Origin of the sequence: Citrobacter sp. wls716 (assembly GCF_005280975.1) — a bacterium.
Classification (GTDB): domain Bacteria; phylum Pseudomonadota; class Gammaproteobacteria; order Enterobacterales; family Enterobacteriaceae; genus Citrobacter; species Citrobacter youngae.
Genome location: NZ_SZWX01000031.1, coordinates 230,039 through 287,709 on the forward strand (window position 1 = coordinate 230,039; position 57,671 = coordinate 287,709).

The window sequence follows — 57,671 nt, forward strand, 5'->3', positions numbered from 1 at the left end:
GACATTAACGTGCTGCGCCGTGAACGCGGTGTGAAGCTGGAACTGATCAGCCCACCTGAAGACGCGTTTGTCGATGGGCGCATCATTCGCGCGCTGCAGGCCAACCTGTTTGCCGTACTGCGCGACATTCTTTTCGTCAATGGCCAGATCCATAACGCCGGTCGTTTCCAGCATCTGGATCTCGAAAGCTCGGTTCACATCACCAACCTGGTCTTCTCCATTCTGCGTAACGCCCGGGCGCTTCACGTCGGTGAAGCGCCGAACATGGTCGTCTGCTGGGGCGGTCACTCCATCAACGAGAACGAATACTTGTATGCGCGTCGCGTGGGCACTCAGTTAGGCCTGCGTGAACTGAACATCTGCACCGGGTGTGGTCCGGGCGCGATGGAAGCGCCAATGAAAGGCGCCGCGGTCGGCCACGCTCAGCAGCGCTACAAAGACAGCCGTTTTATTGGTATGACCGAGCCGTCAATTATCGCGGCGGAACCACCAAACCCGCTGGTAAACGAACTGATCATCATGCCGGACATTGAAAAACGTCTGGAAGCGTTCGTGCGTATCGCTCACGGCATTATCATCTTCCCGGGCGGCGTAGGGACAGCAGAAGAGCTGTTGTATCTGCTGGGGATCCTGATGAATCCGGCCAACAAAGATCAGGTTCTGCCATTGATCCTGACCGGGCCAAAAGAGAGCGCCGATTACTTCCGCGTGCTGGACGAATTTATCGTGCACACGCTGGGAGAAGATGCGCGTCGCCACTATCGCATTATCATTGACGATGCAGCGGAAGTCGCTCGTCTGATGAAAAAAGCGATGCCGCTGGTGAAAGAAAACCGTCGCGACACAGGTGATGCTTACAGCTTTAACTGGTCAATTCGTATCGCACCTGATTTGCAGATGCCGTTCGAACCGTCCCACGAAAACATGGCGAATCTGAAACTGTATCCAGACCAGCCTGTTGAAATGCTGGCTGCAGACCTGCGTCGCGCATTCTCCGGGATTGTCGCGGGGAACGTGAAAGAAGTCGGCATCCGCGCCATTGAAGAGTTTGGCCCGTACAAAATCCACGGTGACCCTGAGATGATGCGCCGCATGGACGATCTCCTGCAGGGCTTTGTTGCACAACATCGTATGAAGTTGCCGGGCACTGCGTATATCCCGTGCTACGAGATCTGCGCATAACCTTCAACACCCGCTAGCAGCGCTATAGCGGTGACAGTTTTGTCCATATCAAAGCCGGATTTGGCGCTTCAGCCAACCGGCTTTTTTAGTGATACCAATCACATAGCTCACGCAATAACATAAATATCAGTTATCTTTCGTCTGGCGAGCCCCAAAACGCAAACGATTACCTCCCAGGGGAAACCGTGATTTATCACCGCAAATTATAATTAGTCATCAGAATTCACTAAAAACAACAGTTTTTATAGCGCAACCCTCGTATCTTCGCGCCCTGTCTTTCATGCCATATGTCGTTAATGTTAGCCTTCACGCCCGTAAATTCGCTTTGACTATTTTTTAACAGATTAATGGTCCAAATTTATCCACATAAAAGGTGGATTATTGCATTTGAGATCGCGATCACTGATACATTCATTACTTAAATGTATCTTTCCGCCCGAAAATTATTACGGCGAAAAATTATATAAAAATCGCTAAACGAATTTCGTTTTACAGTCGGGTATTTTTTCATTGGATTGAACCCAAACCCGACTTTTTAAGCTTCCTCCAGGAGAAACAGATGGAAAACACGCAAACCAGCACTATCGTTACGGGCCAGACCCGCAGCGCATGGCGCAAGACAGACACCATGTGGATGCTGGGCCTTTACGGCACGGCGATTGGCGCGGGTGTATTATTCCTGCCAATTAACGCAGGCGTTGGCGGTATGATCCCGCTGATCATCATGGCCATTCTTGCCTTCCCAATGACCTTCTTTGCTCACCGTGGTCTGACCCGCTTCGTGTTGTCCGGTAAAAATCCGGGTGAAGACATCACTGAAGTTGTAGAAGAACACTTTGGCGTTGGCGCAGGTAAACTGATTACTCTGCTCTACTTCTTCGCTATCTACCCCATTCTGCTGGTTTACAGTGTTGCAATCACCAACACCGTTGAAAGCTTCCTGACTCACCAGTTGGCGATTACGCCGCCGCCGCGTGCAATCCTCTCTCTGATTCTGATTGTCGGCATGATGACCATCGTGCGCTTCGGTGAACAGATGATCGTGAAGGCGATGAGTATCCTGGTATTCCCGTTCGTTGCGGCTCTGATGCTGCTGGCGCTGTATCTGATCCCTCAGTGGAGCGGTGCGATTCTGGAAACCATGTCTTTTGACTCTGCGGCAACCACCGGCAACGGCCTGCTGTTGACCCTGTGGCTGGCGATTCCGGTAATGGTGTTCTCCTTCAACCACTCCCCGATCATCTCCTCCTTCGCCGTGGCGAAGCGTGAAGAGTACGGTGATGAAGCTGAGAAGAAATGCTCCAAGATTCTGGCATTCGCTCACATCATGATGGTACTGACCGTTATGTTCTTCGTCTTCAGCTGTGTATTCAGCCTGACTCCGGCGGATCTGGCTGCAGCGAAAGAACAGAACATCTCTATCCTGTCTTACCTGGCGAACCACTTTAACGCGCCGATTATTGCCTGGATGGCACCGATCATCGCGATTATCGCTATCACCAAATCCTTCCTCGGCCACTACCTGGGCGCACGTGAAGGCTTCAACGGGATGGTGATTAAGTCTCTGCGCGGCAAAGGCAAATCCATCGAAATCAACAAACTGAACAAAATCACTGCACTGTTCATGCTGGTAACCACCTGGATTGTGGCGACGCTGAACCCGAGCATCCTCGGTATGATTGAGACCCTGGGTGGCCCAATCATCGCGATGATTCTGTTCCTGATGCCGATGTATGCGATTCAGAAAGTACCGGCAATGCGTAAATACAGCGGCCATATCAGCAACGTTTTCGTTGTGATTATGGGCCTGATCGCTATCTCCGCTATTTTCTACTCTCTGTTCAGTTAATTCCCCTGCGCCGCTCTTCGGGGCGGCGCACCTCGATACACAATGGACGCCTCATGATTAGCGTATTCGATATTTTCAAAATCGGCATTGGCCCTTCCAGCTCCCATACTGTTGGCCCGATGAAAGCAGGCAAACAATTCACGGATGACCTGATTGCACGCGGAATTCTCACTGACGTAACCCGCGTAGTGGTTGATGTCTATGGCTCTCTGTCCCTGACCGGGAAAGGTCACCATACCGACATCGCGATTATTATGGGCCTGGCGGGTAATCTGCCGGATACCGTAGACATTGATGCTATCCCGGCCTTTATCCAGGATGTGAATACTCATGGACGTTTGCTGCTGGCGGACGGTCAACATGAGGTCGAATTCCCGGTTGATAAGTGCATGAATTTCCATACGGACAATCTGTCCCTGCACGAAAACGGGATGCGTATTACCGCACTGGCAGGCGAAAAAGCCATTTACAGCCAGACGTACTATTCCATCGGCGGTGGATTTATCGTTGATGAAGAACACTTTGGTTTGCCGAATAACAATCCGGTAAACGTGCCATATCCGTATACATCCGCAGCCGATTTGCAACGACACTGTCAGGAAACCGGCCTGTCACTTTCCGGTCTGATGATGCAGAACGAACTAGCCCTGCACAGCAAAGAAGAGCTGGAACAGCACTTTGCAAACGTCTGGGAAGTGATGCGCAGTGGAATTGAACGCGGTATTACCACCGAAGGCGTATTGCCGGGCAAACTGCGCGTTCCGCGTCGTGCGGCAGCACTGCGTCGTATGCTGGTTAGCAGTGACAAAACCACGACTGACCCGATGGCAGTTGTAGATTGGATCAACATGTTTGCGCTGGCCGTGAACGAAGAGAACGCTGCCGGTGGACGTGTAGTTACCGCCCCGACGAACGGCGCATGCGGGATTGTTCCTGCAGTGCTGGCGTACTATGACAAGTTTATCCGCGAAGTGAACGCTAACTCACTGGCACGCTATATGCTGGTCGCGAGCGCCATCGGTTCCCTGTACAAGATGAATGCCTCAATTTCGGGTGCTGAAGTGGGCTGTCAGGGTGAGGTCGGCGTGGCGTGTTCTATGGCGGCAGCGGGTCTGGCAGAACTGCTGGGCGGTAGCCCGACGCAGGTATGTATCGCCGCAGAAATCGGTATGGAACACAACCTGGGTCTGACCTGCGATCCGGTTGCCGGACAAGTTCAGGTTCCGTGCATTGAGCGTAACGCCATTGCATCGGTGAAAGCGGTGAACGCTGCTCGTATGGCGCTGCGCCGTACCAGCGAGCCTCGTGTATGCCTCGATAAAGTTATCGAGACCATGTACGAGACAGGTAAAGATATGAATGCCAAATACCGCGAAACCTCGCGTGGCGGTCTGGCGATGAAGATCGTTACCTGCGATTAATCCCTGGCGCAAACTTATCCGGCCTACAGTGCCACAGTCATTTGTAGGCCGGATAAGGCGTCAGCCGCCATCCGGCAAAATGTTGTTTCAGATCTTCGCCTCCCCCCACTGTGAATGTTACCCTACAGCCTGATTTATCAGGGAGAACACCGTGGCCGTCCATCTGCTCATTGTCGATGCACTCAATCTCATTCGTCGCATTCACGCCGTCCAGGGGTCGCCCTGCGTGGAGACGTGCCAGCACGCGCTCGATCAGTTGATTGTGCACAGTCAGCCCACACACGCCGTGGCGGTATTTGATGACGAAGCGCGCAACAGCGGCTGGCGTCACCAACGCTTACCTGACTACAAAGCCGGTCGCCCGCCAATGCCTGACGATTTACACAAGGAAATGCCCGCCTTACGCGCCGCTTTTGAACAACACGGCGTCTGTTGTTGGGTCTCGAGCGGGAATGAAGCCGATGATTTAGCCGCAACGCTGGCGGTGAAAGTCACCCAGGCGGGACATCAGGCCACCATCGTTTCGACAGATAAAGGTTATTGCCAACTGCTCTCCCCAACATTACGCATTCGCGACTATTTCCAGAAGCGCTGGCTGGACGCGCCGTTCATTGAGAAAGAATTTGGTGTAATGCCTCAGCAATTGCCAGATTATTGGGGACTGGCCGGGATCAGCAGCTCAAAAGTGCCGGGCGTTGCAGGTATTGGTCCCAAGAGTGCAACACAGCTACTCGTGCAGTTTCAGCATCTGGAAGGGATTTACGCACATCTGGAAGACGTGCCGGAAAAGTGGCGCAAGAAACTGGAGATGCACCAGGAGATGGCGTTTCTGTGCCGTGATATCGCGCGGCTGCAAACGGACTTACATATTGACGGAAATCTCCAGCAGCTACGGCTGGCACGGTAGTCTTATTGCCGGATGGCGCTGCGCTTATCCGGCCTACGCATCGTCCCTCCAGTAGGCCGGATAAACGCCAGGTGATTACCAGGCGGTATGGTAAAGCTCGACAATATCGGCAATGCTTGCTTCACGCGGATTACCGCCAGTGCAAACATCGTCAAATGCCGCCTGCGCCAGCGCAGGAATATCTTCCTTACGTACCCCCACATCACGTAAGTGCGGCGGGATCCCCACATCGCGGTTAAGCGCAAACACAGCATCTACCGCAGCCTTACGCGCCTCTTCCAGCGTTAAACCTTCCACTTTCACCCCCATCACCCGGGCGATATCGCGGAATTTCTCTCCGGTGTATTCGGCGTTGTAGTGCATCACGTGCGGTAACAAAATGGCATTGGCGACGCCGTGCGGAGTGTTATAAAAGGCCCCTAGCGGGTGTGCCATCCCGTGCACGAGCCCCAGACCGACGTTTGAAAATCCCATTCCGGCAACGTACTGACCCAGCGCCATTGCCTCACCAGACTGGCTGTCACCATTAACAGAGCCGCGCAACGCCCCGGCAATGATCTCAATGGCTTTGATGTGCAACGCGTCAGTGAGTGCCCACGCCGCCCGCGTAATATAACCTTCAATAGCATGGGTCAACGCATCGACCCCGGTCGCCGCTTTTAACGCGGCAGGCATACCATCCATCATATCGGCATCAATAAACGCCACCTGCGGAATGTCATGCGGATCGACACAGACAAATTTACGCCGATTTTCTTCGTCCGTGATCACGTAGTTAATGGTCACTTCCGCCGCCGTCCCTGCCGTCGTAGGGATTGCCATCACCGGTACGCTCGCAGCACGTGTTGGCGATAACCCTTCAAGGCTGCGTACATCGGCAAACTCAGGGTTATTGTGGATAATGCCAATCGCTTTGCAGGTATCCTGCGGGGAGCCGCCGCCTATAGCTATCAGATAATCTGCGCCACTTTGCTGAAAGACTCCCAATCCCTCCTTCACCACTGCAATTGTAGGATTTGGGATCACGCCGGAATAGATTTCCCACGGCAAACCGGCGGCATCCATACGGGATGTCACCTTATCGACAACGCCGCACTGTACCAGGTTTGCATCGGTGACAATCAAAGCCTTGCGATAACCCCGACGGATGACCTCGTCCGTTAATGCCCCAACAGCTCCCCGGCCAAACCATGCCGTTTCATTCAGAATCATTCTGTTCGCCATCGTATTTCTCCTTTTCGCTATGCGAAATTACTCTTCAATTCGTAATCCGTAAGATTTGAATTTCTCCAGCACAATGGCGATCTCTTCGTCATCCAGCACCGGCACCGGGTCGACAATCGCCAGGGTGCTTAGATAAAGGCGGGCCAGGACTTCGACTTCATGCGCCAGCCATAGTGCTTTTTCCAGATTCGCTTCACAGGCAATCAACCCGTGGTGCTGCAACAACGTTGCCTTACGGCTTTTCAGCGCGACGCTCACATGCTCTGACAGCTCTCGTGTACCAAACGTCGCATACGGCGCACACGGGATAGAGTTCCCCCCAGCCGCGGCAATCATGTAATGGATTGCCGGAATAGGACGGTTCAAAATCGACACGGCGGTACAATGAATCGCATGGTTATGAACGACTGCATTGGCATCCGGGCGCGTCTGATAAGCCGCCAGGTGAAAACGCCATTCACTGGAAGGTAATTGTCCTTTATCATATTTGCCGTCGTTATCTACGAACACGATCATGTTTTCAGTGAGTCTTTCGTAAGGGATACCGCTGGGTGTGATCAGCATTCCATTTTCATAGCGCGCACTTACATTTCCTGCGGTCCCCTGATTCAACCCAAGACGGGTCATTTCAAGGCAGGTTTCGATGATTTCACGTGATAAACGCATTCTTTCCATAATGATTCTCCGGGTACAGTTGCCCCTCGTCTTTATTGCGAAAAAATGCAGCCGCAGAGTAAGACGGGTCAGGTTTCAGGTATGAGCAGCCACTGAACACATTTATTCAGATTCAGTTGGCCGATTTAGTTAGTGCGACGAATTATTGTTGTCTTACGCGCTTAATTAGTTTCATCTCAACTTTTACAGTTTCTTTAATGGGCTGGTCATCAATAGCACTCATCATCATAGCGAAAGCTTTTTCCGCCCAGACATTTTCATCCTGCTGCATCGACCAGACATTATTCGCGAGGAATCCCAGCATGGGATGTTCATCAAATGTCCCGATATTAATATCCGGAGGAATCACACCGAAACGATTGCGAATAGCAATGACGGCACCTTCCAGTACAGGTAATGATGAGGCAATAAACGCCTGCGGACAGCCCTGTTCGTTGATCAATTTATCCATCAACCGATAACCACCATCCGGCGTATTATCCGGACCTTCACGCACCCAGTCACGATGATAAATTCCATTATTGTTCAACGCGTTAAGGTAACCTTTTAAACGATCGCCAATACTGGGCAATCCGGTATCCCCGACTAAAAACCAGATCGGAGATTTGCCTGCATCAAACAAACTTTGCGTCAGCTTTTCACCGCCTAAAATGTTATGACTTTCAACCAGCGCGTTATCGGTATACTTAAAATCCCTGTCGAGTAGCACCATCGGTTTTCTGACCTGACGCAAATGGTGTTGCTGATTCTCTAATGTTGAAGGAACAATAAATAGGCCATCAAGATTACGAGCTATTAACGCTTTCGTTAATTTGTTTTCGTAATCAACATCATCGTAGGTACAACTAATCGTTAATTGATATCCAGAACGACGACAACGTTGTTCAAGTTTCTCGGCCAGTGTGGCAAAAAAGACGTTAGATATATTGGGTACAATCAGCCCCAACGTATCTGTTTTATTCAGTTTCAGGCTGCGGGCTGAATGGTTTATGACATAACCATACCGTTCAACGTATTCATTAATACGCGTTTGGGTTTTGACACTGATACGATATTGCTCAGCCTTCCCGTTCAGCACCAGTCGCACGGTCGTCACCGATAAATTCAGATCGCTGGCTATCTGTTCTACTGTTTTAGCCATTTATATGTCCCAGTTCACATCCAAAAACGTCAATTCACAATCATAAAAGTATTTTAAACTTTTGTCTTACTGCATAACCTGGTTAAGCGCCTGCTGTTGATCCCACATCATCAGATATGCCTGGTATTTACGGTCATAGAAGTCCCGTCGTGCCGGATTCGCTTTAATCACCCCACCTGGGCAAACCATCGCCCGGCAGGCGGAGGGAACATCTGCCCACACCCCGCTGGCCACTGCACCGGTGATAGCCGCACCTAACGTCACCGCATCTTCTTCCTGCATAAGATGAATATCGCATCCGGTGGCGTCTGCATACTCTCGCAACCACAGAGGATTGTGTGTTGCACCGCCACATAGCGTCAGTCGAGAAATGGTATGACCGTTTTCGCGCATCACTTCCATAATGTGTCGCGTGCCGCAGGCAATCGCCTGTAATGTCGCCAGATACAAACGAGCAACCTGCATCTCACCTCGTTCAAGCGTCAAACCGCAAACGCTGCCCCGGGCATCGGGTCGTGCACGCGGGGAACGGTTACCGTGGTGATCGGCCAGCACATGCAGATAACGACCAGGCTCAGACTCTTGCTCCTCAAGTGCGGCAACCCATTCATTAACTAAAACGATGGGATGGCAGCCCCGGGCCTCAGCTTTGTGAAACAGCTCAGCGCTGGCACCCGACTCCTGAAGCGTCCAGTCAACCAGCGCCCCAGCCGCGCTTTGCCCCCCTTCCGTCAGCCAGTAACCAGGCAGCATAGCGGACCAGTACGGCCCCCATACACCCGGTGTATGAATCTCCTGCTCGCTGCACAGCATATGGCAATTTGATGTTCCGCTGATCAACGCCAATGTTCCCGCAGGCTCGGCACCGGCAAGCGCCACGCCACCCGCATGCGCATCAATCATGCCACTGGCGACTACCACCGCTGTCGTCAATCCCAGCGCCTGTGCCGCATCGGGGCTGAGCGTCCCAACGGCCGCGCCCGGGGGCAGGATCCGCGACGGAATTTTGTTCAGTAAATCAGTTAATTCAACCGCATCCAGCAGGGAGTGGCTAAAGCGTTGCTCATGTGCCAGATAGTTCCATTTACAGGTTAAAGTACACAGACCAGCAACATCACAAGCGGTGGCTTTCCAGACCAAAAAATCCGCCAGATCGTAGAAGCGGTGTGCACTCTGCCAGGTCGCGGGGAAATGTTTTTTTAGCCACAACACTTTGGGTAGTTCCATTTCGACACTGACTTCACCACCGACATAACGCAACGCCGGGTCCTGTGTAGCGTTGATACGCTGCGTCTCCTGCACCGCACGATGATCCATCCACATGATGATGTTATGGTCTGACGGTTCACCAGGTGAAACCGCCAGACCCTGCCCCTGTTCATCCAGAGCCACTAACGAACAGGTGGCATCAAACCCCAGCGAACGGATCTCCTCAACGCCAACCCCGGCTGACGACACAGCCTCCTTCACGGCATGGCAAACCTGCTGCCAGATTTCGGCAGATGACTGCTCTACCCGCTCGGGGCCAGGTCGAAACTGCGAGATAGGGAATGTCGCAAAAGCCAGCCGTTTGCCACTGGCATCAAAAACACCAGCCCTGACACTGGCGGAACCGACATCCACTCCGAGGAAATATCCACTGCTCATAGTAGCTCCCTGACGCTGGCTAATAATGGGGCGAATGTACCGCCCCCGCGGTCTTATTTTTTACCGAATGGGTGCAACAGCTTGTCGATTTCCGGTGTATCAATGTTCTGCGCATTAACAAATTTCACCGGAATATCAATTTCTTTCGGTACTGACTGACCTGACACGGCCGCATTCAGCGTCTTAATACCCTGATAGCCAATCTGGTACGCATCCTGTACAACAAAGCCCTGGATCACGCCAGATTTCAGGAAGGCAATGATTGCTTCGGTGCTATCAAAACCAATCACCTTCACTTTACCTTTCAGGTTTTGGCTATCAATGGCGTTCGCTACGCCCAGCGTTGAACCTTCATTAGTGCCATAAATCCCGGCAATATCGGGGTTTGCCTGGATCATATCGATGGTTTTATCCATCGCTTTTTGCGGATCGCCATCACTGTACTGAACCGGCAGAACTTTGATATCCGGATATTTTTCCTTCATTCTGGCCACAAAACCTTCCGAACGTTCAATTGCGGAAGAGGTTCCAGCCACGTGCGCAATAATGCCGACTTTCCCTTTGCTACCCACTTGTGCAGCGAGAGCATCTGCCGCTTCAGCCCCTGCTTTACGGTTATTCGTTGCCACAAAGCTGACAGGAATGTCAGAATTTACGCCTGAGTCAAACGTCACCACCTTGATGCCGCGTGAATTCGCTGTTTCCACTAATGGCGCAAGCGCATTGGCGTCTAATGCCGCCAACAGTAACCCATTAGGTTTTTGCGCCATTGCGTTTTCAACCAACTGAATCTGCTCGGCAATCTGAGTTTCATCAGCAGGCCCAACATAGCTGGTCTTATCGCCCAACTCTTTCGCTGCCGCTTCGGTACCCATTTTTACGGTCTGCCAGAATTCATGCTGGAAGCCTTTACTGACCACAGGAAGGTTCATATCTTTAGCCAGTGCGCTGGATGTCATGCAGGCCAGCAGGGATAACGCATAGACAAAATTCCTGGTTCTCATTGTTTTACTCCGTTCTGAGTGAGTCACCCTAAACGTCAGGGTTATGTTGTCCCGTGACTTCCGGGTGCGTAAATCAACGAATTTTTTTGCGTAAAGTGTCGAGATAAACCGCGGCGATAACGACTACGCCCATGGCCACCATTTGCCAGAACTGCGAGACGCCCATCAGGTTCAGACCATTTTTCAACACGCTCATAATGAATGCGCCGATAATGGTGCCGCCAATAGTGCCAATCCCCCCCATCAGGCTGGTACCGCCAATGACCACCGCAGCAATGGCTTCCAGTTCATAGCCCACGCCGACGGTCGGCTGGCCCGAGTTCAAACGAGAGGCCAGAATGACCCCGGCAATCCCGGTCAGCAGACCACAAAATGCGTAGACGAAAATTTTCACGCGCTGGACTTTAATCCCGGAAAGATGCGCAGCAACCTCATTACTGCCCACGGCATAGACATAGCGGCCAATCACCGTTTTCTTGAGGATATATGCGGCGATCAGTGCGACAACCACGAGGTAAAAAACGGGGTAAGGCAGCACATCGAACAAGCGTCCCTGCGCCAGCATCTTGAAGGTGGGATAATCAGCAAAATAAATTGCCCGGCCGTCAGTCATTACCATATTGATGCCTCTGACGGACATCATCAGACCCAGGGTGGCAATAAAGGGCGGAATAGTCATTTTAGTGACCAGCAATCCATTGATATAGCCGCATAATCCACCCGCCAGCACACCCGCCAAAATACATACGGGCAGAGGTAATCCCAGCGTGGCGCTGATACCTACCGCAACACCAGAAAAGGCCACTACCGAGCCAAGAGAAAGGTCGATTCCTGAAGTGATAATGACGAAGGTAACGCCAATCGCCATGATGCCAATCACCGAGGTTTGCAGGGCAATTGTCATAATGTTTTCAGTGTTAAAGAAGAAAGGTGATCCAAAACTAAAAAATATCACCAGAATAATCAGACTCAAAAGCGGCGCCAGGCGCATTAAAAGCTCTTTGTTAATTTTTATTTTCTTATTATTGCTGTCTGAAGAGGTTACAGAGATAGTCATAAATTAGTCCTCTAACGTCGCATATTGCATGATTTTTTCTTGTGTGGCGTCATCAGAAGCTAACTCTCCGGTAATACGCCCATTACGCATAACTAAAATGCGATCGCACATACCCAGCACTTCCGGTAATTCAGAGGAAATCATGATAATTGATTTCCCTTTTGCCACCAGTCGATTCATTAATTCATAAATTTCAAGTTTGGCTCCCACATCAATACCGCGGGTGGGTTCATCAAAGATGAGAATGTCGGTGTCTTTGCATACCCATCTGGCAATAATAATTTTTTGCTGATTACCGCCACTTAAATTCAACGCAGCCTGTTCAAGATGCGGCGTCTTAATACGCAGTGCTTTCACCTGCTCTTCGCTGGTTTGCTGACAACGTTTGCTGTCCACATTGCCATATCGGTTGGAATATTCGGGGTAATTTCCTAGCATAATATTGCGTTCAACGGACAATCCTAATGCCAGGCCCTCTTTTTTTCTGTCCTCGGTTAAGTAGCTAATACCCTGCTGGATGGCATCAGGAATATCCTTGATTACCGTCTCTTTACCGTTCAACTTGATGGTTCCGCTATCGATAGGATCGGCACCAAAGATAGCCCGTGCCAGCTCAGTACGCCCGGCCCCCATCAGCCCGGCAAAACCTAAGATTTCCCCCTGATGCAAGGTAAAATCGATATTGTTCAGTACGCCTTTGCGCGTCAGGCCACTGACTTCCAGTACCGGTTTACGCTGGGGTTGCGGCTCCCGACGGGGATAGATATTGCCAAGGTCACGCCCAACCATCATGGCAATCAGGTCGCTGATTTTGACCGAGTCATAATCCACGGTGGCAATAAACTGTCCATCACGCATGACGGTAGCGCGATCGGCTATCAGCGCCAGTTCCTCCAGTCGGTGCGAGATATAAACGATGCCCGTTCCCTGTTCTTTAAGTAAGCGTGTAACCCGGAATAAACTGTCAATTTCGGTTTCCGTCAACGCCGCCGTTGGTTCATCCATAATAAGAATCTTGGCATTCACCGATATCGCTTTCGCAATCTCAACCATTTGTTGCTGAGCAACAGTAAGATCGGCAACCAGCGTGTCTGGGGAGATATTCAGGTTTAATTTTTGCAAAATATCGATCGCAGCCTGCCGCTGTTGTTTCTCATCCAGACGCCAGCGATTATTTTTGCAAAACTCCCTGCCAATAAATATATTGTCTTCGACCGTCAGTTCAGGAAAAAGGTTAAACTCCTGATGAATAATGGTGATACCTACGCTTTGTGCGCTCAATGGGTTTGCAAACGAAACGGGTTGGTTCTCAAAAATAATATCCCCTTCATCAGGTTGATATACACCGGATAAAATTTTCATCAGGGTAGACTTTCCCGCGCCATTCTCCCCCAACAGTGCATGAACCTCACCTTTGCGTAAAGTAAAATCCACATTACTCAACGCTAATACGCCGGGAAAACGTTTCGTAATATGACTCATCTGTAAAAATGTTTCAGACATTGCTGCTTTCCTCAATATACAGAAACTGTAATCAGTGAATCAGGCGAAAAACAGCGTTGCCAGGAAGCCATCGTCACCGTTAATGCGAATGTGTCTACAAGATCATATGCGTTTTATCAACGATGCTAACTCGAGTTAGCGATTGCCTTTTAAAGCTATTTTAGCTGCCAAAAATAGCCAAATCATTTGGTTTAAAACTGTGACACTGAACAGACAATTTATTTTATCTTATTAATTTAAAAAGAATTTAATGAAAAAAACTGTATTTGTTTATTTGACGCAGATCGAATTTTAACCACTTCTCGTGAGGCTTCTCACAGTTCCATAACAAAAAAGTTGTGCAAAAAACTCTCTAATACCTAAGCTAACTCGAGTTAGCAAAAATGGGTAATTCAGCCAACTGCGACAGTGGTGTCCGACATCCGCTTTTGCAGCACGGCATAAAGTGAGATGAGGAACCTCGAATGAAAAAAAATAGTTTACCGAAAATCGGTATTCGTCCGGTGATTGATGGGCGTCGTATGGGTGTACGCGAGTCGCTCGAAGAACAAACCATGAACATGGCAAAAGCCACTGCCGCACTGATTTCCGAGAAACTTCGTCATGCCTGCGGGGCACAGATCGAGTGCGTTATCGCAGACACCTGTATTGCCGGATTGGCTGAATCTGCCGCCTGTGAAGAAAAATTTAGTAGCCTGAACGTCGGCGTGACAATTACCGTCACGCCGTGTTGGTGCTACGGCAGCGAAACTATCGATATGGACCCTATGCGCCCGAAAGCCATCTGGGGTTTCAACGGGACGGAGCGTCCAGGTGCCGTGTATCTGGCTGCAGCACTGGCTGCACATAATCAAAAAGGGCTTCCCGCCTTCTCTATTTACGGTCATGACGTGCAGGATGCAGGTGATACCACTATCCCTGCCGATGTTGAAGAAAAACTGCTGCGTTTCACTCGGGCAGGTTTAGCCGTTGCCAGCATGAAAGGTAAAAGCTATCTGTCCGTCGGCGGCGTTTCAATGGGAATTGCAGGCTCTATTGTCGACCATAACTTCTTTGAATCCTGGCTGGGAATGAAGGTTCAACCTGTTGATATGACCGAATTGCGTCGTCGCATTGACCAGAAGATCTATGACGAAGCGGAGCTGGAAATTGCCCTGGCATGGGCGGATAAACATTTCCGTTATGGCGAGGATCAGAACGCACAACAGTATAAGCGAAATGAAGAACAGAGCCGTGCAGTGCTGAAAGAGAGCCTGCTGATGGCCATGTGCATTCGCGACATGATGCAGGGTAACCAGAAACTGGCAGAGAAAGGCCGGGTTGAAGAGTCGATGGGGTACAACGCGATTGCCGCCGGTTTCCAGGGCCAGCGCCACTGGACGGATCAATATCCAAACGGCGACACCGCCGAAGCGTTGCTCAACAGCTCATTTGACTGGAATGGCGTGCGCGAACCGTATGTCGTCGCCACCGAGAACGACAGCCTGAACGGTGTCGCAATGTTGTTTGGCCACCAGCTCACCGGCACGGCGCAGGTCTTTGCTGATGTACGAACCTACTGGTCACCGGAAGCAGTAGAGCGCGTCACAGGTAAACCGCTGACCGGTCTTGCGGAGCACGGCATTATTCACCTGATTAACTCCGGCTCTGCGGCACTGGATGGTTCCTGCAAACAGCGTGACAGCGAAGGCCAGCCAACCATGAAACCACACTGGGAGATCTCACAGCAGGAAGCAGATGATTGCCTGGCGGCGACGGAATGGTGTCCGGCGATCCACGAGTATTTCCGAGGCGGCGGCTACTCTTCCCGTTTTCTTACCGAAGGTGGCGTACCGTTCACCATGACCCGCATCAATATCATCAAAGGTCTGGGTCCAGTGCTACAAATTGCGGAAGGCTGGAGTGTGGAATTACCGAAAGAGGTACATGCTCAGCTTGATGCTCGCACCAACTCTACCTGGCCAACAACCTGGTTTGCACCGCGCTTAACCGGCAAAGGTCCGTTCAGCGATGTCTATTCCGTAATGGCTAACTGGGGTGCCAACCACGGTGTGCTGACGATTGGCCACGTTGGTGCGGACTTTATTACGCTCGCCGCCATGCTGCGTATCCCTGTGTGTATGCACAACGTGGAAGAAGAGAAGATCTATCGCCCTTCCGCATGGGCGGCGCACGGTATGGACAGCGAAGGCCAGGATTATCGCGCCTGCCAGAACTATGGCCCGCTGTATAAGCGTTAAACATCGAGCGATTGCCTGATGGCGACGCTTACGCATCTTATCGGGCCTACGAAGCGCACGGTTTTGTAGGCCCGATAAGGCGAAGCCGCCATCCGGCAATAGGTAATATCCCAGGAGCAATTATGAAACAAGAGGTTATCCTGGTCCTTGACTGTGGCGCGACCAACGTGCGGGCTATCGCTGTTGACCGCCAGGGAAAGATTGTCGCTCGTGCGTCCACCCCAAACGCCAGTGACATCGCTGCAGAAAATAGCGCCTGGCATCAGTGGTCCCTCGACGCTATTGTGCAGCGCTTTGCCGATTGCTGCCAGCGGCTCTCCGCGCAACTGGCCGCCTGCCAGGTCCGTGGGATCGCCGTCACCACCTTTGGCGTAGACGGCGCATTGGTTGATCAGAACGGCAAGCAACTGTATCCGGTAATCAGTTGGAAATGCCCACGCACCACGGCAGTAATGGAGAATATCCACCGCTACATGCCGCCGCAGCAGTTGCAGGAAATTTCCGGCGTCGGCGCGTTCAGCTTCAACACGCTGTACAAGCTGGTATGGCTTAAAGAGAATCACCCACAATTGCTGGAACAGGCACACGCCTGGCTATTTATTTCATCACTGCTCAACCATCGCCTCACCGGTGAGTTCACCACAGATATCACCATGGCCGGTACCAGTCAGATGCTGGATATTCATCAGCGAGATTTCAGTGTTGATATTTTGCAGGCAACCGGGATACCACGCCGACTGTTTCCACGTTTAGTTGAAGCGGGAGAGCAGATCGGAACGTTGAAAAATGACGCGGCAAAGCAACTTGGGCTCACAGCGGGCATTCCGGTTATCTCTGCCGGCCACGACACGCAGTTTGCGCTCTTTGGCGCAGGCGCGCAGCCAGATGAACCCGTGCTCTCTTCCGGTACATGGGAAATACTGATGGTACGCAGCGCACAGGTGAATACTGCCTTACTCAGCGACTATGTGGGTTCTACCTGTGAACTGGATAGCCAGCCCGGACTCAATAACCCCGGAATGCAGTGGCTTGCATCCGGCGTGCTTGAGTGGGTACGCAAGTTGCTGTGGACACCCGACACCCCCTGGCAAACGCTCATTGATGAAGCACAAGCCATCCCGGCGGGCGCTGAAGGGATAATCATGCACTGCGATCTGCTCGCCAGCCCACGTGCCGGCTGGCAGGGTGTCACACTCAACAGTACCCGCGGACACTTCTACCGCGCGGCGCTGGAAGGATTGACGGCCCAGTTGCAGCACAATCTACACACACTAGAAACCATCGGTCATTTCAACGCAACAGAGCTACTTCTGGTTGGTGGAGGAAGTCGTAATGCACTATGGAATCAGATAAAAGCGAACATTCTGGGTATTCCCATCAAAGTGCTGGATGATGCCGAAACGACGGTTGCCGGTGCAGCGATGTTTGCCTGGTCCGGTATCGGCGAATTTGCCTCTCCGGAACTGGCTCGCGCGCAGGTGGACTATCAGTATCGTTACTTCTATCCACAAACAGAACCCGTATTCACAGGAGTCGAGTGACATGCTCAAAACGATTTCCCCCTTAATTTCCCCGGATCTGTTAAAGGTGCTGGCTGAAATGGGCCACGGTGATGAGATTATTTTTTCCGACGCCCACTTTCCGGCCCACAGTATGGGCCCGCAGGTTATCCGGGCCGATGGTCTGCAGGTCAGCGACCTGTTGCAGGCGATTATTCCGCTGTTTGAACTGGACAGTTACGCCCCACCACTGGTGATGATGGCCGCCGTCGAAGGAGACTCGCTCGACCTCGACGTAGAAGCGCGATATCGGCAGGCACTGTCATTACAAACACCTTGCCCGGACATCACTCGCATTGACCGTTATGCATTTTATGAACGCGCACAAAAAGTATTCGCAATCGTTATTACAGGGGAGCGGGCAAAGTACGGAAATATCCTGTTAAAAAAAGGGGTAACGCCATAATCTCTTACCTGAATGCCCGACAGGTACGGGCATTCATCGCATGATGGGGTGAGAAAACATGAAAGCAGCGCGCCTGCAAGCAATCCTGGATCTGTTGAGCAACCATAAAAGTCTGACGACTGAAACCTTATCCTCACAGCTCAATGTCAGTAAAGAAACTATCCGTCGCGATCTTACGCAACTGCAGGCGCAGGGTAAGGTACTGCGTAATCACGGGCGCGCCAAAGTGATACATCGGGTAAACCAGGACTGCGGCGAGCCGTTTCATATCAGACTGAAAAGCCATTATTCCCACAAAGCAGATATCGCCAGAGACGCGTTAACGTGGATAGAGGAAGGTATGGTGATCGCGCTGGATGCCAGTTCTACTTGCTGGTACCTGGCTCGCCTGTTGCCAGACATTAACATTCACGTATTTACGAATAGCCAACCGATTTGCCTCGAATTGGGTAAACGTGAAAATATTCAGTTGATCAGTTCCGGTGGTCGACTTGAGCGTAAATACGGTTGCTACGTTAATCCATCTCTCATCTCACAGCTAAAGTCACTTGATATCGACCTGTTCATCTTTTCCTGCGAGGGGATCGACCGCGGCGGTACACTCTGGGATTCAAATGCTACCAACGCCGATTTTAAATCCATCCTGCTTAAGCGTGCGGCGCAGTCATTATTATTGATTGATAAGAGTAAATTTAATCGCTCGGGTGAGACGCAGATTGGGCATCTGGAAAATGTGACGCATATTGTTTCAGATACACAGCTGATTGAATCAATCCAAGCCGAACAGGGCAATTTCGCCGCCATCCGACCTGGATTGTAGCTTTATCGCTCGTCGCGACGACCGCCGACGGCAGCCCACAGACGACGCACGTGAACAGTTACTTCTTCACGGTCATGATACAGCTGACGCGCCTGAATCTGGGCATTTACGCCATGTTCATCAAGCTGGGCCTGAATGTAAGCCAGGTTCTGTGATACCTCTTCGTAGCGTTTTTTCATCGGCAGCTTGAGGTTGAAAATCGTCTCACGACACCAGCCGTTGACCAGCCATTGTGCCATCAGCGCGGCAACCTTCGCTGGCTTCTCCACCATGTCGCACACCATCCATGAGATGTTGTTGCGATTCGGGCGATACTTAAATCCATCCTCCCGCAGCCAGGTGACCTGCCCGGTATCCATCAGGCTTTGTGCCATCGGACCGTTATCCACGGAGTAAACCCACATGTTGCGTTTAACCAGCTGATAGGTCCATCCGCCCGGGCAGGCCCCTAAATCCACCGCATACATTCCATTGGCCAGACGCTCATCCCACTCATCGGCAGGGATAAACACGTGCAGCGCCTCTTCCAGCTTCAACGTTGAACGGCTCGGCGCATCCGCCGGGAACTTCAGACGCGGAATCCCCATGTAGAACGGGGAGTTATTGTCAGGCCAGGAATAGCCGGTATAGCAACAGCCTGGCGCAATAAAGAAGACGTGCACTACCGGACGTTTTGGCGTTTCATGTTTTGCCAGCACGCCCGCTTCACGCAGCGCGGCGCGCAGCGGTACGGTAAATTTGCGGCAAAACTTAACCAGCTCTTTGCTTTCATTCGTGTCGGCAACTTCGACACGCAAATCGCCGCCTTTCTCCACCACGCCCTGCAGCATACCGACGATCGGTGTGATGCGGTCTTCCGGCGGCAAATATTGCAGTAGCTCGCCGACAACAAACATTTGGCGAGCAAAAATCAGTGAGCTAAACGGCAACTCTTTAACCAGCTTTTCCGCATCTTCCTGCTGATAGCATTCAAAGATGACATAACCCGCATTTTCTTTGACGCGGGCGAAACCAAAGATTTCGCGACGCCCTGCTTTATCCGTAATTTCTGCAGCGCACTCTTTTTCAAAACCCGGGCGACACAACAATACAACCTTATTCATGGCTTACGCCCTTACGTTTCAATCGAATAGCGCCCACTAACATCAGTGCCCAGCCTACAAGGAAGCTAAAACCACCGACAGGGGTAACAAACGCCCACAGGCGTAAATGAGAAAGCGCGAGGCAATACAGACTGCCGCTAAACAGCACAGTCCCTAATGCCAGGAACACGCTACTCCAGTAAAACCAAATGCTGATGCGTCGCTGCATGGCGACGGCCAGACCAAAAATAGCCAGCGTATGAAATGCCTGATACTCAAGGCCAGTCTGGATCCACCCCATTTCAACAACGCCGAGGGTTTTACTCAGAACATGTGCCCCAAAGGCTCCCAGAGCTACAAAGATAAAGCCACTGACGGCGGCAAAAATCAGCATAAAACGGCTGGTCATGTTAATACCCTACGTAAATTATTGTTCATAACGAAAGCGGAATTTTTCTTGTTCCGTGGCCGCTTTCGCCAGTATCCACTGACGGAAGGCGGCTATTTTACCCAGTTCTGCCTGACTGTCATGACAAACCAGATAAAATGCGTTTTTGCTGACCAGAACATCATTAAATGGACAAACCAGACGTCCGGCTTCAATTTCGGACTGCGCCATAACGTTATTGGCCAACGCAACGCCCTGTCCATGGATAGCGGCCTGTAGCACCATGGCGCTATGGCTGAAGATAGGTCCCTGCTGTACGTTGATATGATTCAGCCCAAGCTGGCGTGTATAAGCTTGCCAGTCACGCCGTGACGCATCGTGCAATAACGTATGTTTTGCCAGATCTTCAGGCATCTTCAGCGGTTTATCACCAGTAAGCAACAGCGGCGAGCAGACCGGCAATAAATATTCTGCGTACAATTTTTCAACGCGCAGACCCGGCCAGTTGCCGCGCCCGTAGAAAATCGCCACATCCACATCGTCAGCCAGTTTGTCTTCCTGACGGTCCACCGCCTGGATCCTGACATCGATTCCCGGATAAGCTGAGTTAAAGCTAGAGAGTCTGGGCACCAGCCATTGGATCGCAAAACTGGGCAATAAACTGACCGTAAGCGCACCTTTTGCACTGCGTGCCTGAAGTTTACGCGTCGCGTCGGTTAATTGCGAAAAAATCTCTTTGATGTCGAGGAAGTAGCTTTGGCCTTCTTCCGTCAACAGTAAAGATCGATTGCGTCGACGAAACAGCTTCAGCCCAAGGAAATCCTCGAGTGACTTGATTTGATGACTTACTGCGGCCTGCGTCACAAAAAGCTCTTCTGCTGCACGCGTAAAGCTCAAATGACGCGCTGCAGCATCAAAAACACGCAACGCATTTAAGGGTGGTAATCGTTTTGACATGACTTTTAGGCTTTGATGTTAAATGAATTTAACAATTAGCTAACAGGCTGTAACCTATTAGTTTTTTTTATCTGAGCCATTATAAATTGTCCGTTGAGGTTCTACCAGCAAATACCTATAGTGGCGGCACTTCCTGAAGCCGGAACGAAAAGTTTTATCGGAATGCGTGTTCTGGTGGGCTTTTGGCTTACGGTTGTGATGTTGTGTTGTTGTGTTTGCAATTGGTCTGCGATTCAGACCATGGTAGCAAAGCTACCCTTTTTCACTTCCTGTACATTTACCCTGTCTGTCCATAGTGATTAATGTAGCACCGCCAAATTGCGGTGCTTTTTTTTGTCCGTGTGTCTGCCAATGACGACCGGCTATTTCTCCAGTTCTACCATCTCTTTCACATCGGTACGGTTAATCTGCTGTTTGTTGCCGTTCGCGTCTTTATACGAAATCATTCCTGTCTCATTATCGGTCTTTGGCTTACCGTCAGACACGATTGTCCGGCCATCGTTGGTGTGCATCACGTAATTCGGACCGGAACAGGCGCTCAGGGCAAAAGCCAGCATACAGGCAGAGATTATGGCGGTAGTCTTTTTCATATTCTTCTCCTCACAGCAATTTATGCCAGATAAAACGAATTTCATAACAGGCAAAATTATTCGCCTAACACTATCTAGCATAAGACACTGCACAGACTTTGCGGGGATATCCAGAGGATTCCGATGGTTAGCGCAACCCTTGTGTCTGCGCCCTTTTTGCGCCACGATCCGTTTACTGAACTGAGGAATACCATGAACGCTTTTAACCCCACGCAGTTTCGCGCACAATTTCCCGCACTCAACGATGCAGGTGTCTATCTCGACAGCGCCGCGACGGCATTGAAGCCGCAGGCGGTGATTGAGGCGACCCATCAGTTTTATAGTCTGAGCGCCGGGAACGTCCATCGCAGCCAGTTTGCTGAAGCCCAGCGTCTGACCGCGCGCTATGAAGCCGCGCGGGAAAAAGTCGCACGGCTGATTAACGCGCCGGATGACAAAACAATCGTCTGGACCCGTGGCACGACGGAAGCTATCAATATGGTTGCCCAAAGTTATGCGCGTCCGCGCTTACAACCGGGCGACGAGATTATCGTCAGCGTAGCGGAACATCACGCCAACCTGGTTCCCTGGCTGATGGTGGCGGAGCAAACGGGGGCCAACGTCATCAAGCTTCCGCTCAATGCCCATTTGCTGCCTGACACTGAGCGTCTGGCGGACCTCATCACCCCACGCAGTCGCATTCTGGCTCTCGGTCAGATGTCGAACGTCACCGGTGGCTGCCCTGACTTAGCCCGCGCGATTACGCTTGCTCATGCGGCAGGCATGGTGGTGATGGTGGATGGCGCTCAGGGAATTGTACATTTCCCCGCTGACGTTCAGCAGTTAGATATTGATTTCTATGCCTTTTCCGGACACAAATTATATGGTCCGACGGGCATTGGCGTATTGTATGGTAAACCAGAACTGTTGGAGGCCATGTCACCGTGGCTCGGCGGCGGTAAAATGATTAGCGAAGTCAGCTTTGATGGTTTCTCCACACAAGCGGCACCGTGGAAGCTTGAGGCAGGCACGCCGAACGTTGCGGGCGTCATTGGATTAAGTGCGGCGCTTGAATGGCTTGCGGATATTGATATCGTGCAAGCCGAAAACTGGAGCCGCAGTCTGGCGACGTTGGCAGAAGATATGCTGGCAAAGCGGCCAGGATTTCGTTCCTTCCGCTGCCAGGACTCCAGTCTGTTAGCCTTTGATTTCGCAGGCGTTCATCACAGCGACATGGTGACGCTACTGGCCGAATATGGCATTGCGCTGCGAGCGGGGCAGCACTGCGCACAACCGCTGCTGGCGGAGCTGGGCGTCTCCGGGACGCTGCGCGCCTCATTTGCACCTTATAATACGCAAAGCGATGTGGATGCGTTGGTCGCAGCCGTTGACCGCGCACTGGAAATATTGGTGGACTAATGACAAGCCCTCTGCTCGCCGGACACCCGTTTGGCACAATCGTAACGGAAGAGACGTTACGCAATACCTTTATCCCGCTCACCCAGTGGGAAGATAAATATCGTCAACTTATTTTACTGGGCAAGCAACTTCCGGCCCTTTCAGATGATCTGAAAGCGCAGGCAAAAGAGATTGCCGGATGCGAAAACCGCGTTTGGCTGGGGTACAGTCTGCATGAGAATGGCACACTTCACTTCTTCGGTGATAGTGAAGGCCGAATTGTGCGCGGCCTGCTGGCGGTACTACTCACCGCGGTCGAAGGTAAAACGGCCGCCGAGTTACTGGCGCATTCACCAATGGAATTATTTGACGAGCTGGGTTTACGCGCGCAGCTCAGCGCCTCGCGTAGTCAGGGGCTACATGCTCTGAACGAGGCGATTATTGAGGTTGCTCAGAAAGCCGGATGACGACGCTGATGCGTCTTATCCGGCCTACAACACCGCACAAACCGTAGGTCGGATAAGCATAGCGCCATCCGACACAATCAGGGCTGGCGCGCCGCTTTGGCCATCATCTTCTTCAGTGCGTGTGAGACGGCAACAAAGCCAAAGGTGGCGGTCACCATCGTGGCCGCGCCAAACCCGGATGCGCAATCCATACGTTTCGGCCCTTCCGCCGTCGCTTTCATCGCACATACCGAGCCATCTGCCTGCGGGTACACCAGCGCTTCGGTCGAGAACACACAGTCCACGCCCAGCTTGCCTTTGCTGTTTTTCACCACCCCAAAATCGCTTTTCAGTCGCTCACGTAGCTTCGCCGCCAGCGGGTCCTGGATGGTTTTTGCCAAATCAACCACCTGAATCTGCGTCGGGTCGATCTGCCCACCCGCGCCACCGGTGGTGACCAGCGGAATTTTATTGCGCCGACAATAAGCGATCAGCGCCGCCTTCGGGCGCACGCTGTCGATAGCATCAATGACATACGAAAATCCCGCGTTCATATACTCTGCAACGTTATCTGGCGTAACAAAATCATCAACTACGTTCACCCGGCACTCCGGGTTAATCTGACGGATACGTTCAGCCATCACTTCAGCTTTTGCCAGGCCAACGTTATCGCGCAGAGCATGGATCTGGCGGTTAGTATTAGTGACGCACACATCATCCATATCGATGAGTGTAATAGCGCCAATACCGGTACGCGCCAGCGCTTCCGCCGCCCACGACCCCACGCCGCCAATTCCAACGACACAGACGTGAGATTGGGCAAACAGCTGCAGCGCATTTTCGCCATACAGGCGTGCCGTACCGCCAAAACGCTGGCGCCAGGTATCACTGATAACCACAAACATAGAACCTCAGATATAGAAAACAAAAAGAGCGGACAAATGCCGCCCTTGATGACTGCATCACTGCCTGATGGCGGCTACGCCTTATCAGGCCTACTCAATAATCCAGGCCGGATAAGCGAAGCGCCATCCGGCAATTAACCGCTGAATACGTTACCCGCGTTGGCCGCTGTTTTCAGCACCCACACGCGTCCGTAGTGATTATACCACCCCGCACGGTGTCCGGCGTCTGCACCAATACCCTGGTAGATATCGAAGTGCTGTCCTTTGATCGCCCCACCGACATCTAATGCCACCATCAGACGTAATTCATACTGACCGGTGAATTTACCGTTATTGTCCAGCAGCGGAACTTCCGCCAGTAACGTCGTACCCGCAGGGATAATACTGCGGTCAGAAGCCACGGATGCGCGACCAATCAGCGGTACCGCGCTGGCCCCTTTGACCGGCGCAAAAGATTGCGGTTTAAAGAAGACAAACGATGGGTTCTGCTCCAGCAGCTCACGCACTTCGGCTTCGCTGTGCGTTTCCCCCCAATGGCGAATGGCCTGCATCGACATATCTTCTTTTTTCACTTCGCCACGGTCGATAAGCACCTTACCGATACTGCGATAGGCGTGACCGTTTTTCCCGGAATAGCTAAAGAAGTTCAGCGGGCTGCCATCGCCAAAATCGATGTAACCACTGCCCTGAACATCCATAATGAAGTTATCCATCAGGGAGTTGCTGTACGCCAGAATGTAATTGTCGCTCAGCGCGCCAGCATAGATCTCGGCACGGCTTGGTAAGCGCCCACGTTTTGGCGGCATACGATAGATAGGATACTGAAACTCGCCCTGGCGCGTATGGCGCGCCTGGATAACCGGCGTGTAGTAACCGGTAAACTGAACGTTACCGTAGTTGTCCGCCCCTTCCATTTGCCAGGCATCAATACCAAACTGGCGCATACTGCGCGTATCACCGCCCACACGTAGCCACTGCTGGATAGCGTTGTAAACGTTACTCTGGTTACCGTACAAACGTGGCGATGCGCTGCGAATTTGATTAACCTGCTCGGCGAAATCACCGGCGTTAATTGGCGCGCCAACCGCATCAGGCTGGTTCACCAGTGAGAAAGGCTGGGTAAATTTCCCGTCTTTATACTGCTGCCCACGATCGGTGGGTTTTGAGGAACATGCTGCGAGCATCGCGACGACTGCTCCCGCCAGAAGATATTTTGCCCAACGTCCTTTCATTGTTCTCGTCTTATGTTGCCTGAATGCGAGACGAAGATAACAAACCCCCGAACCTAATGAAATGCGTATACCTACCCGAACGCAAATTTTGCGCAAAAAACAATCCAGAATGCGTTGTTTTTGTTCGTTTTCGCCCTAAAAACGTGATCAAGGTGAAAAAAGGGTTGCATGAAATCATTAGCAGAGTATAGTGCGCATCCACGGACGCGGGGTGGAGCAGCCTGGTAGCTCGTCGGGCTCATAACCCGAAGGTCGTCAGTTCAAATCTGGCCCCCGCAACCAATTAAAATCAGAAGCAGTAACGTTACTCGATGGAAGAGTAATGGCGGACGCGGGGTGGAGCAGCCTGGTAGCTCGTCGGGCTCATAACCCGAAGGTCGTCGGTTCAAATCCGGCCCCCGCAACCAATTAAAATCTGATGTAATATTTTTGCAAAGTAGTTCGAATCACAGCAGGCGGCGACGCAGTGAATCCTTAGGAGCTTACTCCAGTAAGTGATTGAGGTGAACGAGGAAAGCCAACACAGATGTAGTTTGAAATACGAAGCAAAAAGACGGACGCGGGGTGGAGCAGCCTGGTAGCTCGTCGGGCTCATAACCCGAAGGTCGTCGGTTCAAATCCGGCCCCCGCAACCAACATATTCTGTTAAGGTCATTTAATAAGACCTTGAAAAATAAAACCGCAAAAGCGTTTCGCTTTATGCGGTTTTTTTGTGTCTGTCATCCGCCCGTATCGGTCAATTCTACGTACGGACGGTATATCATTCGCCAGGGTTAATAGTAGCTGGCATTAAAGGTTGCAGTGGCTTCAAAATCTCCGGCTTTTAGCGTTGTTCCATCAGCTCTCAGAAACGCATACATGATATAATTGCCCACATACATAAATCCGTCTATATAATGATCGTCACTTGGCTCAATTCCTTCACCCAACGGAACATCCAGGGCCAGATTCATGTCAGCGAAACCATATTTAGGATAGAACCCCAATCCAAAACCACTGGCAGCATTATCACCCGTTAGCTTATTGAGTAATAAATTTTGATTAGTGTCAACGGGGTTCCCATTGCTGAGAATGCGAAGTTCCATTCTACTGACCATACTACAAGTGTTTGAATAAACTGTAAATGATTGTTTTTTAGCTTTACTCAAAGAGTCAAACTCACCAAAATCAATCTCCGGTGAGCTGAGACTCAAATTACAGGTCGTAGGCGTAATCGGAATGGCAGGCGCATTAAACCTGAACCCCTTCAGAGTATTATTAAAGCCTAATTTAAAATATGTTGAATTAATGGCTGAGATCTCGCTTACTTTTACACGATCGCCAAAACTCCCCCCCGCATACCATAATTCAGCCCAGAACTCCCACTTAGCGCCATTAAGCTGGGCAGGAGTCGCGCTGAACATATATCCGTTGTTAAGGTGCCCCGAAGTGCTACCGCTGCCGTCGCCATAGGTCACGGTGTACCAGAGTCCATACCCAAATCCATTGGCACCAGCGCCTATCAGCATCCCACCATCAGACAGCGTTTCAGACAGTGGTGCATAAGAAAAAGAATCCCCGTCGACGCTCATCGCGTCTCCCGTAGACGAACTACAGGTGGAGATTACCGGCCCGCCGGCCAGTAACGAACTGCGGAATAACTGCTGCATATCTGAGCTTGTCAGCGTGACCGCCGTTATAGGCGACGTTGCCATGGTTTGCTCAATATATGTTCCCGTCGGCGTAGTGAATGAACAGCTCGCCAATGCGCTGTGAACGCCACATAACCCCAACGCTAGCAGCGTGATAACTCCATATTTTTTCAGCATAAAACATCCTTTTTATTCATAAGCGGCGGAAACAATCACCGATGCACTTAAGCGGCGAGCTTCCTGTGTTCCACCCGCTATGTACTGATAGCGTGCCGCATAATGAAAGGTTTGCTCATCATCCATCATAGGCCCGATAAACGAAATCTCATTCAGCAGTACATTCCTGACAGACGCACTATCATTTATATCAAAAATAACGATTCCGATACCCGCTGATGGCAGGTCAACAAATACACCAGGTAGTAACGGAGCGACTCCAGTAGCATCGGAAAACGTTAACCGCATCGTTCGCTGTATTGCTGCGGATTCACTACCGCAACCAGAGAGCGTAATATCAAACGGGGTATAGAGATTGTCATCACTGCCATAATCCGATGGCCCCAGAGAATAATAACTACCACCGGGTTCAAACAGCCTGATATCAGCGCCGGGGAGAGTTACATATCCCTCTGCAACACGAATATCACACACTGATGTTACCGCCGTAGCCTTTACCGTCAGCGTCATCGTCGGTGCCTCAATCCAACTCTCTGCCGCCAGCGCCGGGGTGGAAATCAGCAGCATCAGCAGATAAAACATTAAGTTATGCATGATCCACTCCTTACCGTCAGTTATAGCGCACAATAATCTGAATCGCCTGGCTATAGTTTTCAGAACTGCCGTCCGTCTTCACTAAATACAGTCTGTACCTCGCCGACAAAGGAACTGTATTTGTGGTCAAAACCAGATCGTTCCATTTATTGAATTCCACTTCAGAATCGCTATCATCTTTTATTTTGACGCCGGCCCAATGAACACCATCGCAGGCAACTTTATTATCGGTTGTACAGGTATCGGCGTTAAATGTGATCTGTGCTTTATTAAACATGTCATTACAGTCTTTTAACGCAATATATAGATATTGAGCGAGATAATTATTGATCTTGTAACTCAGGCCACTGCGCAACACATTGCCGAAATCGAAGGTCAGTGATTTCTCTCCTCCAGTCTCGGAACTCCCCAGGGATACATTGCATGAAGCTTCCTGCAGGCGTGCTTTTACCGTCAGCTGAATCTCTTTGCTGCTGCCGACGCACTTTGAAACATTAGCATTGCCGCAGGTAGCGAAACTGGCGGCGCTAAAACAAAACGAGAACAGGCCAAATGCTAAATGGCGATAAATTCGGTTATGGCTCATGGCGTCACCTTCACGCTGGTTGATGTCATCCGGCAGCGCAGACTGGGGATAAGCGGCGTTTTACCGATCATGTTGGCATTGCTATCCAGTTGATAACTCACCTGGCAGCGGCTTTCTGTACCACTGCCCCAAATGACAGAGAGCGTACCGCTGTCATCCACGCCACGCACAAAGGCAATCCCCGCTTGACCGACGGTGCCGACCGAACTACCAGTACTATCCTGCACATCTGCCGCCAGCGGAATAAACCCGCCATCGTCGCGCATCAGTTCCAGCATAAACGCTTTACGGGCATCGGTTTCGATATCCACACGCACCAGCGCCCCGCTGGTCGGCACCACGACGCCGGTGGTATTGCCGATCGCCACATCGTTTCCCATCGTGTCAATATTCAGACCGACGGTGTTTTCGCGGTAGGGGCTCAGACTGGTGACGACCATATTGCCAAAACCGTCTACCTGCCCATTGCCCATTGAGGCGGACGCGCCTTTCGCCCCGCTGGCGTGTACCAGCGCCATCGTCGAGTCTGGCGTTAAATAACCGGAAGCCAGCGTCAGCCCGCCGCTATGCAGCACCACGCCACCGGTTGCACTTAGCGAATACTGTTGATCGCCGTTAAGCCCTTGCGTCGCCGATAATGAGGTAGTGCTGTGCGCACCGTTGCGCGTCACCCAACTGCCGACCGTGGTGAGATCTTCACTGTCTTTGTTGCGGCTGCTTGTGGTATTCAGGGAGTAGCTATACATATTGTCTCGCGAGCTTCCTGTCGCCATCGCGCTGATGCTGTCATTACCTTTAAAATCGCTACTGCTGTTGACGCTCATGCTGGAGAAAGGACGATAGTCCACGCTGGATCCTGACCCCAACGGAATAGAGAAACCCAGGTTGATGCTGTCGTCTTCCTCACCGAATTCGTCATAGCTACGTTGGGCGGAAATGCTGTAACTCACGCTCCCCACAGAGTTGCTATAGCCCACGGAATACTGCGAGGTGTTGCCATCATCGCCCCAGTAGCTACGCCAGGTCCCATTCAGATAAAACGAGCCATAACTTTCACCATTGATAGTCACATCCTGATAGACGTTGGCCTGTATCTCGTTGCGCGTGCGCGTATAGGCGTGATACGCCTCCCGGGTGGTGGTGCTATTATCAGAAGCATAATTATTCAGCGTGTTTTTAAGCGACAACGCATCGTTCATTGACAGGTAGTTTTCCGAGGAAAAGCGATAACCGACCACGCTGAAGGTGGTTCCCGTCGCCGTGAAATTTTTACTGTAGTTAAGGCTGTAACTCTGCCCTTTTAAGGTGCCAACGTCATCGGCGGTGGTTTGTGAGTGCGTCACGTCGAATGAAAACGCCCCGATACCCGTATTCATTGCCACGCCGAGCATTCCGGCGGTGTATAAATTTTCCGCCATTTGCACACCGCCGTAGGCGGTAAACATATTGCTCAAGCCGTAAGAGGCGGTGGCGACTCCCGCCCACAGCGTTTCATCAACCGTGTCTTTATCTATCGTGCCGATACCGATATCCCAGTCCACTTCGCCAGGACGCAGCAAATGGGCAATAGAGGCATAGGGCATGGAAAATACGCGGGTACTGCCGTCAGATTCTTCAACGGTAACGTCCAGATCGCTGCCGTTTTGTGCGGCATAGTAGTCGCTGATGGCGAACGGCCCCGGCGGAACGGTGACCTGCGTGATAATGCGCCCTTCCTGGCGTACCGTCACTTTGGCATTGCTGTTCGCAACGCCGCGAATCACCGGCACATAGCTATTAGCCGACGGATCCATCTGCGCATCGTTGTAAAGATGCACGCCGTCCAGAGAAATGGAGTCCATCATATTGGCGTTAGTACGAACATCCCCGACTTCCAGTTTTGCGCGCAGCGGCACGATATCGCGCGCAACAAAGAGATCGTAGCTGCTGTACTCTCCGCCGTTGTCGCTATCCCAGTTATATGCGCCATTTGAACGTAAACGCCATGCGCCAAGGTTCACACCAAACATCAATCCGGTATAAAAAGAGTCCTGCGTGGTACCGTTACTTTTGGCATGCCAGGCGTTAGCGTTATAGGAGAGCATCGCCATTGGGATCCCGGAATCCCAACGTGAGGGCGGAATGTAACCCGCAGGATGACTGACCAGATACACCTGCGGGATCGTCATATTCATTTCCTGCGTCAACGGATCGTAACGGCTGGATGACTTCGGCAGGATGGCGGCCAGATCATAACAGGCGTCCTCATCCTCCTGATTCAGCAACGCGGGATCCACATTGAGCTGCTCCAGCAGCGCATGGGTAAAACACGCCGACGCATAATCCGTATTGTTTTCGTGAAAAGTCAGCTGCGTTTTGAACATTTCCTTGCCATTAAGGAAAACTTTAACGTTGTATGTCCCTGCAAGAACAGGATTTCCACGTGAAAAACGCTTCAGGTTAAGCTGGCTGCCTGCATCGCCCATTAGAAAGGCGTCACTAAACTCCACCACCTCGGTGCTGGCGCTTTCATCGGGCGTGCCTTCATCTGCCTGTGCGGACGCCAGCGAAAAAAAACCGGTCAGAAACGTCGATAAATAAATAGATCGCGATAATCGGCACACTATCATTCCCTTTAAATTAATAATCCTGTTACTCTGCCGGTACTGCCTTATTTAATCGTCTTAACGACTTCCGAATCTGCACCGTAATCATTCAATGCAACCCATGACACTTTATTAATGGAAGTCGTCGTTAATTGCGGAACCACAAAACGTTCTTCGCTAAAAGGACTCAACATTTTCGGTTTGTACTCATATTTTTTCGCCCCTGCCCATACCGCGCCGCCAATCAGCGAGAGATAATAAGGCGAGTCGTTTTGCAGGACGATCGCCACGTTGCCCGCATCATTGACCAGCGACCACTTAACATTATTTAAACCATCAATAAAACTGCCCTTCAGCGATGCCGGACGGTAAAAAAATTTAATCCGCGAACGCAACGCCAGATTAAGCTTGCTTTTTCCTTCCGCACTCTTATCTTTGGGTGGAATTTCCAGCACGTTAAACCAATAAATACTCTCTTTATCCTGCGGCAATGCCTGACCGGTCCAGGTAATACGCACACTCTGACCTTTTTGTGGATCAAGACGCGAGACCGGCGGTGTGACAATAAACGGCAGTTTCATTCTTGCCGGGTCGCCATTTTCATTACCGTCATCCAGCCAGGATTGAACTAATAAAGGTGACTTGCCTTCGTTTACCATTTTTACCGTTACTTCTTTCGCCGCTTCAGGATAAATAATTCGCGTCCCCTGAATGACTACGCTGGCCAGCGATGATGAAGCGCAGACCATCGACAATAAACATGCAGCAAATAGCGAGCAGGAATACCTTTTCATATAAATCCCTTTGATATAAATATTATTTACGCATTATTCTGCATTTTTGTATAAACAAACTAAATGCATTTTTAGATACTTTATTCAACATTAATGATCACGGTAGCATCTGCCGTGACAATACCCGCACCAGGTGTACCGTAGGCGATATAACCGACAGAATAGGTTGACTCCCAGTTATAGCAAATTGGCTCAACTTCCTCGAAGCTATAACAACGGCCCATATCTACATATTCATAATATTTCCGGCTGCCCGTCTCGAAATTTACAACTGAACCCGGTGGTGTTGATTGATCCAGTACCTGGAAGCCAACGTTTACCGCACCTGATAAGGTGGTATTTTTTAACGCATAAGTTGCAGGATCGGTCTCTCCGCTTGTCACCCAACGAATATTTGGGTAAAACGCCTCAGCAGCCGTACACTCAGAACGTATAACGAAACTCTTTTGATGCAGCGCGCTTGAGGTCGCCCCCTGAATATCCTTCAGGGAGGCCGTCTCTAACGTAATGGTGGTACTGCTCACACCATCCACCTCGACCCATACGTTACATTTTATTGGCGCGGGCAAGATCTTAGCCCAAACAGCAATTTCAGGTGTTTGTATCGTATCCGAGCCAAAAACGCAGGAGACCATCAGAAACAAAAGGAAAAATAAATATTTCATTTACATCCCCTATTACTGAAAGGTGGCAGAAAACATAATAGAAGCATCAAGCTCACCGTAGTCCACTTGTGCGCCATAAGGCACGACGCCTAACATAAAATTAAAATCTGCCGTTTTCGCATTACCATGCTGCACAAGGGATTGCGTATTTTCCACTGTGCTAAAATCAATCATCACATTCTGATCGGTATCTTTAAAAACGAAGCCAAACTGATTATTCCTATCTTTAGACTTAATTGCGAGGGTGGCGGCATCAACTTCCTGCGATGTGGTTATTTTTCCGGTCACCGCTGACGCCGCATACCCGGATGGGCAGGTGACACGGAAATAAAGATCTCCCATTCTCGACAACCACCTAATATCACCTACGGCTGGTATACTGGCGAACTCGGTATAGTATCTAATAGAATCAATTACTAATTCATTATTGTAAAGTTTCACCTTACAGGTTGACTCCGTTACCCGACCAGTAAATTCATATTCCAGCGTATCGGCAGCACACGCTGAATTTTCCCACGTCAACCCATACAGTAGCAGCAAAAAAATCGATTTATTCACAGACGCTCCATCAGGCATAGGTCAGGGTAAAAGTCGCCGCCGCATGCACATCGCCTTTTTCCGGTACGCCAAGGTTGATATAACCAATCTCAAAGCGAAACGAGGCGCTGTTATCACTGCTCAAGGGCAACGTGAACTGCTGCGTGGTACTGAAATCAACAACAGTGTCAGTAGTTTTATCTTTAATTTGTAGGCCGACATCTTTTGCGCCAGTCGCATCGGTAATCGTATTTTTTAACGCTTTTACGCTGCTATCAATCTCGCCATACGTGGTAAATTTCCCCGTTACTTCATGCAAGTAGGAGGGTGCGGAACAATTGATGTTAATAGTAAATTCTTTCGCTGAAACGAGAGTCGTTGAAGCAATTAACGCCTCTGTTGTCACCTCTTCTAACGCTATCGAAGTACCATCTCCCGGTGTTTGTAGGGTACAGGTTGTTTTATAAATCTGCCCTTCCACCTTAAACTGAGCGGCAGCTATCGCTTTTTGCCCACTTAGCAGGCCGAATATCATCAGGAGCAACAATAACGGTTTTCCTTTACGCACACTCCCTCCTTCCTGGATGCAAAAGCAGGGCCTAACGGGCCCTGCCTGGTATTATTACTGATAAGTTGCGATAAACATGGCGTCAGCCGCAACCAGACCGCCGCTGACAGTGCCGGTTTTCAGGTAGCCCACGTTATAATTGAACAGCATTGGCGCTGCAGTATCGATCACTTTCGCCACGCGATCCGCAGTGGTAAACGTCTGGACTGCATTGCTGCTGTCTTTGTTTTGCACCTGGAAACCAACCCCTTGTGCACCCGCAGCCGTAACGTCGGAGTTATCCAGCGCAGAAGTACTGGCATTAACCGCTGTACCTTTTGCCGCTGCCAGATAGCCTGTTACAGTGGCATAGCTCGCACCGGTAATTTTGTCTTTGGCCCCCTGGGCAGTACAGTCCAGAGATACTGTGAAGTCTTTTTTCATTACCGAGTCAGTGGTGGCTGCCGTTACGGTTTTAACGTCAGTCGGATCCAGTTGCACGGAAGTTCCTCCCCCTAAAAGCTCCGCCGTACAGATGTTAGTCTGCACTTCACCTGCAAAATGAATATCCGCAGAGTCCTGATCGCCCGCGAAGGCGCTTCCTGCAAATGCCATAGCAATGGCTGCAATAGTGAATTTTTTCATTTTTTTCCCTTGGTGATAAATATCCAATACCATAATTTATGGTGTCTGCATTCCTGCCAGAGGTGATGCGAGAAGATTATATCCCAGGTAAAGAGATACTATGTGCCAAAAGACATCATCAGATTTATTTTTAGGAAAAAAACAATATAAAAAACTTATTAATCAATAAATGTAATAATATTTTCAATATAATTAACTATCTATTAGGTATAAATTTCAGATAGATAAACCAATTTCTAAATTGAATCACTAACAGGGTATTTCATGAATATGAATTTATCGACAACTTATCCGATAATAATAGATGAACCAGTAAATACTCCCACTATAATATTTCGTCCTGGACAATCATTCTTTATATCGCACCGGAATGCCAGGACGTGTATTTATCCCCTTCTCGCCAGCGTCGCCCCGTCGGCAAAGTAAGCTTTAATCCCCGCCAGAATCGACTCTGCAACTTCCTGCTGAAAGGTCGCCGTTTTGAGTTTGCGTTCTTCTTCAACGTTACTGATAAACGCCGTTTCTACCAGAATGGACGGGATATCCGGCGCTTTTAGCACCGCAAACCCGGCTTGTTCAACCTGGTTCTTATGCAGATTGTTGATTTTACCAAGCTTATTTAATACCGCTTTACCAAACTTGAGGCTGTCGGCGATGGTCAGCGATTGCACCATGTCGAACATAGTGTGGTCGACGTAGCGGTCGCCACTCTTGCTGACGCCACCGATGAGATCCGAGGCGTTCTGGGTCTGTGCCAGATATTTCGCCGCGGTACTGGTCGCGCCTTTGGTCGAGAGCGCAAACACCGACGAACCGCTGGGCTGTCGACTGGTAAAGGCATCGGCGTGAATCGAGACAAACAGGTCTGCACGCTGCTTCTGCGCTTTTGCCACACGGACTTTAAGCGGAATGAAAATATCTTCATTTCGCGTCATAAAGACCTTCATGTTGCCCTCTTTCTCTATGAGGGCTCGCAGACGGCGGGCAATCTGCAGTACCACATCTTTTTCACGCGTCTTGTATTTCCCCACCGCGCCGGAATCTTCCCCACCGTGGCCCGGGTCCAGCATAATGACAATGGGGCGATCGCGTCCCGCTTTGCCCGGCTGTGGGCCACTCTGCGCAGGTGGAACCTGTTTATCCAGATCGCCCTTGTTGTAATCTTCCAGCAATGCCAGCAGCGGGTCCTGAACGTCCTGGGCATTCGCGGGATAGAGATCCATCACCAGACGTTCTTTAAAGCCCGCCACCGGCGCCAGAGCAAAAAGTTGCGGCTTCACATTCTGTTTCAGCTCGAACACCATCCGCACGGTTTGTGGATCAAACTGGCCAACGCGCGCCGATTTAATATACGGGTCGTCAGGACGAATCTGCGCTCCCATGCCCTTGAGCACCGAGTTCAGATTAACGTCTTCAATATCCACAACCACACGCTCAGGATTACTCAGGGCAAACTGTTTGTATTTCAGCAGACGGTTAGATTCTACCGTGACGCGGGTATAGCTGGACGCAGGCCAGATACGTACGGCAACGACCTGACTCGTGGCTGCCAGACCAACCTGGCTGACGCTTAAAAGCCACATAGCACCCGCACCTTTCAGTAAACGGCGGCGACTGATTGCTGAGTTGGATCCCGACATGCTTCTCCCGAGCAAAAGAAATCTGTATTGAGGTAATACGTAAAACGTCCGAATTGACCGGAAACTTTAGCGAATGACGCATAATCTGTCATCTATAAAAGGGTAAACATTCTTTTTATATTCACGGTATTACTGATAAAAATCTTCGGTATGGGTAAAAATTACGCTTGCGTACAGCGCAAAAACAGAATAAAAATACACAAATTACGAATAATCATGCAATGAGGGTGTGCCGTGGTGAAGGAGCGTAGAACCGAACTGGTACAGGGATTCCGCCATTCTGTTCCCTATATCAATACCCATCGGGGAAAAACGTTTGTCATTATGCTGGGCGGCGAAGCCATCGAGCATGAAAACTTTTCCAGTATCGTCAATGACATTGGTCTTCTTCATAGCCTCGGCATCCGCCTGGTCGTGGTCTATGGCGCACGACCGCAGATTGATGCCAATCTTGCGGCGCATCATCATGAACCGGTGTACCACAAAAACACGCGCGTCACCGATGCGAAAACCCTGGAGCTGGTCAAACAGGCTGCGGGGCTACTTCAGCTTGATATTACCGCCCGCCTGTCGATGAGCCTGAATAATACGCCGTTGCAGGGGGCGCATATCAATGTGGTCAGCGGTAATTTTATTATCTCGCAACCGTTGGGTGTGGATGACGGCGTCGATTACTGCCATAGCGGGCGTATTCGTCGTATTGATGAAGAGGCGATTCACCGCCAGTTAGACAGCGGCGCGATTGTGCTGATGGGACCGGTCGCCGTTTCCGTCACCGGTGAGAGCTTTAACCTGACGTCAGAAGAGGTCGCCACGCAGTTGGCTATCAAACTGAAGGCGGAGAAGATGATCGGCTTTTGCTCGTCTCAGGGCGTCACCAACGATGATGGCGATATTATTTCCGAGTTGTTTCCTAACGAAGCTCAGGCTCGCGTTGAATTGCAGGAAGAGAAAGGTGATTACAGCTCCGGCACGGTGCGCTTCCTGCGCGGAGCAGTGAAAGCCTGTCGCAGTGGCGTACGCCGTTGCCACCTGATTAGCTATCAGGAAGATGGTGCATTGCTGCAAGAACTGTTCTCCCGCGACGGCATCGGGACGCAGATTGTAATGGAAAGCGCCGAGCAGATCCGTCGCGCTACCATTAACGATATCGGCGGGATTCTGGAGCTTATCCGCCCGCTGGAACAGCAAGGTATTCTGGTCCGCCGCTCCCGCGAACAGCTGGAAATGGAGATCGACAAATTCACCATAATTCAGCGCGATAATCTGACCATTGCCTGCGCCGCCCTGTACCCTTTTCCGGAGGAGAAGATTGGCGAAATGGCGTGCGTGGCAGTGCATCCGGACTACCGTAGCTCATCACGCGGCGAAGTTTTGCTGGAGCGGATTGCTGTGCAGGCCAGACAAATGGGGCTGAGTAAGCTGTTCGTGCTGACGACGCGCAGCATTCACTGGTTCCAGGAGCGCGGCTTCACGCCGGTCGATATCGATCTGCTGCCGGAAAGCAAAAAAGAGATGTACAACTATCAGCGGCGGTCAAAAGTGCTGATGGCGGATTTGGCATAAGAGTGGTTGCCGGATGCGGCATAACTGCCTTATCCGGCCAGCAAATATTATTGATTAAACAGCGCCGACAATCCGCTTCGGCGTTCGGTTCGGGTGGCAATGGCGCCACTCAATATCCGTTCATCGGCATACAGCGACAAACGACGGCGCGCGCGGGTAACGGCGGTATAGACCAGCTCGCGAGTCACCACAGGTGAATGCTGGTTGGGTAAAATTAGCGCCGCGTGGTCAAACTCAGATCCCTGCGATTTATGGACGGTCATTGCCCAGGTCGTTTCATGTTCAGGCAAGCGACTGGGCTGGACCGATTTGATAGAACCGTCCGGCAGCGCAAACCACACTCTCAGGCCCTGCCCACGATCGAGGGCAATGCCAATATCACCGTTAAATAATCCCAACGAACTGTCATTGCGCGCGATCATTACCGGCCTTCCCTCATACCAGCGGCTATGCGTCGAACGGTGAATTTTGCGCTTTTGCGCCATCACCTGCTCAATGCGTTCATTCAAGCCACCCACGCCAAACGGACCTTCCCGCAGGGCGCACAATAGCTGATACTCATTGAAGGCCTGAATGACAGAATCCGGTCCGGCACGCTCGCGCAGTAAATCGAGATAGTTCCCATAACCCGCCAGCGCTTCCTCCAGCATCGCGGCGTAATCCTCGCTGCTGTGCAGAGCGCGTTTTTCGATGTCGCTAAATCCCTGCTGGAAGACCGTTTTTATCGCGGCTTTGTCACCACGATTAATCGCCGCAGCCAACTGGCCGATTCCGGAATCGCTACCGAAACGGTAGCTCTTTTGCAGCAGGCACAAACTGTCGCGCAGAGCAGCTGCCTGAGTTCCCGAACCTGCCGGAATAGCGCTTTCGGTCAGGCGACTAAGCTGGCGGGCACGTTCCGGGGTAAAGCCATCACCGACGAAAGCACAGATATCCCCCAGCACCGCCCCCGCTTCAACGGAAGCGAGCTGGTCGCGATCGCCAAGAAAAATCACCCGCCCATGTGGCGGTAGCGCATCGATAAGGCGCGACATCATCGGCAAATCGATCATCGAGGCTTCATCCACCACCAGCACGTCCAGATGCAGTGGGTTTCCTGCATGATGCCGCAGGCGTTGGCTTCCAGGCTGAGCGCCCAATAATCGGTGCAATGTACTGGCATCATCGGGAATGCGCTTCTTTTGCTCATCGGTCAGCGGCAGTTCTCGCAGCGCCGCGCCCAGCGAGGCGGTCAGACGGGCTGCCGCTTTTCCCGTTGGCGCCGCCAGACGAATACGACAGCGTTCACCGTCCGCCATCTGAATCAACGCCGCCAGAAGCCTCGCCACCGTTGTCGTTTTTCCGGTCCCCGGCCCGCCGGAGATCACCGATATACGGCGGGTCAACGCCAGTTAACGCCTTCAACGGGTGGAAACAGCGCCGCCAGCGTGTGGGTCAGCCGTTGTTCATCCACCTCAATGGCGTGGTTAACTTCACCGAAAAAGCGCGCCACCGCGCGTTCGTTATGCCACATGCGGTTCAGATACAAGCGATCGCCGTACAGCACCAGCGGCGTGGGCTGCTCGCCACGGCTTACCGCAGCGGAGGCCAGCAGGCATTCCGACCAATCTTCCGGTTCACCGGCCTCGCACAGCCAGGCGCTCAACAGCGGATGGGCATCTTCGCGTAAAGACAACCGGGAAAGCGGTAAGCAAACGTGCCCCTCGCCCGCCTCACGGCTAAGCAGAGCCGCCGCCAGCGCAACGGCAGGGTTATCATTTCCGGCAACCGCCAACGCAAACTGGGCATCCAGAGGCCGGAGCTGCTTTTGCTCTACGGCCTCCAGCAATCGTTTCTGGATTGTCATTGCATCTCCTCCAGAGCCGCACCGGCAAACAACTCGTCCATCAACGCGATCAATTCCCCATCGGGTCGGGTAGCGTAAATTCCCTGCTGCGGATTTTCACTGTCAACGCCACGCAGGAAAAGATAGATAACGCCGCCAAAATGGCGTTCATAATCGTAATCAGCAATGCGATGGCGCAGATAACGGTGCAGCGCCAGGGTATACAACTGATACTGCAGATCGTAACGGTGCGCCTGCATGGCTGAGGCCATTGCCTGCTGGGTATACGCAGAACTGTCTTCGCCCAGCCAGTTTGACTTGTAGTCGAGCAGGTAATAACGCCCCTGGTGGCGGAACACCAGGTCAATAAACCCTTTCAGCATGCCGCGTACCTGCATAAAGTCCAGCGGCGGGCAGCCAGCCGAAAGCGGATCGTATTGGCGGATCAACGCATCAAGTTGGCTGGCCATCAGCGGCTGCGAAATCGGCAGATAAAACTCCATCTCCACCTGTTTTTCACGCGCGGAAAGCTGACTCAAACTCACGCCGGTCTCGTTGAGAGGCGCCTGCAAAATGGCGTCCAACCATGCGGTCAAAACCGGCGTCCAGTGTGCATCATAACCGCCCAACGCCAGTTTTTCTTCGACCCAATGCGGCTCTACCGGTTGGGTGAAGTCGAGATCTTCAAACAAGCTATGCAAAAATGTACCCGGCGAAGCGCCGCGCGGAAACTGATGCGGCGTGAGTCCTGACTCTTCAATAACCTCACCGACGCCTGCGGCATCGATATCCAGTCGCGGGATCAGATCCTGCGCAATACCATGTCCACGCTGTTGCAGACCGGAATAGCTGGTCACGCGCCAGCTGTCACCAGGCGTACGCTGCAGTATTTTTGCATTCAGTTCACTGCTAACAGACTGCGCAACCTGCCAGGGTTCGCCGTCAGGCTGCGCGGGAGTCTGGCAAGCAATATCGTTGCTGCAAAGCGCTTCAATCGCGCCACGCAGACCCGCGGCATCCATCGGCTCGCCTTTTTGCAGCAGGCGGCCAAGGGCACTCTGATGCACATCGGTATCCCCTTTCTTATCGCCCCGACGGCGTACCAACGGCGCCACGCCAAGGCTGCAGTGCCATACCGAACGGGTGAGCGCAACATAGAGCAAGCGCAAGTCTTCTGCCAGACGTTCCGCTTCGGCCAGCTCAACGCTCTCCGCGGCATCGCTGAGATCCAGCACCGCTTCAAAGGAGCTGCGATCGTGGTAGAAAGCCTGATCCTGGACGCGGAAATTGGTGATAAACGGCAGCCAGACCAGTGGATATTCCAGCCCTTTCGATTTATGGATGGTGACGATTTTAACCAAATGCTTGTCGCTTTCGAGCCTGAGCTGCTGACTGGACGCATTGCTGTCGGGTTCAAGAATATGCTGAGATAGCCAGCGCACCAGCGCATGCTCGCTTTCCAGTTGCGATCCGGCTTCCTGGAGCAGTTCGCTGATATGTAAAATATCGGTCAGGCGGCGTTCGCCCCCCGCCGTCGCCAGCAGGTTTTCCGCAATATGGCGAGCGGACATCAGCGCGCGCAGCATGGGCATCACGCCGCGTTTATGCCAGATCTGACGATAACCATCGAACTCCTCGACTACCGCATCCCAGGCATTTTCGTCGTTATTTAACGCTTCGAGATCCTGCGCATTCAGCCCCATCATTGAGGTTGCCAGCGCGCTACGCAGCGTGTTCTCACGCTCCGGCGTCATCACCGCTTGCAGCACCCACAGCAGTTCCTGCGCTTCCAGCGTTTCAAACACGCTGTCACGGTTGGAGAGATAAACAGAGGGAATGGCCAGTTGCGTCAGCGCATCGCGGACCAGCGCCGCCTCCTGGCGGCTACGAACCAGTACGCTGATGTCCGAGGCGCGTACCGGCCTGGACGTTTTACCGCTGACCAGTTGCGCAGCGCCAGAATACCCGGCCTTAAGCCAGTCGCGAATTTGCGTGGCGCACACCTGCGCCATGTAGTTCTGATAGTCGCCTACGCCACAGCTTTCCCCTTCCATCAGCCACATACTCATGGCTGGCTGCGTTTCACCGTGTAAAACAAACTGAAGCGACTGGTTTTTCTCTGCGGATTTTACCGGGCTGAAGGGGATGTCGCGGAACATAAAGGCGTCGTTCATCTGGCTGAAAATCGTATTCACACTATTGACCATGCCAGGAGCCGAACGCCAGTTAGTATCGAGCGTATAGTGCGCGCTGACTTCACTACGCGCCTTCATGTAGGTAAAGATATCCGCGCCGCGAAAGGCGTAAATTGCCTGTTTCGGATCGCCAATCAGCAGCAGCGCGGTGTCCGGTTGATGCTGCCAGATACGGCGGAAAATACGGTATTGCTGCGGGTCGGTATCCTGGAACTCATCAATCATCGCGACCGGAAAACGGGTACGAATCGCCGTCGCCAGCGCATCGCCGCTTTCACTGCGCAACGCTGCATCCAGACGGCTGAGCATATCGTCAAAACCCAGCTCGCCGCGGCGGCGTTTCTCCTCGGCAACCGCCGTGCGGATCTCCGCCAGCGCCCGGGTGATCACCAGATCGCGGATTGTCAGCGGTTGGCCAAGCAGTTGATCAATAGCGACGAAAAGCGGGTGCTGAGGCGTTACGCCGCCCGCTTTGGTTCGCTCTTCTAAAAAGCGCTGGGAGAATTTCTCCAGCGCATCAGGCAGCTGATAGCTTTGGGTTTCTTCCTGCGCCCACGCGCTGATCTTTTCGATCCACTTACCCTGGTTACCACGATTAAATTTACGCCGGTCGATCCCGGATGCTTCCAGCAGGCCATCCAGCTCATCAACGGCATCGCGCCATTGCTGCTTAATTTGATTAATGCGCGCGAGGATTTGTTCGTGCCGGGTTGCCAGCGTTTCGTCATCGGGCGGTGGAGCCTTGATAACCGGTGCTTCCCCTTGCAGATAGCGATCGATATCTCTCAGCAGCGCCTGCGGTCCTTTCCACGTTTCAAAAATCACCTGCGCAATGTCACGGGGCAGCGGATAGCAGTGTCGACGCCAGAAGTCCGCACAGGCCTGATAGCGCAGCAGCGATTCATCTTCAATCAGTTGTTGCTCAAACAGCATGCCTGACTCAAAAGCGTTGAGGCTGAGCATACGCTGGCAAAAGCCGTGAATGGTAAACACCGCCGCTTCATCCATCTGTCTTTCTGCCAATAGCAGCCACTGGGCGGCCTGTTTTTTATCGGCGATTTCATCTAACAGACGGGCGTATAGCGGGTTATCGGTGGTTTCACGCAGGCAGGCAATACGCAGTTCATGGATGTTGCTACGAATTCGACCGCGCAGCTCTTCAGTAGCCGCCTCGGTGAAGGTGACCACTAACAGTTCTTCGACGGTCAGCGGACGGGGAAAGGCGGCAGAGCCGCCCAGTCCAAGCAGTAAACGTAAATACAGGGCGGCGATGGTAAAGGTTTTACCGGTGCCCGCAGAGGCTTCAATCAGGCGCTCGCCCGTCAGGGGCAAGCGGAGTGGATCAAGGGACTCAGCGGCATCATTCATTCTTATCACTCATCAGGGGTAAGGTTTGCTGCAACGCGCTGACGGTCTGCCACACTTTCCAGCCTTCCGGGTGCACATATTCTGCTTTCCCATTCTGACTGCCGGAAACCTGTGACAGTATCGCCATGCCTTGCGGCTCAACCACCGCCTGATGGAAGAAGTCGGCAAGCTTTTGCGGCGTCAGCAGTTTAATCTGAGCCACTATTTTATCACGTGAATCGAAGCGCATATTGCCGCGATCAAAATCTTTGCTTAACTGCGAGGCTTCTGCCCCCAGCGTTTGCGGGGCCTGGAGCATTTGCGCAATAATCGCCTGCTGAATTTGTGCGAACTCATCAGCTTTCATCGCCCGCAGCTTCGCTTCCGCCGTCGGGAAGAACGCTTTATAACGCTCCCAGAGGTAAGATGGCTGCTTATCACTGCTTTGCAACAGGAAGCCCATTCCCCACTGGCGGCCAACGCTCATTGGGAAAGCAAAGACGGCATAACCTAATTGCTCTTCAGTACGCAGTTGATTGTAGAACCACGGTTGAACAATCTGCCCTAACATGGCGCTATAGGCTGAACTGGTGTACTCATCGTATCCAGTTGGCACAAATACCGCCGCCAGCGCGGAATCCGTACTACTGCCCGCTTTTTCAAAGATGACAGACTGCTTCTTGTCTACCACAACATCTTTGTTTCGGCACCACTGTGAGCCGTTCGCACCAAGCTGCTTCTGGATATCCCGCGCCATGGTTTTCGCCTGAGCTTCGCTCATATTACCGACCACCAGGAATTCGGGACGCGCCCCGATTTTCAAGGCGTCGCGATAGGCCATTACCTCTTTCAGGGTGATGGAAGTCAGTAACTTACGGCGCTCATCGCGTGAGAAGTACGGTACCTGAGACAGCATCTGAACCGGCATGATCGCCTGATCGTAGGCTTTGCCTTTCTCCGCCGAGTCCATCATCTGGGCGTACCAGGATTTCGCCTGTTCCAGCTGTTCATCTGTTGAGGTGTAACTGAAATAACCGCTCAGCAGCGCCTGGAAAAGCTGCGGCAAACGCTGAGTATAGCCGTTGGCGTTAAGCATCAGGCCGTTATTAGCGTTTGTAGAAAAACCAATACCTCCCACTGCGGCCTGGTTACTTAACTGGTCGAGTGCAATACCCGCCAGATAATCGTTCAGGGCGAATAAGACCTGATTGCGGGCGCTGTCCATCGCTTTCGGGTTACGCAGTATCACGCTGACATCAACCTTTGGCTCGCTGGCAAAATACTGGCTCGGCGCATACACCACGCGTAAATCCGGCTCATCAACGATCAGTTCCGGGTGAGCGTATTTTTTATCCGCCTTAATCAGCGTGAAATCATCAGGAATGTAGGGGTTCAACTCCGGTAATGACAACGCAATGCCCTGCGCTTTTTGCTGCCAGTCGGCAAAGGTTTTGTCGCTGATTTTATCTACCTGATAAGGCGCATCGACAAAGTAAGCAGTTTTATTATGCGGCTCTTTCGCGCTGATATACCAGATACGCGCATTCTGCGGCGTCATCATTGCCAGACGTTGCTCAACGGCTTTGGCATCGTACTGGTCGGCAATATTCACCGCATCCAGAGTATGCTCGACGGGAACGCGGATCATGGTATCCGCCAGCCATTCAACGTAGTCCATATCACGGGTGATAGAGGGATAACGAAAATCGAGATCCAGCACATGCGCCAGTTCGTCAAAATAGCGTTTATCGATACCTTTTTCACGTAACAGGTTGAGATAGCTAAAGATTGCAGCAACAACTTCATCGCGATTCGCCAGCCCTTTGTCGGTTAACGTCGCGGAAATGGCTAACACGCCGCTATTCCCATTGACCACCGGATCGGAGTCCGCACGAATACCTTCAACCAGCCCCTGCTTTTGCAACCAGTCAGACAATGTGCCCGGACTACGATTGCCAATCAGGTAGGTCACCAGCTCATCGGTTTTACTGCGGAACTGCGCGCTATTGTTATCAATACGAAACTCGACGCGCAGCACTTTACGCGGCATTGCCGGAACATAGTGGATGATGACGCCCTTTTGCGCGTCGGTGACAACCGGGACGGTTATTTCCGGTTTTTCGATATTTCTGTTTGGCACGCGACCAAAGGTGTCAGCCGCTATCCGCGCCAGCTCTGGCAATGGTTTATTGCTATAAATCACCGCCTTCATCAGGTTCGCGGAGTAGTACTTTTCATGAAATTTGTGTAACGCCTGTACCACCGGATTACCCGGTTTATCGCTTAATGTTTCCAGATTTCCGCCGGAGAAGCGCGAACCAGGGTGCGCCGGGTTAATAGTCTCCGCACTCACCTGCGCCATACGCATCCCGTCTCGGGTACGCGCCAGCGTCAGCTCGGAGTTAACCGCGTTACGCTCGCGATCGGCATATTTTTTATCCAGTAACGGATCGGCAATAGCGTCTGCCAGGCGATCTACAGCCCCCACCAGCGCGTCGTTTTCAACCTCAAGATAGAAAGCCGTACGATAAGGCGCGGTGCTGGCATTATGGCTGCCGCCGTGCATTTTCAGAAATTCAGACAGGCTGTCCGGCTGCGGGTATTTTTTCGACCCCATCAGACACATATGTTCGAGATAATGCGCCAGCCCCTGATGATCGTCCGGATCTTCCAGCGAACCCACGGGGACCACCAGTGCAGAAAGGGATTTCACGGCCTGCGGATCGGATACCAGCAATACGACCATACCGTTATCAAGGCGCACGGCCTGATACTGACGGGTGTCTTTATCGCTTTTACGGATAGTTTCAGCTAAAGGCTGCCAACCGGTATCAGCCTGACTTACGGGAACCCAAAGGGCGACGAACAACAGTAATGCGCTAAACCAGGTGCTGCGGGGCATTCACAAACCTCATCATTAACGTATTCACCTGTTCACTGCAAACAACGCATTAAGCGTGGTCTGAACAGGGCAAGACTCTGTGCTGAACGCGTCAGCCTCTTCTCTTTGTAAGAATCAGTCCGTGACAGAAAGCGCATCATAGTGGAAGCCATCAAATTGCGCAATTTTTATACAATCATCACGACTGATTAAATCGAAAAATCGGTAACAGGTAACGCTGAGACTGTAAAACAATGGTCTCCAGCGTATCAGCATCCAGTTGACGCCACAGACGTTGATACCAGATGTCATCACCTTCACCGCGTACCATCATGTTGCCTTCATAGGCCTGCAGAAACTTACTGCGCGCTTTTTGCAACGTATCATCGTCATCTAACATGGCATCATTTACGGCGTCATAACAGGTTTTTATCCACGCCCCACCACTTTCCGGTAATACCAGTAGCGGCGATGACATGCCTTCCCGATATCCCTCAATAAGTTGCGACAGATACTGTAACGCCTGTTCGGCCTCCAGTGGAGGGAAACGCCACTCGCCGTCTTTGCGTAAGAACAACCGGCTTTCTCCCGTACCGCCACTCGCACAATAGACAAGATGTTCCAGCCAAAGTTGCACACCCTGCGCAATGCTGATCAAAGATGGGCGCCAGCGCAACAAACCGTCCTCTTGTACCTGCGGCAACCAACCGGTGATTTGCACGCCGTTACAGGTAAGATCGATTTCCATGCTCTGACAAGGCTGACGACAGGCGATAATGCGTTCAGCCAGCGTCTGCATCTCCTGACGCTGCGTATCCCACAGAATTTCACCAAATGGCCCATAGGGAAGCGCACCCGCCGCACGAAAACGGCGAAACAGTCGTTCAGCGTCGTTCTCTTCAACCAGGGTATTAAGCAACTGCTGATTAAGCTGATAGCGGCTGAGCCCTTCGAGGATAAAGGGTTCTGTTTCCGGGATTTCGCTCTCTTCAGAGCGGAAATTTACCCTCAGGCGCATCTGGAAAAACGCCCGCACCGGATGAGCCCAAAAGCGTTGCAGCGTTTCCAGCGTCAGGGTTTCAGGCATTGTAAAGGGGAGCGGCTGGACAAAATCCGTGTGCGCTTTGCCTGACAGACTTGCCGCTGGCAACCACTCTCGAGCATAACTTTGCTGCTCACCTGGCAGATAGTTTTGTGCATCAAAGGGCATACGGGTATGTAAACGGGTAATGTGCGCTTTTACTTTCGCTTCACTTTGATCGCTAGTGAGTAATTCATCGCCCGGCAAATAGTGGCTTTGCCCAATGTAATCCATAAGTTCCTGCACCAGCACCGACGGGAAGCGCTCACTGTTATCCTGGATTGAGCGGCCGATATAGCTGATATAGAGCGTTTGTTGCGCCGAAATCAGGGCTTCGAGGAACAGATAGCGGTCATCATCACGGCGGCTTCGGTCACCACGCCTCGGTTTTTGGCTCATCAGATCAAATCCCAGCGGCGCAAGCTGGCGCGGATAAACGCCATCGTTCATGCCCAACAGGCAGACCACTTTGAAAGGGATAGAGCGCATCGGCATCAGCGTACAGATATTGACAGGCCCTGCCAGGAAACGCTGGCTGATGCGCTCCTGGTCAAGACGCTGCGCCAGTTCGTCACGTAACAGAGACAGCGGTATGGCCTCGCCATACCCGGCCCCCAAACCTTCAGTGATAATGGCCTGCCACTGCTGTTCAATCAGCGTCATCGCCGCTTCGGTGTCCGCGTCCGGCAGGAAGAAATCATTAAGCATGTCCCGGCAAACGGGTAACCACTCTTCCAGCGGGCGTTCCTGTGCTAACCTTCTGCGCCAGATGTTTAGCTGCATCAGCAACGAGGCCAAATGCCCGACTAACTCGGCAATCAAACCACTGGACTCATCATAGGGCAATACCGACTGCCACTCACCCTGTGCGCTTTCCATCGCATAGCCCAGCAGCATACGTGTTAAACCAAATTGCCAGGTATGCTGGCCAGTTGGAGGAAGCGCGAGTTCGCGCACGTTGTCGTCGTCAATGCCCCAGCGAATTCCAGATTCATTGACCCACAAACGAAGATAGCGCAACCCTTCTTCATTGATGTTGAAACGCGCAGCCAGCACAGGCACATCCAGTAATGCCAGCACATCCTCTGAGACAAAACGGCTGTCCGGTAGCGAAAGCAGGCTAATAAACGCCTGTAAGACGGGATGAGACTGACGCGCCCGGCGATCGGAAATAGCATACGGCAGGTAACGATCGGCCGGTGCACTGCCAAAGACAGCCTGAATAAATGGACTGTAGCTGTCGATATCCGCCACCATCACGATGATGTCGCGCGGCGTCAGCGTTGGGTCCGCTTCCAGCATTGCCAGCAACCGGTCGTGGAGTATTTCCACTTCGCGTTGTGGGCTATGACAGACATGAAACGTCACACTAGTATCATTCGGTTCAAGCAACCGTTTATTGTCGCTACGCGAATACTCCTCCAGGCTGACTCCTGCCACCGCATGGTTTTCGAGTTCCAGAATATCCGCTTGAATATTATGCAAAAGATTGTCAGGAGTAATGTCGACAAACGCATCCAGCTCCTGGCTGTTTTCCAATTCTGAAAGCAGATATATGTAGTCACGCCCTAGTTTTCCCCATGAGGCCAACATCGGATTCCCCACATCCTGCTCACCATCGCTGTTAAACAGTCCTTCAGCATTCTGACTATCGCGAAACAGCGGTAAATGTCGTTCTTCAAAGCTATGCCTACGCTGACGCGCCAACAGTTTAGCCAGATAAGCGGGGTCTTTAATATCCCCCCAGTAGTAACGACAGGGATTGGTAAAAAGCAAATGAATATCAATGTGCTTACCCAGCGCTTGTAATGCCTGCAGATACACGGGCGGTAGCGCGGAGATACCACAAATAAAGACGCGCGAGGGCAAGCCTTGTGGGCAGTCAGACGTATTCTCCAGGGTCTGAATAAACCGCTGATATAAATTGGCACGATGCCAGCCTGGCTGTCCCAGTTCAGCCGTGTATTCCACCAGTGCTTTCCACAATGGCGCTTGCCAGGCCTGAGCATCTCCTAGCCCTTCCACCTGCAGCCCCACCTCCCACTGCGTCAGCCATTCAGGACGGTAGACTAAATACTGGTCGAATAGATCCGCAGCGCGTGATGAAAGCTGAAACAGCTTACGTTTGTCTGTGTCGTCGGTGAGATAGTGGCGTAGCAGTGCGAAATCGTCGTTATCCAGCAATTGAGGTAGCAGCGTCATCAGCTTCCAGCTCATGCTCTGTTTGCTAAATGCGCTCTCTTTTGGGATATCCGGCAATACACGCACAAACATATCCCAGATAAAACTCGCTGGCAGCGGGAAATCAATGTTAGCGGCAATACCAAACTTCTGTGCCAGAGTCATTTGCAACCACTGCGCCATACCGGTGCTTTGAACCAGGATCATCTCGGGTTCAAAGGGGTCGTCCAGCCGCTCGCGCTCAACGATATATTCCATCAACGCTTCCAGCACATCCAGACGATTGGAGTGGTAGACCCTTAACATAGCAACTCCTGACTACTGACGATTTGGGCAGTGCAGTCGTGTCATCTGACCCTGCCTGCCCAGAGGGGAAGTAATTTTAACATTGATGCTGACACATCCCGCTATCGTTGTCTGCATTCGGTTAATTTGCCAGTTTAAAGGTGGTGAATACATATGCAACTGCGTTTGCTGCCAGGCGTGATGCCACAATTGTTGATACTGGCTTCTGACTAAAAAGCTCTTCATCAGCGCCCGCTGATATCCGGAAAGCGCGGTCACGATCATAATCATCAGCACCATTGCCAGCATCACTTCCGGCAGGCTAAAACCACGCTGTCTGTTCAGGGTATCAGACATAACGCCAGCACCTTTAACGGGCAGAAATCGCTCCAGCCATGCGCTGAGAATTCGATAGTACCCTCGATAATCATCCCCTGACGCCATAGCGATATACCTTCATATTGCGCAATAAGCAGCACAAGATCGTCGTCGAGCACACGCAGGCAGACTGTCGCACCCTGTGTGGAATAGCGTCGACACTGCGTTGCCATCTGCAAACTCCAGGGCTGCATACGTGCCCATTCCATGGCGGATTGCACCACTGCCTGATGTTGTAGCGACTGGCTTTCCGTTGCCACCCGCGACGCAAAACTCGCCTCCTGTCGGCTTACGCCTTGCAGCAACAGACTGCCAAGTACCAGGAGTAAAAGCACCATTGCAAGCGATGAAACACCTCGCTCACGGTTCACAGGTTGAATCCTGTGACGTCATAGAATACCTCAATGACCTTTTGAGGTTCGGCGTTGCTTCTCCCGCGCAGGTGCAACGAAAGCACTGGCGCAAATCCGCTGATATTCAGGCGCTCCACCTGAAATACCTCAATCTGAATAGAATCCGGATCGGTCATTTTATCCCAACCTTTTCCCACGCAGGTTGTTGCGCCACGCAAGGTTTCCAGCACCTTATCTTGAACACGAAACCCAACGGCATCGGCCTCCTTTGCCGGAATATCGTCCCAAACACCGTTGCTATTGGCATCCCAGCGTACAATCACACAGTCTCCCGCGGCTGATATCATCAGCCCTTCTCCGATACAGTTTCCCCGACAATAGCCAGCCCGCTGGAGATGCTTCGCCACGGTATAGATCCGCTGCCAGAGCTCATCTTCAAGCACTAGCTGACGAGTGTTCTGCAAAATTTCTCGCTGCAGCGCAGGTAAAAATCGCGCAGCGCTGAGGAGTAAAATGCTGCTTATCACCATAGCGATAAGCACCTCAAGCAGTGAAAAGCCACGTTCACTTACCGACATTGATCCGCCTCACCGCGTTCGCAAAGCCTGATTCGTCCCCAACCAGACACCACCACACGCCATTCACCTGCAGCATTCTTCAGGTAGATATGCCCGGCCCATGCGGTATTACGTAGGCCAAAAAAAGCCAGTGACGGTGTTATCTCTGCCATCTCGACATCAGCCCAGAGTGGCGTAAAAATCAACGGTGAAACCGGCTGACACGAAGTTTGTGACGTCGCTGAGCTTGCCAGACACCATGTTCCTCCTTCGCGGAGCACGTTGATGACGTGATCACGATTACGCCAGTTAGCATCTTCGCGCAATTGCAGCAGGTAATCCCGCACCTGGCTGGCTGTTTGCCATAACCGCTGCTGTTGTTGCCAGCGCTGCCAACCGTACAACCCTGATGCGCCAAGCGCCGCGATAATCAGCATTGCAATCAGGGTTTCGAGAAGCGTGTAGCCTTGTTGTTTTTTCATGTCGCCAGTATGGCGTGAGAGAAATTAATAACGAGGGGGAAATTCAGCTTCTTCGGCAAGCTACGGAGAATATTTATCGCATTACATCACGTTGCAAAATTTCAGGAATCAACGCCGCAGAATAGAATGTAAGGCAAAAAAAAACCGACGCATAAGACGCCGGTTGTGACAGGATTAGCCTCGATCAGATAGCGACCGGCGCTTTAATGCCTGGGTGCGGATCGTAACCCTCAATTTCGAAGTCGTCGAAACGATAGTCGAAAATTGAATCTGGTTTACGCTTGATAACCAGCTTCGGCAGCGCACGTGGCTCGCGGCTAAGCTGCAGATGTGTTTGATCCATATGGTTGCTGTACAGGTGCGTGTCACCGCCTGTCCAGACAAAATCACCGACTTCAAGATCGCACTGCTGCGCCATCATGTGAACCAGCAAGGCGTAGCTGGCGATGTTGAACGGCAGACCGAGGAACACATCGCATGAACGCTGATACAGTTGGCAAGAGAGTTTGCCATCCGCCACGTAGAACTGGAAGAACGCATGACACGGCGCCAACGCCATCTTATCCAGTTCGCCTACGTTCCACGCTGAAACGATAATACGACGGGAATCCGGGTCGTTTTTCAACTGGTTCAGCACCGTCGTGATCTGGTCGATATGGCGGCCATCCGGTGTTGGCCATGCACGCCACTGTTTACCGTAAACCGGACCTAAATTACCGTTCTCATCAGCCCATTCATCCCAGATTGAGACGTTGTTTTCATGCAGGTAGGCAACGTTGGTGTCGCCCTGCAAAAACCACAACAGCTCATGGATGATCGAGCGTAAATGGCAGCGTTTAGTCGTAACCAGCGGGAACCCTTCCTGCAGATTAAAACGCATCTGATGACCAAAAATGGAAAGCGTTCCGGTTCCGGTGCGGTCGTTTTTCTGTGTGCCTTCATCCAGCACTTTTTGCATCAGTTCTAAATACTGTTTCATGGTTCCTCAGGAAACGTGTTGCTGCGGGCTGCGACGGTACGCCCAAACCATCATAATAATACCTGCGACAATCATCGGGATAGACAGGATCTGCCCCATGCTGATGTACTGGACCCATGTGCCGGTAAACTGCGCATCCGGCTGGCGGAAGAATTCGACGATAATACGAAACGCGCCATAGCCAATCAGGAACAGACCGGAAACCGAGCCCATCGGACGAGGTTTGCGAATAAACAGGTTAAGAATGATAAACAGCACAACCCCTTCCAGCGCCATCTCATAAAGCTGTGAGGCATGGCGAGGCAAAGAGCCGTATGTGTCAAAAATAGACTGCCACTGCGGATTGGTTTGCAGCAATAAAATATCTTCAGTGCGGGAGCCAGGGAACAGCATGGCGTACTTAAAGTTAGGGTCAACGCGTCCCCACAGTTCACCGTTGATAAAGTTACCCAGGCGGCCTGCGCCCAAACCAAACGGAATCAGTGGAGCAATAAAATCAGAGACCTGGAAGAATGTACGCTTGGTGCGTTTGGCGAAGATAATCATCACCAGAATCACCCCGATAAGCCCGCCATGGAAGGACATGCCCCCATCCCAGACGCGGAACAGATACAGCGGGTTATCAAGGAACAGCGGGAAGTTATAGAACAGCACGTAGCCAATACGCCCGCCGAGGAAGACCCCGAGGAAGCCTGCATAAAGTAAGTTTTCTACTTCGTTTTTGGTCCAGCCACTGCCCGGGCGATTAGCCCGGCGCGTCGCCAGCCACATCGCGAAAATAAACCCCACCAGATACATCATGCCGTACCAGTGAAGCGCGACGGGTCCAATTGAGAAAATGACCGGATCGAAATCCGGAAAATGCAGATAGCTACTGGTCATCTGTCACCACAAGTTCTTGTTATTTCGCTGAAGTCAGACAGCAATTGATAAGCGCGCCTGCATAATGCAGGCGCTCCAAAGGTGCGAATGATAGCACAAGGGGATCGCAGCGGATGCCGGGAAGATGTAAAAGATCTGTATAGGTAATCTTTACCCCCCGTATTGCCTGATGGTGCTACGCTTATCAGGCCTACAATCCTCCGCGAATCAATCCTCCCATGCCACGGCGCTCCATAAAGGCCGCCACCTGATGGCGTACTTCCGTCGCCAGTTGCGCTTCCAGGCTGCGCTGCGCCAGCGTTTGCGCTTCGTCAAAATCGATATGGCGCAGCAGGTATTTCACACGTGCTACAGAACGCCCGTTCATCGATAAATGACGGAAACCAAGCCCAATAAGGATGGTGACACACATCGGGTCACCCGCCATTTCACCACACAATCGCAAATCGATGCCGCTTTTCTCCGCCTCCTGCGCAATCATTGCCAGCGCACGTAACATCCCCGGATGCAGGCTGTCATAAATACTGGCAACGCGTGTATTGTTCCGATCGACAGCCAAAATATACTGGGTCAAATCGTTGGTCCCAACCGAAATAAAATCGATCCTGTTTGCTAAATGCGGCAGCATAAACACCATCGACGGGACTTCCAGCATGATGCCAATGCGTGGTTTTGGGATCTCGTAGCCGATCATCTCTTCCACTTCGCGTCCGGCACGTTCTATCAGGCGTCGCGCTTCATCCACTTCATCAATACTGGTGACCATCGGCAGTAAAATGCTCAGGTTTCCGGTTGCCGCGTTGGCACGCAGCATGGCGCGAACCTGGATCAAAAAGATCTCTGGCTGATCGAGCGTTATGCGGATCCCTCGCCAGCCAAGGCACGGGTTTTCTTCGCTGATGGGCATGTACGGCAGTTGTTTATCGGCACCGACATCCAGCGTACGCAGAGTTACGGGCTTATCGTTAAACATCTGCAGCATACCCTGATACTGCGCAACCTGCTCTTCTTCAGATGGAAAGCCGCTTTGCAGCATGAACGGGATTTCAGTACGATACAGCCCGATACCGTCAATTCGGCTACCCAGCTTCTCTTCATGTTCCGGGCTGAGACCCGCATTGAGCATCACCTTCACGCGCTCGCCGCTTTTCAACTGTGCCGGTTGATTAACATCATCTTCCGCCAGGCGGCTCAGTTCGATCTCTTCACTAATGAGACGCTGATATTCCTGGATTAATACCGGCTCCGGATCAACCAACAGTTCGCCACGATAGCCATCCACCACCAGCGTGCGGCGATGCAGCACCGACGGCTGGATATCGGCCCCCATAACGGTCGGGATACCCAGCGCACGAACCATAATCGCCGCGTGAGAGTTGGCGGCACCATCCCTGACGACAACCCCTACCAACCGGTCCTGGGGAAGTTCCGCCAGCGTAGTGGCAGACAGCTCATCCGCCACCAGCACGAAACGTTCCGGCCAGGCATTCGGCCCCTGAACAGAGTCGTCAAGATGGAACAGCAGACGCTGCCCCAACGCGCGCAAATCCCCGGCGCGTTCTTTGAGATAGTTATCGCTTAGCGCGGCAAACTGTTCGGCAAACTTCTCGATGATCGTTTTAACCGCCCACTCGGCCACCGAGCCGTTATCCACTTCCGCGAACAACTCGCGGCGCAGACGGGTATCGGAGAGCAGGTGCGAATAGAGATCAAAAATTGCCGCCGTCTCTTTCTGTGCCCCGGCAGCAAAACGCTTACTGTAGCGGCGAAATTCATTTGCGGCTTCTTCCAGTGCGCCAGTCAGACGTTCACGCTCAAGCACTGGATCCAACGTTGAAGCCTGATACACCTGTTCCATCAGCGGTAACGTGGCATCCTGCCAGCCTTCAGCGATCGCCACGCCGGGGGCGGCAGGCAATGCGCGGATACGCGTTTGCCGGTATTGCCCAAATAGCGCGGTTAACTGCGACTGAGACAGAATAGCGGCCATTTGTGTGGCAAGCGTGACCAAAAAAGATTCTTCGCTTTCGTCGTACTGGCGCAACTCACGTTGCTGTACCACCAGGACGCCTAATAACTGGCGTCGCTGGATGATAGGTACGCCTAAGAACGCACGAAAGCGTTCTTCTTTCACCGAAGGAATATATTTAAAGCTGGGGTGTTTTTGCGCATCGGCAAGGTTGATAGGTTCCGCCAGCCTGCCAACCAGGCCAACGATCCCTTCATCAAACGCCAGTGCAACAGTGCGACCGCGTGGTTTTTTAAGTCCTCGGGTCGCCATCAGGTAATAACAGCGTCGGTCGTGATCGGCCAGGTAGACCGAGCAGACCTCTGTATCCATCGCAAGACAGATGTCAGTAACCAGAATATTCAACGCCTCATTGAGACGTGGGGCACTGGCCACCTTTTCGACTATTTCGCGCAGGCGGGTGAGCATAATTTGCGTAGCTTAACCTCTTTTACGTCTGTACGCAGGTGCGCTTTGCGGCTTAGGAGTGCTCTCCTGAAGCGCCATCACAACACTTGCGAATTCTTTCATCACCCTGCGATAGACATCGCGTTTAAATGACACCACCTGTCGAACCGGATACCAGTAACTCACCCAGCGCCAGCCGTCGAACTCAGGTGTACTGCTGGTTTGCATATTGATTTCAGCATCGCTACTGACCAACTGCAAAAGAAACCATTTTTGTTTCTGGCCGATACAAACCGGCTTTGTGTCCCAACGCACCAAACGTTTCGGTAACTTGTAACGCAACCAGTTACGAGTAGAAGCAAGGATCCGCACATCTTTACGACTCAGACCTACTTCTTCAAAGAGTTCCCGGTACATCGCCTGCTCTGCTGTCTCTCCTGCATTTATCCCGCCTTGCGGGAATTGCCAGGAGTGCTGACCAAATCGCCGGGCCCACATGACCTGCCCCTGGCGGTTACAAATTACTATCCCTACATTCGGGCGGTAGCCATCGTCATCAATCACCGGACTACCTCAACATAAACCTTATATACAAACGATTGTTTCACACTCCAGAGGGGCGGTAAACCACTCTGTTAAGGGCGCGATATTCTAATAACAATTGAATAACTCACAGCAAAGGGCCGAGTTATAAACAGAAGATATGCTACATAGGCGATTTTATTCACCTTTTCTGTGGATATAGTTGTGAAGAAGTACGGAATTACTATGGGAAAACCCGGAGCAGTCTGAACAAGACATCCGTCACACTCAAAAAATAGTCTTATATATTCATTAAGTTAAAAGCAACAACTGTAGCTAAACATGCAGAAATGTGATGCACGTCACGCATACGATCTTCGAGCTGATGAAAGATCGACCAGCGTTGGTTTTATCCACAGATTATGCCAATAAGTTAGGCACAATTTGTGTGAAAATTCGATTTTCGTCGCACGTCAAGGCTGTAAATTGAAACAGTAGTGGGGGTTTTTCACAGTTATCCCATCTTTCTGTGGATAACATGGTGTAAGATCCTGTTCATTGTCAGTGACCAGAATTGGAAAACCCGGTTTTCTGTTGCGCAACCCTTTACATCAAAATATAAAAACCACTATAAATCATGCAATTGGATAAAGCATGTGGAAAAAGATAAACTCTGTCCACACGGTATAAAATCATTGCTCATTTTTTAACCCAAGGGTAACCCTGATGCCAGAACTCCATCCATTGCTTTCTCCGCCTGAATCCGAAGCCCAGTTGCTGCACCAGGCACGGCAACTTTCGGGCTACACGCTGGGAGAACTGTCGGCGATGGCAGGACTCGTCGCGCCAAAGGATCTGAAGCGGGACAAAGGCTGGATTGGCGTGCTGCTGGAAATTTGGCTTGGGGCCAGTGCGGGCAGTAAACCGGAGCAGGATTTTGCCGCGCTGGGTGTGGAGTTAAAAACGATCCCTGTAGATAGCCTTGGCAGACCGCTGGAAACGACCTTTGTCTGCGTGGCACCGTTAACCGGTAATACCGGCGTGACCTGGGAAACCAGCCATGTTCGACACAAGCTTAAACGCGTGTTGTGGATACCCGTAGAAGGTGAACGCAGCATCCCTGTGGCTGAACGGCGCGTTGGCTCTCCGTTGCTGTGGAGTCCGAATGAAGAGGAAGATCGACAACTGCGTCTGGACTGGGAAGAGTTGATGGACATGATAGTGCTAGGCCACGTCGAACGCATCACCGCTCGCCATGGGGAAGTGCTGCAACTGCGTCCTAAAGCCGCTAACGCCCGGGCGCTGACCGAGGCCATTGGCGCCCATGGCGAACCGATCCTGACTCTGCCCCGCGGGTTTTACCTGAAAAAGAACTTCACTCGCGCATTGCTGGAACGGCATTTTCTATTCCAGGCTCAATAACACACCCTGACCTTTCGCCCGTCGCGTTACGCGCCTATAATTACCGCTTCTTTTTTTTGGCAGGACTTTGTTTGATGTTATTTGCATGGATAACCGATCCTAACGCCTGGCTGGCGCTCGGTACGCTGACGCTGCTGGAGATCGTTCTCGGGATCGACAATATTATTTTCCTTTCTCTGGTTGTAGCAAAACTCCCAACAGCACAACGTAATCATGCCCGACGAATCGGGCTGGCGGCAGCGATGGTGATGCGTCTGGCGCTGCTGGCATCCATCGCCTGGGTAACGCGGCTCACTAACCCGTTAT

Annotated in this window: 47 protein-coding genes, 3 tRNA genes and 1 pseudogene (2 of these 51 running past the window's edge); 16 read left to right on the forward strand and 35 right to left on the reverse strand. The window is 51.8% G+C overall.

Annotation, left to right across the window (positions count from 1 at the left end; translation table 11 throughout):
* The 4 genes from ppnN to xni all read left to right on the forward strand — a co-directional run.
* Positions 1–1,182 carry the 3' portion of a nucleotide 5'-monophosphate nucleosidase PpnN gene (gene ppnN / locus FDX24_RS11215; RefSeq protein ID WP_137364313.1) on the forward strand. 183 nt of this gene lie to the left of the window's left edge, so 1,182 of the gene's 1,365 nt are visible here — the last part of the coding sequence; its start codon lies off the left edge, out of view; the stop codon is at positions 1,180–1,182.
* Positions 1,183–1,741: 559 nt separating this feature from the next.
* A complete protein-coding gene (locus FDX24_RS11220) occupies positions 1,742–3,031 on the forward strand; it encodes an HAAAP family serine/threonine permease (RefSeq protein WP_003034073.1) in 1,290 nt (429 codons plus the stop codon).
* Positions 3,032–3,084: 53 nt separating this feature from the next.
* Positions 3,085–4,452: an L-serine ammonia-lyase gene (locus tag FDX24_RS11225; RefSeq protein ID WP_048213084.1), complete on the forward strand. Its 1,368-nt coding sequence runs from the start codon at positions 3,085–3,087 to the stop codon at positions 4,450–4,452.
* 151 nt (positions 4,453–4,603) lie between these two features.
* Positions 4,604–5,359 (forward strand): flap endonuclease Xni, encoded by a 756-nt coding sequence (gene xni, locus FDX24_RS11230; protein ID WP_048213085.1) that lies wholly within the window; start codon positions 4,604–4,606, stop codon positions 5,357–5,359.
* Positions 5,360–5,434: 75 nt separating this feature from the next.
* Here xni and fucO read toward each other — a convergent pair whose 3' ends face one another.
* The 7 genes from fucO to FDX24_RS11265 form a co-directional block, all read right to left on the reverse strand.
* Positions 5,435–6,583: a lactaldehyde reductase gene (fucO, locus tag FDX24_RS11235; protein WP_048213086.1), complete on the reverse strand. Its 1,149-nt coding sequence runs from the start codon at positions 6,581–6,583 to the stop codon at positions 5,435–5,437.
* Between the two features lie 27 nt (positions 6,584–6,610).
* Positions 6,611–7,258 carry an L-fuculose-phosphate aldolase gene (fucA, locus tag FDX24_RS11240; protein WP_005130946.1) on the reverse strand — a complete coding sequence of 216 codons (648 nt, stop codon included), beginning with the start codon at positions 7,256–7,258 and terminating at the stop codon, positions 6,611–6,613.
* Between the two features lie 142 nt (positions 7,259–7,400).
* The gene (locus tag FDX24_RS11245) at positions 7,401–8,399 is read right to left on the reverse strand and encodes a LacI family DNA-binding transcriptional regulator (protein WP_137364314.1); all 999 of its coding nucleotides are present in this window, start codon (positions 8,397–8,399) and stop codon (positions 7,401–7,403) included.
* 66 nt (positions 8,400–8,465) lie between these two features.
* Complete coding sequence (locus tag FDX24_RS11250) at positions 8,466–10,046, reverse strand: FGGY-family carbohydrate kinase (RefSeq protein WP_137364315.1); 1,581 nt, start codon at positions 10,044–10,046, stop codon at positions 8,466–8,468.
* A gap of 53 nt (positions 10,047–10,099) precedes the next feature.
* Positions 10,100–11,050, reverse strand: coding sequence for an ABC transporter substrate-binding protein (locus FDX24_RS11255; protein WP_061068495.1), 951 nt, complete (start codon positions 11,048–11,050; stop codon positions 10,100–10,102).
* Positions 11,051–11,123: 73 nt separating this feature from the next.
* A complete protein-coding gene (locus FDX24_RS11260) occupies positions 11,124–12,107 on the reverse strand; it encodes an ABC transporter permease (RefSeq protein ID WP_003034055.1) in 984 nt (327 codons plus the stop codon).
* Positions 12,108–12,110: 3 nt separating this feature from the next.
* On the reverse strand, positions 12,111–13,610 hold the full coding sequence (locus tag FDX24_RS11265) for a sugar ABC transporter ATP-binding protein (RefSeq protein WP_061068496.1): 1,500 nt from the start codon (positions 13,608–13,610) through the stop codon (positions 12,111–12,113).
* A 464-nt stretch (positions 13,611–14,074) separates the two neighbouring features.
* Here FDX24_RS11265 and fucI point away from each other — a divergent pair, with 464 nt between their 5' ends.
* From fucI to fucR, 4 genes are all read left to right on the forward strand, one after another.
* Entirely contained in the window at positions 14,075–15,850 is a 1,776-nt protein-coding gene (fucI, locus tag FDX24_RS11270) for an L-fucose isomerase (RefSeq protein ID WP_061068497.1), read from the forward strand.
* Positions 15,851–15,972: 122 nt separating this feature from the next.
* Positions 15,973–17,391, forward strand: coding sequence for an L-fuculokinase (fucK, locus tag FDX24_RS11275; protein ID WP_137364316.1), 1,419 nt, complete (start codon positions 15,973–15,975; stop codon positions 17,389–17,391).
* Position 17,392: 1 nt separating this feature from the next.
* Complete coding sequence (gene fucU, locus FDX24_RS11280; RefSeq protein WP_048213091.1) at positions 17,393–17,815, forward strand: L-fucose mutarotase; 423 nt, start codon at positions 17,393–17,395, stop codon at positions 17,813–17,815.
* Positions 17,816–17,873: 58 nt separating this feature from the next.
* Entirely contained in the window at positions 17,874–18,635 is a 762-nt protein-coding gene (gene fucR / locus FDX24_RS11285; protein ID WP_137364317.1) for an L-fucose operon activator, read from the forward strand.
* A 2-nt stretch (positions 18,636–18,637) separates the two neighbouring features.
* Here fucR and rlmM read toward each other — a convergent pair whose 3' ends face one another.
* From rlmM to FDX24_RS11305, 4 genes are all read right to left on the reverse strand, one after another.
* Positions 18,638–19,738: a 23S rRNA (cytidine(2498)-2'-O)-methyltransferase RlmM gene (rlmM, locus tag FDX24_RS11290; protein WP_048213093.1), complete on the reverse strand. Its 1,101-nt coding sequence runs from the start codon at positions 19,736–19,738 to the stop codon at positions 18,638–18,640.
* Positions 19,731–20,126 carry a DUF423 domain-containing protein gene (locus tag FDX24_RS11295; protein WP_003034037.1) on the reverse strand — a complete coding sequence of 132 codons (396 nt, stop codon included), beginning with the start codon at positions 20,124–20,126 and terminating at the stop codon, positions 19,731–19,733. Before FDX24_RS11295 ends, rlmM begins: the two co-directional genes overlap by 8 nt.
* An 18-nt stretch (positions 20,127–20,144) precedes the next feature.
* Positions 20,145–21,062, reverse strand: a complete 918-nt coding sequence (gene gcvA / locus FDX24_RS11300; protein WP_137364318.1) for a glycine cleavage system transcriptional regulator GcvA — start codon at positions 21,060–21,062, stop codon at positions 20,145–20,147.
* Positions 21,063–21,424: 362 nt separating this feature from the next.
* Complete coding sequence (locus tag FDX24_RS11305; RefSeq protein WP_137364319.1) at positions 21,425–21,652, reverse strand: YgdI/YgdR family lipoprotein; 228 nt, start codon at positions 21,650–21,652, stop codon at positions 21,425–21,427.
* A 192-nt stretch (positions 21,653–21,844) separates the two neighbouring features.
* On the opposite strand from FDX24_RS11305, the gene csdA reads away from it, so the two are divergent.
* The gene (gene csdA, locus FDX24_RS11310; RefSeq protein WP_048213095.1) at positions 21,845–23,050 is read left to right on the forward strand and encodes a cysteine desulfurase CsdA; all 1,206 of its coding nucleotides are present in this window, start codon (positions 21,845–21,847) and stop codon (positions 23,048–23,050) included.
* Complete coding sequence (csdE, locus tag FDX24_RS11315) at positions 23,050–23,496, forward strand: cysteine desulfurase sulfur acceptor subunit CsdE (RefSeq protein ID WP_137364320.1); 447 nt, start codon at positions 23,050–23,052, stop codon at positions 23,494–23,496. Before csdA ends, csdE begins: the two co-directional genes overlap by 1 nt.
* Positions 23,497–23,573: 77 nt before the next feature.
* On the opposite strand, the gene tcdA is transcribed toward csdE, so the two are convergent.
* The gene (tcdA, locus tag FDX24_RS11320; RefSeq protein ID WP_137364321.1) at positions 23,574–24,380 is read right to left on the reverse strand and encodes a tRNA cyclic N6-threonylcarbamoyladenosine(37) synthase TcdA; all 807 of its coding nucleotides are present in this window, start codon (positions 24,378–24,380) and stop codon (positions 23,574–23,576) included.
* A gap of 134 nt (positions 24,381–24,514) precedes the next feature.
* Positions 24,515–25,612 carry a murein transglycosylase A gene (gene mltA, locus FDX24_RS11325; RefSeq protein WP_137364322.1) on the reverse strand — a complete coding sequence of 366 codons (1,098 nt, stop codon included), beginning with the start codon at positions 25,610–25,612 and terminating at the stop codon, positions 24,515–24,517.
* Positions 25,613–25,817: 205 nt separating this feature from the next.
* Here mltA and FDX24_RS11330 point away from each other — a divergent pair.
* The 3 genes from FDX24_RS11330 to FDX24_RS11340 all read left to right on the forward strand — a co-directional run bounded on the left by FDX24_RS11330 (position 25,818) and on the right by FDX24_RS11340 (position 26,247).
* Positions 25,818–25,894, forward strand: a tRNA-Met gene (locus FDX24_RS11330).
* A 48-nt stretch (positions 25,895–25,942) separates the two neighbouring features.
* A tRNA-Met gene (locus tag FDX24_RS11335) sits at positions 25,943–26,019 on the forward strand.
* A gap of 151 nt (positions 26,020–26,170) precedes the next feature.
* Positions 26,171–26,247: transfer RNA gene (locus tag FDX24_RS11340), tRNA-Met, on the forward strand.
* 138 nt (positions 26,248–26,385) lie between these two features.
* Here FDX24_RS11340 and FDX24_RS11345 read toward each other — a convergent pair.
* From FDX24_RS11345 to amiC, 10 genes are all read right to left on the reverse strand, one after another.
* Entirely contained in the window at positions 26,386–27,420 is a 1,035-nt protein-coding gene (locus FDX24_RS11345; RefSeq protein ID WP_137364323.1) for a fimbrial protein, read from the reverse strand.
* Positions 27,421–27,432: 12 nt separating this feature from the next.
* A complete protein-coding gene (locus tag FDX24_RS11350; protein ID WP_137364324.1) occupies positions 27,433–28,014 on the reverse strand; it encodes a fimbrial protein in 582 nt (193 codons plus the stop codon).
* Positions 28,015–28,030: 16 nt separating this feature from the next.
* On the reverse strand, positions 28,031–28,600 hold the full coding sequence (locus tag FDX24_RS11355; RefSeq protein ID WP_137364325.1) for a fimbrial protein: 570 nt from the start codon (positions 28,598–28,600) through the stop codon (positions 28,031–28,033).
* Entirely contained in the window at positions 28,597–31,209 is a 2,613-nt protein-coding gene (locus tag FDX24_RS11360) for an outer membrane usher protein (protein WP_137364326.1), read from the reverse strand. Before FDX24_RS11360 ends, FDX24_RS11355 begins: the two co-directional genes overlap by 4 nt.
* A 41-nt stretch (positions 31,210–31,250) precedes the next feature.
* Positions 31,251–31,979, reverse strand: coding sequence for a fimbria/pilus periplasmic chaperone (locus tag FDX24_RS11365; protein ID WP_137364327.1), 729 nt, complete (start codon positions 31,977–31,979; stop codon positions 31,251–31,253).
* 80 nt (positions 31,980–32,059) lie between these two features.
* Entirely contained in the window at positions 32,060–32,644 is a 585-nt protein-coding gene (locus FDX24_RS11370; protein WP_137364328.1) for a fimbrial protein, read from the reverse strand.
* A 12-nt stretch (positions 32,645–32,656) separates the two neighbouring features.
* Positions 32,657–33,202 carry a fimbrial protein gene (locus FDX24_RS11375; protein ID WP_137364329.1) on the reverse strand — a complete coding sequence of 182 codons (546 nt, stop codon included), beginning with the start codon at positions 33,200–33,202 and terminating at the stop codon, positions 32,657–32,659.
* Between the two features lie 10 nt (positions 33,203–33,212).
* Complete coding sequence (locus FDX24_RS11380) at positions 33,213–33,749, reverse strand: fimbrial protein (protein ID WP_137364330.1); 537 nt, start codon at positions 33,747–33,749, stop codon at positions 33,213–33,215.
* 54 nt (positions 33,750–33,803) lie between these two features.
* Entirely contained in the window at positions 33,804–34,373 is a 570-nt protein-coding gene (locus FDX24_RS11385; protein WP_233605576.1) for a fimbrial protein, read from the reverse strand.
* A 386-nt stretch (positions 34,374–34,759) separates the two neighbouring features.
* The gene (amiC, locus tag FDX24_RS11390; RefSeq protein WP_048213099.1) at positions 34,760–36,013 is read right to left on the reverse strand and encodes an N-acetylmuramoyl-L-alanine amidase AmiC; all 1,254 of its coding nucleotides are present in this window, start codon (positions 36,011–36,013) and stop codon (positions 34,760–34,762) included.
* A 234-nt stretch (positions 36,014–36,247) separates the two neighbouring features.
* Here amiC and argA point away from each other — a divergent pair, with 234 nt between their 5' ends.
* Entirely contained in the window at positions 36,248–37,579 is a 1,332-nt protein-coding gene (gene argA / locus FDX24_RS11395) for an amino-acid N-acetyltransferase (RefSeq protein WP_048213100.1), read from the forward strand.
* Between the two features lie 47 nt (positions 37,580–37,626).
* Here the strand turns inward: argA and recD are convergent.
* The 12 genes and pseudogenes from recD to rppH all read right to left on the reverse strand — a co-directional run bounded on the left by recD (position 37,627) and on the right by rppH (position 55,985).
* Positions 37,627–39,425: pseudogene (recD, locus tag FDX24_RS11400) on the reverse strand (exodeoxyribonuclease V subunit alpha).
* Complete coding sequence (recB, locus tag FDX24_RS11405) at positions 39,422–42,967, reverse strand: exodeoxyribonuclease V subunit beta (protein ID WP_137364331.1); 3,546 nt, start codon at positions 42,965–42,967, stop codon at positions 39,422–39,424. The pseudogene recD and the gene recB overlap by 4 nt, the downstream one beginning before the upstream one ends.
* A complete protein-coding gene (gene ptrA / locus FDX24_RS11410; RefSeq protein ID WP_137364332.1) occupies positions 42,960–45,848 on the reverse strand; it encodes a pitrilysin in 2,889 nt (962 codons plus the stop codon). The genes recB and ptrA overlap by 8 nt, the downstream gene beginning before the upstream one ends.
* Positions 45,849–46,026: 178 nt before the next feature.
* A complete protein-coding gene (gene recC, locus FDX24_RS11415) occupies positions 46,027–49,395 on the reverse strand; it encodes an exodeoxyribonuclease V subunit gamma (RefSeq protein WP_137364333.1) in 3,369 nt (1,122 codons plus the stop codon).
* A 12-nt stretch (positions 49,396–49,407) separates the two neighbouring features.
* On the reverse strand, positions 49,408–49,731 hold the full coding sequence (locus FDX24_RS11420) for a prepilin-type N-terminal cleavage/methylation domain-containing protein (RefSeq protein WP_048213105.1): 324 nt from the start codon (positions 49,729–49,731) through the stop codon (positions 49,408–49,410).
* On the reverse strand, positions 49,716–50,123 hold the full coding sequence (locus FDX24_RS11425) for a DUF2509 family protein (protein WP_048213106.1): 408 nt from the start codon (positions 50,121–50,123) through the stop codon (positions 49,716–49,718). The genes FDX24_RS11420 and FDX24_RS11425 overlap by 16 nt, the downstream gene beginning before the upstream one ends.
* A complete protein-coding gene (locus FDX24_RS11430; RefSeq protein ID WP_116361172.1) occupies positions 50,120–50,683 on the reverse strand; it encodes a prepilin peptidase-dependent protein in 564 nt (187 codons plus the stop codon). Before FDX24_RS11430 ends, FDX24_RS11425 begins: the two co-directional genes overlap by 4 nt.
* On the reverse strand, positions 50,674–51,144 hold the full coding sequence (locus tag FDX24_RS11435; protein WP_101741607.1) for a prepilin peptidase-dependent protein: 471 nt from the start codon (positions 51,142–51,144) through the stop codon (positions 50,674–50,676). The genes FDX24_RS11430 and FDX24_RS11435 overlap by 10 nt, the downstream gene beginning before the upstream one ends.
* Positions 51,145–51,328: 184 nt before the next feature.
* Positions 51,329–52,123, reverse strand: a complete 795-nt coding sequence (thyA, locus tag FDX24_RS11440) for a thymidylate synthase (RefSeq protein ID WP_005123418.1) — start codon at positions 52,121–52,123, stop codon at positions 51,329–51,331.
* Positions 52,124–52,129: 6 nt separating this feature from the next.
* Complete coding sequence (gene lgt, locus FDX24_RS11445; protein WP_048213109.1) at positions 52,130–53,005, reverse strand: prolipoprotein diacylglyceryl transferase; 876 nt, start codon at positions 53,003–53,005, stop codon at positions 52,130–52,132.
* A gap of 190 nt (positions 53,006–53,195) precedes the next feature.
* Positions 53,196–55,442 carry a phosphoenolpyruvate--protein phosphotransferase gene (ptsP, locus tag FDX24_RS11450; RefSeq protein WP_115642935.1) on the reverse strand — a complete coding sequence of 749 codons (2,247 nt, stop codon included), beginning with the start codon at positions 55,440–55,442 and terminating at the stop codon, positions 53,196–53,198.
* A 12-nt stretch (positions 55,443–55,454) separates the two neighbouring features.
* A complete protein-coding gene (gene rppH / locus FDX24_RS11455) occupies positions 55,455–55,985 on the reverse strand; it encodes an RNA pyrophosphohydrolase (RefSeq protein ID WP_003825602.1) in 531 nt (176 codons plus the stop codon).
* Between the two features lie 684 nt (positions 55,986–56,669).
* Here rppH and mutH point away from each other — a divergent pair.
* Both mutH and FDX24_RS11470 read left to right on the forward strand, forming a co-directional pair.
* Positions 56,670–57,365, forward strand: a complete 696-nt coding sequence (gene mutH, locus FDX24_RS11465) for a DNA mismatch repair endonuclease MutH (RefSeq protein WP_061068501.1) — start codon at positions 56,670–56,672, stop codon at positions 57,363–57,365.
* A gap of 74 nt (positions 57,366–57,439) precedes the next feature.
* Positions 57,440–57,671, forward strand: partial view of a TerC family protein gene (locus FDX24_RS11470; RefSeq protein ID WP_040232169.1) — the 5' end (the start) only. It continues 482 nt past the right edge of the window; only the first 232 of its 714 coding nucleotides appear in the window; its start codon is at positions 57,440–57,442; its stop codon lies beyond the right edge, outside the window.

Excerpts from the sequence above, each read along its gene's own strand:
- FDX24_RS11220 (WP_003034073.1), top strand. The coding sequence starts at position 1,742 with ATGGAAAACACGCAAACCAGCACTATCGTTACGGGCCAGACCCGCAGC.
- FDX24_RS11225 (WP_048213084.1), top strand. The coding sequence starts at position 3,085 with ATGATTAGCGTATTCGATATTTTCAAAATCGGCATTGGCCCTTCCAGC.
- fucO (WP_048213086.1), bottom strand. The coding sequence starts at position 6,583 with ATGGCGAACAGAATGATTCTGAATGAAACGGCATGGTTTGGCCGGGGA.
- fucA (WP_005130946.1), bottom strand. The coding sequence starts at position 7,258 with ATGGAAAGAATGCGTTTATCACGTGAAATCATCGAAACCTGCCTTGAA.
- FDX24_RS11245 (WP_137364314.1), bottom strand. The coding sequence starts at position 8,399 with ATGGCTAAAACAGTAGAACAGATAGCCAGCGATCTGAATTTATCGGTG.
- FDX24_RS11250 (WP_137364315.1), bottom strand. The coding sequence starts at position 10,046 with ATGAGCAGTGGATATTTCCTCGGAGTGGATGTCGGTTCCGCCAGTGTC.
- FDX24_RS11255 (WP_061068495.1), bottom strand. The coding sequence starts at position 11,050 with ATGAGAACCAGGAATTTTGTCTATGCGTTATCCCTGCTGGCCTGCATG.
- FDX24_RS11260 (WP_003034055.1), bottom strand. The coding sequence starts at position 12,107 with ATGACTATCTCTGTAACCTCTTCAGACAGCAATAATAAGAAAATAAAA.
- FDX24_RS11265 (WP_061068496.1), bottom strand. The coding sequence starts at position 13,610 with ATGTCTGAAACATTTTTACAGATGAGTCATATTACGAAACGTTTTCCC.
- fucI (WP_061068497.1), top strand. The coding sequence starts at position 14,075 with ATGAAAAAAAATAGTTTACCGAAAATCGGTATTCGTCCGGTGATTGAT.
- fucK (WP_137364316.1), top strand. The coding sequence starts at position 15,973 with ATGAAACAAGAGGTTATCCTGGTCCTTGACTGTGGCGCGACCAACGTG.
- fucU (WP_048213091.1), top strand. The coding sequence starts at position 17,393 with ATGCTCAAAACGATTTCCCCCTTAATTTCCCCGGATCTGTTAAAGGTG.
- fucR (WP_137364317.1), top strand. The coding sequence starts at position 17,874 with ATGAAAGCAGCGCGCCTGCAAGCAATCCTGGATCTGTTGAGCAACCAT.
- rlmM (WP_048213093.1), bottom strand. The coding sequence starts at position 19,738 with ATGAATAAGGTTGTATTGTTGTGTCGCCCGGGTTTTGAAAAAGAGTGC.
- FDX24_RS11295 (WP_003034037.1), bottom strand. The coding sequence starts at position 20,126 with ATGACCAGCCGTTTTATGCTGATTTTTGCCGCCGTCAGTGGCTTTATC.
- gcvA (WP_137364318.1), bottom strand. The coding sequence starts at position 21,062 with ATGTCAAAACGATTACCACCCTTAAATGCGTTGCGTGTTTTTGATGCT.
- FDX24_RS11305 (WP_137364319.1), bottom strand. The coding sequence starts at position 21,652 with ATGAAAAAGACTACCGCCATAATCTCTGCCTGTATGCTGGCTTTTGCC.
- csdA (WP_048213095.1), top strand. The coding sequence starts at position 21,845 with ATGAACGCTTTTAACCCCACGCAGTTTCGCGCACAATTTCCCGCACTC.
- csdE (WP_137364320.1), top strand. The coding sequence starts at position 23,050 with ATGACAAGCCCTCTGCTCGCCGGACACCCGTTTGGCACAATCGTAACG.
- tcdA (WP_137364321.1), bottom strand. The coding sequence starts at position 24,380 with ATGTTTGTGGTTATCAGTGATACCTGGCGCCAGCGTTTTGGCGGTACG.
- mltA (WP_137364322.1), bottom strand. The coding sequence starts at position 25,612 with ATGAAAGGACGTTGGGCAAAATATCTTCTGGCGGGAGCAGTCGTCGCG.
- FDX24_RS11345 (WP_137364323.1), bottom strand. The coding sequence starts at position 27,420 with ATGCTGAAAAAATATGGAGTTATCACGCTGCTAGCGTTGGGGTTATGT.
- FDX24_RS11350 (WP_137364324.1), bottom strand. The coding sequence starts at position 28,014 with ATGCATAACTTAATGTTTTATCTGCTGATGCTGCTGATTTCCACCCCG.
- FDX24_RS11355 (WP_137364325.1), bottom strand. The coding sequence starts at position 28,600 with ATGAGCCATAACCGAATTTATCGCCATTTAGCATTTGGCCTGTTCTCG.
- FDX24_RS11360 (WP_137364326.1), bottom strand. The coding sequence starts at position 31,209 with ATGATAGTGTGCCGATTATCGCGATCTATTTATTTATCGACGTTTCTG.
- FDX24_RS11365 (WP_137364327.1), bottom strand. The coding sequence starts at position 31,979 with ATGAAAAGGTATTCCTGCTCGCTATTTGCTGCATGTTTATTGTCGATG.
- FDX24_RS11370 (WP_137364328.1), bottom strand. The coding sequence starts at position 32,644 with ATGAAATATTTATTTTTCCTTTTGTTTCTGATGGTCTCCTGCGTTTTT.
- FDX24_RS11385 (WP_233605576.1), bottom strand. The coding sequence starts at position 34,373 with ATGAAAAAATTCACTATTGCAGCCATTGCTATGGCATTTGCAGGAAGC.
- amiC (WP_048213099.1), bottom strand. The coding sequence starts at position 36,013 with ATGTCGGGATCCAACTCAGCAATCAGTCGCCGCCGTTTACTGAAAGGT.
- recB (WP_137364331.1), bottom strand. The coding sequence starts at position 42,967 with ATGAATGATGCCGCTGAGTCCCTTGATCCACTCCGCTTGCCCCTGACG.
- ptrA (WP_137364332.1), bottom strand. The coding sequence starts at position 45,848 with ATGCCCCGCAGCACCTGGTTTAGCGCATTACTGTTGTTCGTCGCCCTT.
- recC (WP_137364333.1), bottom strand. The coding sequence starts at position 49,395 with ATGTTAAGGGTCTACCACTCCAATCGTCTGGATGTGCTGGAAGCGTTG.
- FDX24_RS11420 (WP_048213105.1), bottom strand. The coding sequence starts at position 49,731 with ATGTCTGATACCCTGAACAGACAGCGTGGTTTTAGCCTGCCGGAAGTG.
- FDX24_RS11430 (WP_116361172.1), bottom strand. The coding sequence starts at position 50,683 with ATGTCGGTAAGTGAACGTGGCTTTTCACTGCTTGAGGTGCTTATCGCT.
- FDX24_RS11435 (WP_101741607.1), bottom strand. The coding sequence starts at position 51,144 with ATGAAAAAACAACAAGGCTACACGCTTCTCGAAACCCTGATTGCAATG.
- thyA (WP_005123418.1), bottom strand. The coding sequence starts at position 52,123 with ATGAAACAGTATTTAGAACTGATGCAAAAAGTGCTGGATGAAGGCACA.
- lgt (WP_048213109.1), bottom strand. The coding sequence starts at position 53,005 with ATGACCAGTAGCTATCTGCATTTTCCGGATTTCGATCCGGTCATTTTC.
- ptsP (WP_115642935.1), bottom strand. The coding sequence starts at position 55,442 with ATGCTCACCCGCCTGCGCGAAATAGTCGAAAAGGTGGCCAGTGCCCCA.
- mutH (WP_061068501.1), top strand. The coding sequence starts at position 56,670 with ATGCCAGAACTCCATCCATTGCTTTCTCCGCCTGAATCCGAAGCCCAG.